Genomic DNA, 50585 nt, shown 5'->3' on the forward strand with positions numbered 1-50585 from the left:
CAATTCGAGGCACGTTACACCACCCTGTTTAGCCGACGTGCCTACCGCAACAGCGCCTGAGCTACTTCCCGCCCCCCGCAAGACACACTTACCGGTCTTTAACCTGAAGTCCGGGTAGAGTCATGCCTGAAAATGCCGTAAAAACATATCAGGCGTATTCCTTTACCGCATTAGCGCAGTATCTAAACATCAACATCTGTGATGGGATGGATAATTGATCAGATCTTTCTGTTGTGCCTGTCCATCAAAGGTTCTAAGCAGGATTATAAATAAAAAACCGCTCTTGATAGATACGGTTTTTAAATACTACTTGCTTCACGAGTGGCAAAGCAGTTAAATCTGCGCAGCCAGCTCTGCGCCCTGGCGAATGGCACGTTTTGCATCCAGTTCGGCGGCAACGTCGGCCCCGCCTATCAGGTGATGACGAATACCAAGCTCAGTCAGGCCTTGCTGTAAGGCGCGTTGTGGCACCTGGCCGGCGCAAATAATCACGTTATCGACATCCAGACAGCGCTCTTCACCATTAATTTCAAGCCAGAGACCGTTGTCGTCCACTTTCAGGTAGTTGACTCCAGCCAGAGTTTCTACCCCTTTTTTCTTTAACGAAGCCCGGTGGGTCCAGCCAGTGGTTTTGCCTAAACTACCTCCAACTTTGCTTTGCTTACGTTGCAGTAAATACACTTTGCGGGCGGCGGGCTCAGGCAAGGAATCCGGTAACAAGGCACCACGGCCCAGATAGCCTTTATCAACACCCCACTCTTTTAACCAGGCATCGGGCTGCAAAGTTAGCGAGTTAGCTTCAGTCAGATATTCTGCCACATCAAAGCCAATACCACCGGCGCCAATAATGGCGACATTTTTACCCACGGCTTTATGATCCCGCAATACATCTAAGTAGCTCAGTACTTTCGGGTGATCCTGCCCGGGCAGCTCGATATCCCGTGGTAAAATACCACTGGCAAGGATCACTTCGTCAAAACCGCCTTCGGCCAGACTGGCAGCGGTTTGCTCTGAATTTAAGTACAGTTTAATCGCATGCAGCTCAATCATCTTGCCAAAATAGCGCAGGGTTTCATAAAACTCTTCTTTACCTGGTATCTGCTTGGCATAGTTAAACTGGCCACCAATTTGATGCGACTTATCAAATAAATGCACCTGATGGCCACGCTGTGCCGCATACACACTAAAGGCTAACCCGGCAGGGCCGGCGCCAATCACGGCCAGCTTTTTCAGTTGGGCTGCAGGGGTAAAGTTAAGCTCGGTTTCATAACAAGCTCTGGGATTTACCAGACAACTGGCCCGCTTTTTCTGAAACACATGATCCAGGCATGCCTGGTTACAGGCGATACAGGTATTAATCTGATCCGCATTATTGGCAGCAGCTTTATTGACAAACTCAGCATCCGCCAGAAATGGCCGCGCCATACACACCATATCAGCCTGACCGTTTGCCAGTATATCTTCCGCTACCTGCGGGTCATTAATACGGTTGGTGGCGATAACCGGAATACTTAACTGTTGCTTCACCCGCTCTGTTATCCAGCTAAAGGCGGCGCGTGGTACCCGGGTAGTAATAGTAGGTACCCGTGCTTCATGCCAGCCAATGCCGGTATTAATTAACGTAGCGCCAGCCAGCGCTACGCTTTTCCCTAAAGCAACCACCTCATCAAAGGTATTACCATCTTCCACTAGATCGAGCATCGACAAGCGATAGATAATAATAAAATCTTCGCCACAGGCCTCACGCACAGCTTTTACCGTTTCCAGCGCAAAACGGCTGCGGTTGTCAAAGCTGCCCCCCCACTCATCTGTACGCTGGTTAGTACGCTGACAAATAAACTGATTAATTAAGTAGCCTTCTGAGCCCATCACTTCCACACCATCATAACCGGCTTTTTTAGCCAGTTTCGCCGCATAAGCGAAATCTTTAATGGTGCTGACAATTTGCCGTTTTGACATTGCTGCAGGCTTAAACGGGGTGATCGGCGACTGAATTTTACTGGGTGCGACATTAAAAGGATGATAACCATAACGGCCAGCATGCAATAACTGTAAACAAATTTTGGCGCCGTGTTGGTGCACCGCGGCGGTTACCTGGCAATGTTTTTTCACCTGCCACCAATAGCTTAGCTGGCTACCAAAGGGTACCAGGTTGCCGCGGAAATTGGGGCTGATACCGCCGGTGATAATTAAGCCAACGCCACCTTTGGCGCGTTCAGCATAAAACGCCGCCAATTTGCTAAAGCCATTTTTTTCTTCTTCAAGGCCGGTATGCATTGAACCCATAATCACGCGGTTTTTCAGTGTTGTAAAACCTAAATCGAGTGGTTGTAATAATTTTTGATATGCCACTTCAGCCTCTCTGGTCGTACCTGTCAAATGGGAAGAATGTAGCCGCTTTGGCCGCTGATAGCAAGCGCTAAACATTTACTTACAAATTCCATTTAGTCTTTGCCCTTAAATTGGTTAGCATAGCAGGGTCAGAAAATTAATTTGTTACCTTTACAGGAATTTACTATGTCAGAACCGAGGAAAGGGCCTATCCGCCGCTTTTTTGGCGCCATTTGGCGTGTTTACAAAGGCTTTCGCTCTACCGTGCTCAACCTGCTGTTTATTTTTATTGTTGCTATAATTGTTATCGCGATTTTCAGTGGCGACGATAAAGTTAAGATAGCCAATACCTCAGCCTTGGTGCTTAACCTCAATGGTGATCTGGTAGAAGAAAAACGCTGGGTAGACCCGTTTTCAGGCATTATAAATCAGGGCCTTGGGGCACCGGAGGATTCACCGGAAATGCTGGTGTCTGACGTGGTAAAAGTCATTGAAACCGCCACCACCGATAACAGAATTCAGGTAATGGTGTTGGATGTGTCTGGTTTACGTTCTGCCTCCATGGACAAAATGCAGCGCGTAGGTATGGCCATTGAAGGCTTTAAGACCGCGGGTAAAAAAGTGTTCAGCCATGGCGCTTTCTATGGCCAAACCCAGTACTACCTGGCCAGTTATGCTGATGAAATCAGCTTAAGCCCGATGGGCGCCGTGATTCTGGAAGGTTATGGCAGTTACCCCATGTTTTATAAAGAAGCGCTGGAGAAGCTGAAAATTAATACCCATGTGTTCCGGGTGGGTACCTATAAGTCTGCGGTCGAGCCCTATTTACGTAATGACATGTCTGACGAAGCCAAAGAAGCCAATATCGCCTGGTTGTCAGATCTGTGGGATACCTACAAGCTGCATGTCAGTAGCCGCCGTGGTTTTGAGCTTAACACCTTTGATGAAAGCTATGAGGCACTGCTGCAAAAACTGCAGGCCGCTGATGGCGACACCGCCCAGTATGCTATCAATAATCACTTTGTCGATAACCTGGCAACCCGTGAACAATTCCGGCAGAAGCTGATTAGCATTGTTGGTGAAAACGACAAGCATGTTTATAACCACGTTGGCTTTGAAGACTATGCTAAATACGCCATAGCGTCTGCCGATTTTGTTAACCCATTAACCTCTAAGGTCGCGGTGGTCGTGGCGCGTGGCATAATTGTCGACGGCAACGCTAAAGCGGGAACTATTGGCGGCGATTCAACCGCCGCCTTATTGCGCAAAGCCCGTTTTGACGACAAAGTTAAAGCGGTAGTGCTGCGAATAGACAGTGGCGGTGGCAGTGCCTTTGCCTCGGAAGTGATTGGCCAGGAAATCAGCCTGTTACGCGAAGCCGGTAAGCCCGTTATTGCCTCTATGGGGGCTGTTGCCGCCTCAGGTGGTTACTGGATAGCCGCACCTGCCAATGAAATCTGGGCATCCCCTACTACAATTACCGGCTCAATTGGTATCTTTGGCTTATTACACACGCTGGAAAATTCGTTAGCGGCACTGGGCTTAAATGTTGACGGTGTGGGTACTACCGAGCTTGCCGGCTTATCACAAGGCTTACCGCTATATCAGGGGTTGAACAGCAAAGCAAAAGACGTGTTCCAATTACTGATTGAACGCGGCTATACCGAGTTTTTAGCAATGGTAGGTAGTAATCGTAATATGTCAGTTGCCGAAGTTGATGCAGTAGCACAGGGACGGGTCTGGACAGGCAGCAAAGCGCTGGAGCTGGGTCTGGTGGATAAACTGGGCAGTTTTGACGATGCCATTGCGGCGGCAGCAGAAAAAGCCGGTTTAACTCATTACGATGTGCAGGTTATCAAACAAGAACTAACGCCTACTGAAAAAATGTTAAAAGATCTGTTTGGTAGCGCCAAGGCTAAAGGCTGGTTACCGCAGCTGCAAGCCACGCCAGAGCAGCAGATGCTACAACGGGTTAGTAAGCAACTACGACAGGATTTCGTTATTCTAAACCAGTTTAACGATCCCAATGGGATTTATTCATACTGCGTAACCTGCAGCATTAACTGACAACAAAACTGAACTCGACTACAATGCCCGCTATCTTGCGGGCATTTTTATGCCCCCGTCGCTTTATATGAACAGAATAATATGAACAGAAAACGCATTTATGTCGCCTATACCGGCGGTACTATTGGTATGCAGCAATCGGCCCAGGGTTTTATTCCGGTACCCGGTTTTTTAAGCACCACGGTAAAAAAAATGCCGGAATTTTTTCATCCGGATATGCCGCTGTTCGATATTCACGAGTATCATCCGGTCATTGACTCCTCCGATATGACGCCGGCGCACTGGCAGCATATCGCCAAAGACATCCAGCAACATTATCAGCAATATGATGGTTTTGTGGTGTTGCACGGTACCGATACCATGGCGTACACCGCCTCTGCACTGTCGTTTATGCTGGAAAACTTACAAAAGCCAGTGATTATTACCGGCTCGCAAATACCGCTGGCCCAGTTGCGCTCTGATGGTCAGGTGAATCTGTTAAATGCGTTATATCTGGCTGCCAACTACCCGATAGCAGAAGTCGCCTTGTTTTTTAACAACCAGCTGTTTCGTGGTAACCGCGCCACTAAGGCCGATGCAGACGGCTTTAATGCCTTTGCCTCCCCCAATTTTTTACCTTTGCTTGAAGCCGGTATTAATATCGATTTGATTGAAGGAAAATTAAGCCCGGCGCCTGAGCAGGTAACAGATTTGGTAGTGGCTAAAATTACCCCGCAACCGATTAGCGTGGTGACTTTATACCCCGGGATCAGCACAGATGTGATCAGTAATATGCTGGGCTCACCGGTTCGGGCCCTGATTATTAAATCTTTCGGGGTCGGTAATGCACCGCAACGGCCGGAATTGTTGCAGGTGCTGCAGGCAGCTGCTGAGCGGGGGCAAATTCTGGTAAATTGTACCCAGTGCTTTAAAGGCAAGGTAAATATGGATGGCTATGCCACAGGCAATGCGTTAAAAACCAGTGGCGTGATCAGTGGTTTTGATATGACACTGGAAGCCACCCTGACCAAACTACACTACTTATTAAGTCAGCCGCTGGATGCCAGCCAGATCCGCCAGCAAATGCAGCTGAATTTGCGTGGCGAACTGACTAACCCAGCCCAGCAATAAGGGCGCCGCAACGCCCTGTTCGTTTACTCAGTTAAAAAAGCGGCGCTAACCCGCGCCACTAAACCTAGCTCGGCCTGACTAACCGGGCCAAAAGCCAGCCAGTGTTGTAACAAACTGCGTTTATCAGCCACTTCGCCAGCATTATGTTTCAGGGTTAATAAGGTAAGTTGCACTTGCTGGCGCGCTGAGCGCTCCTGCTCCGGGCCATTTATCCCGGCAATAATTTCCAGCGCCTGAGTTAAGCCTTTACGATCCAACCCCAGTGCACCGGCCAGTTCAGGTTGCGGTTTAAATTGCGCCGGCCAGTTATCAGTGCTGTTATCTGCTGCTGCCAATACCGTAAATAAGCTGGTTATATCTTGCTGCGCAGCCTGGTTAGCCTGCTGTTGCCCCAGCGTGGCAAGCTGTTGCTGCAAATTGTCGCGCTGCTTGCGGGCGCTGGCTATCACGCCTACGTCAAGCTGCTGCAGTTGCTCACTCAGGGCGGCCAGTTCAGCACTGGCGCAGTCGGCAGTTAACGCTTGCACCGCCAGCTCTAGCTCATCCAGCGCAGCACTAAGTGCCTGCTCTTGCGCTAATTGCTGCTGTTGCTGCTCGGCAAATGCCGCCTGGCGCTGGTTAAAAAAGCCATCACAAAGCTGACGAAATTGCTGCCATAATTGCTGATCCAGTTTCTTACCGGCATAGCCCAGTAATTTCCAGCGTTGTTGCAACTCTTTAAGGATTTTGCTGCTCTGATTACTGTCGCTAAGTGCAACCGCTGCCTGAGCCTCGTTAATCAAGGCTTGCTTTTGTGCTGCAACTTGCTGCTGAAAGTCACTGGCTTTCGCTTTAAGCGGGCTAAGCGCCGCCTGATAACGTTGTTGCAGCGCCAGGTAATCCTGACGTTTAACTGGCCCTGCCTGCTGCCAGGCCTGCGTTAGCGCTTTAATACTGTTGTCCAGCGCTGCCGGCTCCTGGGGCTGGGCAGTCAACTGCTCCAATTGACTGATAATGCTTTCACGCTCGGTTAAATTAGCCGCTTTCAGCGCGTCTTGCTTAGCAAAATACTCCCGGCAAGGGGCATAAGCTTGCTCGCAGGCAATATCAAAGGCAGCATTCAGCTCTGCATCTTGCTCTGCACCGGCTTTACCAAAGCTAACCCATTGCAACCGGGCTTGCTTTACCTGCTCGGCGCGCGCAGGCATATCTGTGGCAACGGCTAACGCCAGCTGTTGCATTTGTGCCAGTAACTCTTGCTTGCGCGGCGTGGCAATATATTCCTGCCAATCCGCTAATTCTGCAATTCTGCTACTGGCAAATTCATAATCGCTGGCCAGTTTTTGCTGCTCAGCGATACTGAGCTCAGCATAATCGGTAGTAATACCTTTAAACAGACCAAACAGCACTTTATAGCGGCCTTGCTGATCGAGCCGCTTAAATTCTGCTAACTTGCTGCGACACTGGCGTAATGACCGCTCACGTTGGGCATCAAAGCCGGCAATAGCCTGCTGCCATTGCTGTTGTAATTGCTGTTTCGCCTCAGCCACAGCTGCGGGTATCGGCAGCGGTAAGTCTTTGCTGATATTGCGCCAGCTCAGTTTGTATTGGCTCAGCTGTGCTTTGGCGGCGTCGAGCTGCTCAGCGCATGTTGGCAGCGCTTGAGCGGCCCATTCACTTACCAGCCGCGATGCCTGGCTGAGCTTTTCGGCAGTGTGCGGCAAACTGGTTAACTGCTCTGCCAACACCTGTTGTTGCGCTATCAGCTTGCTGCGTTGGCTGTCACTTAGCAGCGTAGCCTGGCTAAGTTGCACTTCAAGCTGGCAGAGCTGCTGCTGGATCACCTCTGCTTTACTGATATCAACGTTAGCTAAAGCTTCCGTTAGCTGGCCTGTCAGCTGCTTAATCCCCGCTTCGAACTGTTGATATTGAGCCGCAGCGTCGGCCTGACGTGCTTGCTCCGCCCTCGCCTGGGCCAGTTGCTGTAACTGTGGCGCTAACCAGCTGTCGAGTTTGCTGGTGATCTGCTGATACTTATCAGTAAAACTACTAGCTTCTGCTGTGGGCAGACAAGCCAGCTCAGCAGAATATTGTTGCCATTGCGCTTGCAGCTGTGCTAATTGCGCCGGAATGTCAGCTGGCGTGAAACGCTCGCGTAGCGCATTTAATCGCGCCAATAGCAGAGTAAGGTCTTTGCGTAATTTAGGCGGCTTTTGCTGTTGCTGCGCTTGGGCAGTGATTTTTTGCTGCAACTGCTGCGCCAGCTCACCACTGAGTGATTTGCTGAGTTTTTCCAGTTGTTTCTTATCATCCAACTGCGCCAGCAGTTGCTGCTTCTGGGCAATCGTCAATACCGAGCCGGTTAGCGCCCTGATATTTAACTCGGGCTTATTTAAGCGCTCAAGCACAGTAAACAGAATTTCAGCGTCCGTTTCCCGTTCAGCTAGTTGCTCTAACAAGCCGCTGCGATTGCATTGGCTGATAAACTGACGCTTTAACGGCGCAGAAATTTGTTGTTGCAATAACATCGTCAGCAACTGTTGCTCAGCTTGCTGGCGTAATCTGTCACTGTTGTCTTGTTTACTGGCTTGCCACCACAATGAAAAATCATTCAGTTGCTCTAACGCAGTGCGGCGCACGGTTTCGCTACTGTCGTTAAAAGCCAGTTCGTGTAAAATTTCTTTGTGCTCGCGCTGGCCTGCAGACAGGCTGGCAATAGCTTGCTGGCGAATAGCAACGTCCGGATGTTGCCATTTCGGTTTAAACCAGTTTTTAAATATCATCGTGTCTGAACCTTGCTATTGCATCGTTATTGTCAAATTGCTTTTTAAGCTCAGCTTTAGATTTTTGCACCAGCTGACCATCGGCACCTACGGTAAATAGTTCATCTGACTGCAGCACCGTTGCCTGATATGCCATAACTAACTGTAATGTTTGGGCTTTTTGCTGTTCAGTAAGTTGCGCGCCATCAGCCCAGCGTCCGGTGGCGACGGCCTCTGCCAGCTTTTGATAAGTTTCCGGCGCCATGGCGCTGACCAGAGCTTTAAAATCCATAAGGTTATTTTCGCTTTAACAAAATAATTCGGGCACGGGTAATAACATACCAGCAAAAGCCCAGAGCAATAGCGCCGTTTGACGCATATTGGTTATAACTGTGGTTGGCTGGCTGCCACCAGTACAAAATACCAAAACCACCCAGAAACAGCACCATCGCCAGCATTGACTGATTCATCAACGACTGCATTTTACGATACTTTTTGTCCCGCTCAATGGCGGCCAGTTGTTCTGGCGTGTTACCGGTGAGATCACCGCCACATTTGCTGCAGGCCGCAGCTTTATCTGAAATACGATGCCCGCAGTACGGGCAGGAAATAATGGCCATAGCGCTTACCTTAGCTGCTTACTGTTACGTCTGATCTTCACTGTTGTACTGTACAATGAAATACCTTAGCGCAGTTTATCCACCACCTGTAATATGGCAGTTAAACTGTCCTGGCCCAGTTTCATTGAACGAATATCTGACCAGCCAAAAGCGGCATCGGGTAAATCAGCATTATCTTTAAACGGCATTTCCACGGTATAGGCCAGGCATTTAAATTGCTCTGCCACCCAGTTGGTTGCAACCGTTAAGTTAGCCTGACCCGGCGCGTCTTTATCATAGCCATATTTCACCTGAAACTCGGGTGTTACCGTTAACAAGGCCGCTTTAAAGTCTTGCTCCAGTTGGCGCATATGGTCGTTGTACGATGGCACACCTTCAGAGCCTGCCACAAAGTTGTACGGCAGGTTTTCATCGCCATGAATATCTAAAAACATGTCCAGGCCGGTTTCCAGCATTTTCTGCCGCACCAAATACACTTCCGGGCTGGTTGCCAAGGAAGGGTTTTGCCATTCGCGGTTAAGGTTGGCACCAGCTGCATTGGTGCGTAAATTGCCACGTACGCTGCCGTCAGGGTTCATATTAGGTACTATATAAAACACGGCTTTAGCCAGCAAGCTGCGGGCTACGCCATCATCTTCATCCAGCAAACGGTCCAGTAAACCTTCGATAAACCACTCAGCCATGCTTTCACCCGGGTGCTGACGGGCAGTGATCCAGATTTTCTTTTTGCTGTCATCCGGCTCCCCTATCACCAGCAGGCTCATGTCGCGGCCATCGAGTGTTTCACCTAAGTCAATCAGCTGACAGTTATAGTCATTCTGGGCCTGATGTAATAAATCCTGGTGCCGCTCGTAACTGTATGGAGCAAAGTACGCAAAATAAACCGATTCGGCTTCCGGATAATGACTAATGGTTAATACTTTACCATCATACTCTGTTTCTACCCGGAACCAGGTTTGGCGGTCGTACGAGGCCACAGCCTGGTAATCTTGCCAGCCATCGGGGTATGCCGAACCCGAAGCATTGTTAATAGTAATTTTATGCAGCTGTGGATGCGGGCTGTTTAGCCGGAAATGAAACCACTGATAAAAGTCTGACTGGTTGTCTTTACGAATAGCCAGTTGAATGTCAGCCGGATCGTCGGCTTTAATAATTTCAATATTACCACTGTCAAAATTGCTGGTGATTTTCATAATTCGGTTCCCGTTAATATAAATATGCCAAGCCTAACATAGCCACTATGGGCTGAACATCGCCTTCAGGGCTCATCCCGGACAAAACTAATGTTGCTAAAGCCCATTTTAGTAAAGGCTTGCTGCCGGAAATTTTTAATTGCCGCCTTGTCTTTGGCCGTTTTGGCAACTTGCTGCTCCATTGCCAGAAAGCTGCCCAAGTCAATGCCTTCTGCGGCAGCGACAGCTTCATATAAATCGACGAAACGATCATAACTAAAGGCAATTATTTTAGTGCTGCCTTTAAAGGTATACTGTACTTGTCTTGCCACTTAACCTCCCTGCTTTGCCGGCTTGCGGCACAACCAGATTGAAAAACCTATTAGTACGCAACCAATACTCAGCCGCACTAAATCTGTATCACGTTGCCAGATAATAACATTAACCAGCAGTCCGGCTGGGATCAGCGCATTATTCATCACTGCCAGCATGCCGCTGGATACCTGGGTGGCGCCTTTATTCCAACCATAATAGCCCAGACCTGATGCCACCAGCCCCAGCCACAGTAATACCGCCCAGTGTTCTGTGGCGGTCGGATACTGGTTACCTCCCAGCACTAACCAGGCGGGTATCGCCACCAGAGCTGCGCCGACATAAAACCAGCCAAATAGCTGATGCTGCTTTACAGCCGGATGCCTGGCCAGCACGTTTTTATAACTTACCTGGCCCAGCGCAAAACACATATTTGCGCCCTGCACCACTGCAAAGCCTACCCAGTATTGTTCACTTAACGACTGATAACGCATTAACGCCGCCGCCAGCACCGCAATAAGCGCCGCTGCAAAAAAAAGCGGGTTAAAACGTTTGGCCAGTAAGTCATGCAACAGGGTAATATACAGCGGCGTAAAAATAGTAAATACCAGTACTTCTGCCACACTAAGCAGTAAAAAAGACTGATAGTAAAACAGATACATCAGGCCCAACTGCACCGCGCCAATAGCCATAACCGACCACACCAGGCTGGTGACGAAGCGATAACGCAGTATTAGCGGGCTAAATAGCAGCAGCGCCAGTAATACCCTGCTCAGTACGGCAAAGTAAGGGTCAACCTGGCCAGCCAGATACACACCAATCAGGCTGAACGAAAACGCCCACAGTAGCGTAACACTAAGCAGATAAGCCATTACTGTTGTTTTTTAAGCACGGGCGCGGCGTACAAAGTTGTCATCAGCTGCTGCGCACCTTGCGGTACACTTTGTAACCGTTGCTGCCACTGCTTGGCAGCCTGGTCGGTCGGCGCAGGCTCTGTGCTACCCGCGGCTAACGCATTAATAGGGTAACAGCGGTACAGCTGCCAGATTTGCTGGTCAATAAAGGCCGCCGCCGCATCCGGATCTTCGGGCAATGCCTGCAAGGGTTTGGCAAAGGCCACATGTACCCGGCCTTTATAACCGACAATACCTTTAATAATAGCGTCGATGTCTTCAAACTCGGTTTTCTGATAGCTGCCCTGGGTTTTCTTCTGCCACAGCTCATTAATTTTATCACTGTCGCATGGGTCATATTCGTATGAAATGCATACCGGTACGATATTCAAACTTTGCAGATACTCGTTAAAACTCAGCCCCTGCTTTTTTCCTTCCATGTAAAACATTTTTAAAATGGTCGGGTCGGTTTGATCATTACCATCTTTGGCGCGCCCTTCACGCTGCGCTATCCAGACTGACTGGCGCTCGGTTAAGGAATGTTTGATATAGGCAGATAATTGCGACAGGTTTTTCAGCATCTCACGCGGCCCTTTAGCACCGCGTTTGACAATAAAGCTTTTATTCAGTTTCATCAGTTCGGTGGCACAGGCCTTGCGCAATAAATTATCACCAATGGCTATGCGTACCGTGGCAAAACCCTGTTGGTGCAGACACCAGTTTACCAGGGCCGGGTCCATCGCGATGTCACGATGGTTCGACAAAAACAGATAAGATTGCGCTGGATCTAACTGCTCCAGCCCAGAGCAGGTCACTTTATCTGTGGTACTGGCTATCATCCGGTCCATAAAACCGGCCACCTGTAACTGCACGGCTTTTACCGATTTCAATCGGGCCCAGCGCCGCTTAAGCCACAAGCGCACCAGTGGCGATAACAACCAACCAAAAGGTCCGGATAAACGGGGAAAGCGATAATGTAAAATGGCCTGAATAAATTCGCGATCGGCGATTAAGCGCGCTATAGCTGGCGCGACTTCGTTATCATGATATGGCCGGATGTCGGCGAAAGGATCCTGCTCCAATTGCTCCACTTCTACTCAGTTCGGTTAGTTAAAACAGCGGCCTATTTTACTGAGTTAGCAAAATTTCACCAGCCTCGATCGCATTTATTCTGCTAAAATGGCCAGCACGCCCGCAGCCAAAGGGCCACTCAGGCCCACATCACACAAATAGCGGCCACTACTAGCAGCGCTAAGCCCAGATGATCGTTGCGTACTAACTTTTCTTTTAAAATAAAAGCTGAAATCAGTAACATAAATAGTACTTCAACCTGGCCAAGGGTTTTTACCAGGGCCACCGACTCCAGGCTCATAGCAGTAAACCAGCCAATAGACCCAATACAGCTGCAGACACTAACCAATAACGTCAGTTTCGGCCGCTGCCACAATGCCACTAAGGTTGGCTGATCTTTTAACGCCAACCATAGCAGCAGTAATAGCGTTTGCAGCAAAATCACCAGCAATAATACCCAGGCGGCACCATGCGGGAAAGGTAAGCCCAGCACTAAGCTGGCCTGGCGCACCCATAACGAGGTTAATGCAAAAGCCAACCCACTGCCCAGCCCCATTAGCATTACAGGCCAGGATAACTGGCGCAGGCTGGCGCCACTTAGTAAAAACACCGCCCCGCCGCCAAGCGCCACCCCCAGCCAGGCCAGCGGCGTCAGCGTTTCGCTGAAAAGCAGCACACCCAGCACCGCGGCCAGCACTGCCTCGCTTTTTGCCAGGCCCGCGCCAATAGCATAGTTACGCAGCATAAACAGCTTCACCATTAAGGCAGTAGCCAGAATTTGAGCTAACGCTGCGCCAATGATAAAAGCAGCGAAATGGCCGTTAAATTGCGGAAGGGCTGCAGGTTGCCAGTGATATAACGCCCATAAATACAGCACAGCTAACGGCGAAGCCCAGATAAAGCGCGCCAGGGTAACACCGGCCACGTTGACTTCTTTACTGAGTTGTTTTTGAAACGCATTGCGCCAGGCTTGCATAAATGCAGCCAGCAAGGTAAAGGGGATCCACAGCACAGCAAACACCATCAAGACGTAAAGACGGCTATGCTAGCAAGGTTAGGGATTTTTTAATAGCGGGTCAGAAAAATAGTGGCCATTGCAACACGTGATGGCGACAGCACACCAGGCTGTCGCACCAACGTTTCAGATACTGTTACTCGACAAAATCCAGCTCAACTGCCGTTGCGCTGGCGGCTATGGTCACATTTTTAGCCTGTAAAAAGACAATCGGATCTGCCGCTTCAGGGTCGTCATCGATATCACAACTTACCGCTGCGGTATAAGTATCGGCCTCAATAAAGCCGATGCTGTAATGATATTCGCTAACTCCATCAAAGTAGACATTGGTACTGGCATAGGGCTGATAGCTATTAGCACCACCGTTATCTGACAATTCGGCTAACGGCCGGTCGGCGCCCTGATACAAGTAAACGGTTGCCACAGGTAGAGCCGCATTGGCCGGCGCTACGGTACAACTGTTGTTAATCAGCAACCCCTCCGCAACCTGACCGGTTAAGTGACCAACCTCACTATTATCCACCAGGCGCAAGCCGGTAGGTTTTAACAGATAGCCAGCCTGGCCAACCGGGTTGACCATTGCTTTGCGTAAATCGAACTCGAGGGTGTAACTAAAATTGCCCCCCGCAGATAAGGTAACGCCGCCTAACTTCAGCTCGTTAGATGGCACCCGCAACGGCACCCTGTCCCCCTCTGCTAACTCAACATAGCTGCCCTCGGCAATGACCAGCCGCAGCTGACCGTAGTTGCCAGCAGCAAATTCAGCTTCGCTGATCAGGGCTTCAGATTTAGCCCCATCCAGTTGTAATAAATCTACCCCGCGGGTATTGGCAATAACATTGCCCTGCGCATCGCGGCACAGGTCGTTGGCGTCGGCGGCAACGGCATCAGCGCCAATGGTAAAGCTCTGCCTGCCCTCACCATTACCGGTTAGCTCCACTTGATTAAAACATAGCATCACGACATTGGCGCCATTTACGGGTGCATCGCTAACCCCAAGGCTAAATTTGACAGATTGAGGCTCGTTATCAGATGAACCACCGCAAGCGGTTAAGGTTGAAATTGCGGCAATAACTGCGCCGGCTACAAGTGCTTTGTTCATTATAATATCCTCCAAAATGGTAGCCCTAGTTAACGCCCCCGGGACTGAACCTGTACTTAACCCCGGCAAAGCCAGGCTAACTGGCGAAAATTGCTGCAGTTAATCAATACAGCATTGCTTTCTGGCGGGGAATCATTATGATACGCCCTACGTCGGTACGTAGCGCAGCTTGGTAGCGCACTTCGCTGGGGGTGAAGGGGTCGGAGGTTCGAATCCTCTCGTACCGACCATTAATTTCCCACCAAAAAGCCGTTAAGTTTTGCTTAACGGCTTTTTTGTTTTTATTACAGTAGATACAGCAACTTTTTAAGTGGAATTTTAATACTCTGGAACCAGTTCTAGCTCCTCTAGTCGGATGGCCATAGCTTCTTTTGAAACTTTAAATTGCTCAGCCAGGGAATATACAGCTTCACCATTGATACGATCCAAACCAGCCAAAGCCCTTGCCATGCCTCGCTTAGTTGATATCGCTTTTTCAATTCGTTTGTCGTTATTACTGTTGAGCAAGTATTGTAGATTGTCACGTTGCAACATTTCGGCAGGGAAACGTCCGTTAAATCGGCTAAGCACTAATTTAGCAGGCATTAAGAAATACACTGCAAATTTATCAGCCTCAACTTCAATGCGGTCACGAGTCACACTGCTACTTCCATCTAACGGTCTATCGCGATGTAACCCAGTCTGCTCATGCATTATTGCATGCGCAATCTCGTGCGCTGCTGTAAAATTCAAAACTTCTGGTGGCATACGCATCGACAGCTCAACCCTCTTATTGTCCTTGTCAATTATGCCGGCAACATCAATATCTCCCTCTATTACGCCTAACGAACTTTTCTTAAATACTTTATACCCCAACAGCTCAAATGCTTTCTCGGGGTTAAGTAACTCTACTGGATCATCAGGTGCACCATCAGGCCACAGGGCTTCTTTCTGATGCCATACGGCATGAGCCAGTTGCCGTGCAGTCTCCTCGATCAGCTTGTAACTAATTTTGCCTTTGCTATTAGTAACAAGCTGATTGAATTGTAGAAGCGGCAAAGGTGGGTTCTGTTTGCCACTACCGCCAGCAAACAAGAACTCATCTTCTTCTTGGTTTGCCGCAACAGCGTAACGGTTCAGGTGCCCTTTGTAACCTTCGTGAAGTTCATTACTTTCATACTTTGTAGCCGGAATACCCGGATAAGCGTTTAAAGACGGTAGCACTTTAATTTCATCATCATCAATCTGATCAGCTAAAACTTCATACGGATGTCGATGACTTCTATTGGCCACAACAATATCAGCCTGCTCTTTACTTATGTCAGTGGCAGCTAATTGGCTGGGCATGTCGGCGCTATATTCCCCGTCGTCATCGAGATGTGCGAAAGGATTCTGTAGCCGTTGACGATCTTTGATTATCAAATTCAGAGGTGCTGTCATGCAATAAACCTTTTTGTATAAAAAGCAATCGATTAACGATAGTTCAACCACCAATAAAGTGTTAATAAGAACTTTATTAATTCAATAATCCAAAAAAACATTAAATAATTAAGCGTTGTTCGTGGCATTAAGTGGAGCCTGCTCAGCGGCAATTGCACTGTAATATGCAATATTTGAAAAAAGAGGCACCCGAAGGTGCCTAGGTGCCTTGTATTAGTCGTTGACGTTGTTACCGGGACTATTATCTGGGTTAGCTCTTACATATTTAGTGCCATCAATTTTTACAACGTGATGGCCCGGGTGCTTACCTTGCTCAACCTCTTTAACAAGCGTTGGCCTTGTAACCACTTTACCTCTACCAACTTTATAGGCGTCATTGCCAGATCCAGATTTACTTCCTATGCCTTTTATAACTTTAGTCATGTAATTACCTCGAAATGCTTCGCAAGGTACGCTACTATGTCTTTGTTGGTTAAAGCAGCGTGCTCTTGCATGATGTTTAACTAAAGGGGCGTTCGCGCGCCCCTTACCTTTACAGCTTGGCTGTATCTCAATTATAGCATCGCAAACACATCCGACCAGTTGTTTTTATAATTATTGTAATACAGGCAATTTAAACAACTGTTTGATTATCTCTCAAGTTCAGGATTTGAATAAAATATTTAGTAATGGACATGCACTCCAAAATATTATGTCACCACCGCCATTGCCGGGCACCTGCAGCCGATTTTGAAATTTGAGAAATTTGAGGGTCAGATCAAAATTAAACTGCATCTCTTAAGTTGGTGCATACCTCGGCAGTCAGTGTGAGTAATATAAAAGACGAGGCGATGAAATCTCTTTCCCCCAATCTTAATCGCCCTGTTTTTTTCCAGGAACTTTAAGCTGAAGTAATTTGCGGTTACGCCTTTTCAACTTGGAATACAGTACAAATCCGAAAATTGCGATGAACAAGAAGAAATAAGCCTGTACTTTCTTGTCAGATTGCCGCTTTTCAGAGTGACGAACAAACTCAGAGTAAGATACAACGGGGCCTCCCTCTACTGAACGGATCTCCCACACCTGACCACCGCTGGAGCTCATCACTCGGACACGGGTACCAAGTTCAAGGCCAAGTAATTTTTGCCAGGTTCCGTTTACTTTAAAGGTTCTATCGGCAACATGAAGGTTATATAGTTCAACACCGTTTCTGGAATAGGTCTGCTGCATACCATTGTATTTACCGTTGTATGAATGCAGCGTACTGTAGCTTGGTACATAGTCTCCGATAAAAAATAACGGTAGCAAAATGATCACAGCTATCGAAGAGTACAACCAAAAATTTTGCAGCCCTGTCGACACAGGCTTTTTCAGCCAGATAATTTCTTGTGTTGGTGCTTCCTTCCCGCTTAGCGGCTCCTGTTTATTGGCAATCAACCGTTCGAGCTCGTTTGCCTGCTCAGGATACTCTTCAACATTCAGTTGTTTTTGGGTTTCAAGTAGCTCTTCTAATGTAAATCTTGAATAATCAGGCAAAATGCTCTCCCTACTTGTGGTCACTAAGTTCCCTTAAGCTTTCAGCTACATTTAACTTTAATCCCTTAACTAATCAACAGCTAATAGAGGTGAATTAATAAAGAAGTACAGGTGCAGATTCTCTCGTACCGACCATTAAATTCCCACAAAAAAGCCGTTAAGTGTTGCTTAACGGCTTTTCTAATAATGAAAGCGGCACTGCGCTATGACCAGATAGCCGTTGGCGTAGGTATAAACCAGCCGGTGTTCACGATCTATGCGCCTGGAGTAAAATCCGGAGAAATCCCCTACTAGCCTTTCGGGCTTGCCCTTGCCTTCCAGTGGCGAGCGCAGGGCTTCTTTGATCAGTTCATCAATACGCGTACTGAGTTTTTTGTCGTACTGCTTAAAATACTGGTAGTCTTGCCAGGCACTGGCATCGAACGCCACACCGGGTTTACTTTTGCGCTGGCTCATCAGAAAAGTGTTCCTTCACCTCAAAAACACCAGCTTTAATGCGGGCTATCGATTCCCTCAAGCGGTTTGCATTATTCGGGGTACTTAATAAATACAGGGTTTCTTGCATCGCGTTGTAGTCTTGCTGCGAGATCATTACCACATTGCCCGAACGCTGATTCGTTACTAACGTTGGCTCGTGCGTATCCAGTACGGTGTCGATAACGGCTTTAAAATTCGCTCTGGCTTCACTAACAGTAAGTACATTCATGCGCGGCTCTCCAATCTTAATCACTTACAACGGTGCCCAAGCTCTGGGTTTTAATGTTACCCACTGGCTCTTAAACACACAAAGTGTACAAAGGTTGGTACTATAACACAAGTTTTTTGTACAATACTTGGTACCAAGCTCAGCCGCAGCGCTGTTAGCCAGCTACAGCTGTCGCGCTTCGTCATTAAGCCTGTTGATTTCAGACTCAATCATTCTGACATCGGTGTCGTACTGGGTAACCACTGCTGTCATCTCACCTGAGATACTGTCTTGCTGCACTGCGCCAGCCAGGTTGTTTTCAGCCGCTAACTTGGCGTTTCTTAACTGGTTAATTTTGGCATTGCGTTCGGCAATTTTGCGTAGCTTTTCTGCTTCAAGCCGGTTAATTTGCTGCTGAATATCCCGTTTACGTAATGCCCCGCGCAGCCTGTCCATGGTGGCGGCGGCATTTTCTGTGACAACAAGCTCACCTTGCTGCAGCTGCAGCGGTTTCAGCTCTTCGGTAGCGTAGTGAGTCACCTCAGCATCGTCACTGCAGGGAATTTGACTGAAGGTCATTACGCCATCAATTTCACATTTATAAACATTAGCTGTTACCACAGATGGTACCAGTAACAGCAGCAATGTTAGGCTTTTCATCATGTTAACCAAACCCTTTTTCTGACTTGCCCTTGCCTGCAGCATACCGCGAGCGCATTCTGTTTTCATTAAATTAATATAACATGCAATAACCTCAGCTGAACAACCTTGCCTTTATGGCTGATATGGCAAGAATGTTTTGCTGCGTGAACCATTGGCTACGCCATCAATAAACAACTGATAGCTCACCCCATCGAGGCTGCCATTCCCCTGGTAAATAAAACTGCCGTCTTCAAACAGGGTTAGGCTGCCGTGGGCCGGCGGCTGGCTAAGTTCATAGCGCAGCTCGCTGCCCGGGTGCTGCAAAGCGTCAGCATATAATAACGAAGGGCCGTTTTCACCAGTGGCCGGTACCTGTGCGGCGACAATGCCCTGCCCGGCATAAGCAGAGCTGGTCCAGCCGCTGTGTAACTCACCGGTAAGCCAACTTAGCGACGGGGTGCTCGTCGCCAGGGTGTTCATAAAGCCGTCCCCAGCGGCATCCGGCTGGCGCCATTGGCCAGTTTCCAGTCTGCCCGGTACTGGTTATTGGCGCTAAGCTGAGCAGATGTCACGGTAAAAACCCCATTGCTGTCGGTGCTTAAGCCGCTTACCCGAGCCACCAGTGCCCCGCTATCCGGGTGGTACAATGCAACATACTCTAATGCCTGGTTGGCGAGCAGCTGGCCCGTGTTGTCCCGCAGTGGCAGGCTGCTAAAGGTAGCTACGCTCGAAACAGGATCAGTGCTAAAGGCTGCCGCTGCGGACCAGCTGCCCGGCCCCGCACCATTCACCGCCCGTACTTCAATATTGTAACTGGCGTTAGCCGCCAAGCCGCTAAGCGCTATGGGGTTACTGGCAGCTTGTGCGGCACCACCGTTAAGGCGGTATTCAAAACCGGTTTGATCGCTGTGCGAATAGCTGAAACTTACCTCTGCACTGTTGCTGGTGGTAGCAATATTACCAATGGTAACCTGGCCTAGCGGCGCCTGCACCGGCGTACCACCTTGCCATTGCGGGTTGCCATGCAGGGTCATTACCTGGTTTTGGATAGCGTCGATTGTGCTGCTACCACTGCCTTCGTTAAATAAGAACACAATGTCAGCATTAGTTAAGTTTTGCGGCAGCACCACCCCGTTAGCCAGATCTTCAACCTGTTGATTGGTTAGTGGCGTAACAGTGGTTGTGGATATTTTAAAGAACTGCTGCATCACGCCACTGGCGTAACGATCGCTATTGCCATCGGCCCGGCGCATCAGGTTCCAGCTGGCTGTGCCGCTTAACGACGTATAACCACCGCAATATACCCGCACCGCACTGCCACCGGCTTTGCAATACCACAGATAATTATTGTTGGCGTTGCGCTCCCAGATAATTAAGTAAGGCGTGGTACCGTTCTTAAAATCATCAGGCATATTCAGTTTATTGGCAAAGGTATTACCCCGATGCAGCGATATGGTGCCAGCGTTAGCGCCACCTGACGAATACCAGAGATTAACCGCAGTGTTGCTCAGGTTGCCGGTCGACATTAAATAATGCAGCTCATTTGGCCCGGCCTGATACTGATACCAGATGGCTACCGCGCCATCTGTTACTGCCATACTGTTATGTTGAAACTGGCCGTACTGATTAACGCCATTAAAAAGCAAACTCATGCTAAGGTCCTCGGATCTATCCAGTTTCTGGGTTTATACAGCCATACATCGCCATTTAACGCATGCTGTAAGCCAATAAAGCAGCCTAAATCCGGCGCATACTCCCATTTGCCAAAAATGCCCACGCCACTGCCACCGTCATCATTCAGTTCCTGCCGGGTCATTGGCCGTGCTGCGCCAACGGGTTCTACTCGTTCGATATGCCAGCCAGCGGAGGCGGTAGGCTTGCCTTCTGGCGGAGTGAGATAGTACAAACGACCGCCATTGCCCCATAACACAAACTGGCCAAGCTGTTGGCTGAAATCAATTCCCATTCGGGTGCGATGCTCATCATTAAAAAAGTCGGTAATATCACCGGCAATAGTATCGTAACGCACCCGCTGATCGTTATTCGTCGGCCCGGCATAATCCAGATCCCAGAACACAAATGCCGCAACCGTGCCGCTGTTGCACATCAGATAAATATTACGTTGGCTATCTAGCCCTGCTGGCATCTCCCCACTGTTGCCATTCCAGGGGCGGCCTACCCGACTGATAACATCATCTGCCGGGTTTTGATGAAACTCGATCCGGTACAATGATTTGGTGGTACTGGCTGTACGGCTGGCATAGACCACATCACGCCCATTTTCCTGCCGATAAGCCGTGTGGCAGGTTCGGGTATTAATCGCCGTGCCAAACGCAGAGGCCTGACTGCCGGCAAACCAGTCGCGCAGCTGCCAGGCATTCGCGCCGGGTAAATTTACGCCGCTGTAAGGGCCGGTTTTCGGATTGTCGCCGCTGCCACCAGCCACCAATCCCTGACCTGCCAGGGTTAAATCCAGTAGATAGGCACCCGCAGGTCTTAAGTAACTGTAATTATTGGCAGGATCGTGCAGTTTAAAATAACCGCCATCGCCATGCTGAGCACCGCCGAAAGTACAAAACCGATCCAGCACTGGCAGGTGGATATTATTGTCGTAAACGTGACTGGAACAAGGCTGGCGAAAACCACCACAGATTGGCGTGTGTTTATCGGCGCTTAATGAATAGTAGTCTGACGGTAAAAAGGCATAAAACCAGTTGCCGGTAACCATATCAAACACATAAGGCGTGTTATCTGAAGTATTGGCATGACCGCCGCCCCATAACACTAACCAATGCCGGCTGCGATCGTAAGCAAAACCCGACCAGGCTCTTATTAACGGCTCGGGGCTGGCTTTGCCATTCAGATAGGGCGGCCGTAACGCGGGTTCCAGCCAGGCACTTTGAAAGGTGGTTTGCCGGATATTTTGCCAGCTGTTAGCCGGCATAGCTGCTAACAACTCCAGCAGTGGGTCGGTCTGCTGACTAAAGCGGCCAGCCACTATCCGGTTATTAATATCCATATAATAGGTATCTTGCGCCACGTAAATCCCTTACTGTCGGTAAAACTATTGCACTTGTCGCACCACGTTCAACGACGTGACAGATAGCTGTTAAGCTGATAAGTGATTAGGTTTAGTTCAGATTATAGCTATCCGTCAAGCTTATGTTTATAGTGGTATACATTGATATTCTAATAATTTACCTTAATTTATCTGACACTTAGAATTAAGCACGTCATATTTTTATGTTCAACAGGAGTATTCCATGATACTAAAAACCGCCAAATCACTATTGCTTGCTACGTTGTTTACAGTTGGCGCAGTCGCCGTTGCCGATACATTTACCCTGGAGCCACTGCCTTACCCGGCCGATGCCTTAGCGCCGGTTATTGATAAAGAAACTATGCAAATTCATCATGGTAAACATCATCAGGCCTATGTGAATAACTTAAATGGCCAGGTCGATACGTTTCCCGAGTTAGCCCAGTTACCACTGGAAGCGATAATGTCGCGGATGTCTCGTTATAACGATGCCGTGCGCAACAATGGCGGTGGTCACTATAACCATCAGTTATTCTGGCAGTTAATGGCACCGCCGGGCCAGGGTGACGCGCCGTCAGCCGAACTGCAGGCCGCCATTAAGCGTGACTTTGGCTCTTTAGTGGCAATGCAAAATGCCTTTAATCAGGCGGCGGCTACCCGTTTTGGTTCTGGCTGGGCCTGGCTTATTCTCGACGCCGACAACAAGCTGGTGGTGAGCTCAACCGCAAATCAGGACAACCCGCTGATGGATGTCGTTGAGATACGGGGCACCCCGTTATTGGCGCTGGATGTCTGGGAGCATGCCTACTATCTGCAATACCAGAACAAACGTGGTGACTACGCCAGCGCCTGGTGGCAGCTGGTAAATTGGCAAAAAGTGAATGAATTATACCGCTCTGCTACCAACTAAGTTTGTTCACCGCTAAGCGGTTTTTAATGCGATAGCCGCAGTGCTGCGTTACACTGCGGCTTTTTTATGGCTGGAACCCTACTATGGCACTTAAAGCGACTGTTTTTAAAGTTCAGCTGCAAATAGCAGATATGGACCGCAACTATTATCAGGACCATAGTTTAACCTTGGCGCAGCACCCATCTGAAAACGATGAACGCATGATGGTAAGGTTGCTGGCCTTTATCATCAATGCCTCAGAGAGCCTGAGTTTTACCAAAGGCTTAAGCGCAGAAGAAGATCAGGCTGAATTATGGGACTGTGACTTAACCGGCAATATTAACTTATGGGTTGAGTTTGGCCAAAGCGATGAAAAATGGCTGCGTAAAGCCTGTGGCCGCGCCCGGCAAGTACAATTGTTTTGCTATGGCGGGCGCAGTGTGCCGGTATGGTGGAAAAATATCGAACCCGCTTTGCAGCGTTATCAAAACCTGCAGGTAACTGAAATCCCGGAAACGGCGGTGAAAGAAATGGCCAGCCTGGTAAACCGCACTATGCAGTTGCAGTGCAATATCAGCGAAGGCCAGATTTGGTTATCGGATGCTAGCCAGAGTGTGCTGATTGAACCGGTTGTGCTAAAAGCAGTGCAGTAACCGGTTTAATGCCTTAGCGTTCGCTACGCCAGCCGTGGATCAGTTGCCGCGACCATCGGCTGTTGTGTATGCTGCGCCATAAAGGCTAACAGCGCCGGGTAATCGTCCAGCTCCAGCAGCTCCCGAAACACAATCCAGTCAAGCAGGCTGTATAGCGCCATTGCCGGATAGCGCCAGTTAGCAAATTCCGCATTGGCGGCTTGTTGCTCCAGCACAAACAGCGAAGTGCTGATCCGCTCACGCTGTAAATTGTAAAATAACTTGTCTTCATTGGTATCCAGACCACTGCGGCTACACTGGAATAACATCACCAGAGAGTCGTTCACGGCGTTGATAACGGTTAACTGATTCTCCTGATACCAGCTAAGTGCTGATACATTGGTTTTCGCCGTCAGATAACGGTATATCACACCGGAATCAAAAATAATGTGGCCATCATCTTCCAGCATCGGAATGCGCAAGGTGGGATTCATGGCTGCAAGCACGTCGCGATCGGCAGCTTCCAGAATATTCAGTTTACTAAACTCGTAAGGCAAGCCAGTAAGAAATAAGCGGATCCGTCTTACATAGGGTGAGGTTTGGGAACCATACAGTATCATCATTGCTCCTTTAATGTTATCGCCGGGCGCGCAGCTGTCAGACTAAAACCGGTAACCAGCATAGTACCGGCAATAACAATACTGGCGCCGGCCAGAGTATGCCAGCCAATGGCTTCATCTAAAAACAGATGGCCCCAGATTACGCCAAATACCGGGATCAGAAAAGTCACGGTCAGCGTTGGGGTAGCGCCTAAATCCTGCACCAGCCTAAAATACAGCAAATAAGCTATCCCGGTACACAGTACCCCCAGCGCCAACACTGCCAGCATACTTTGCGTTGCCGGTTGCGCCACGGGCATGGGGATAAACCACAGCAGTGGTAACAACCATAAGGTGGCGCCCCACATATTGCCATGGGCATTATTAAATGCCGGTACCGGTTTCGCCAGCCGGGTATACCAGGTCGCGATACCATAACAACAAGCCGCGCCAGCTGCGGCGGCAATAGCAGGCAGTGCTGCTTTATCGGCAACGACGGCGTCAAACCCCACCAAAATTGCCACGCCACCGATACCCAGTACTAAACCCAGCGCCACTTGCAGTGTCATTTGCTGGCGGAAGAACAGCCAGCCAATCAACGCCCCCCAGAGCGGCGCAGTCGCATTCAGCACCGCCAGCAACGATACGGTAAGGGTTTGCGCCGCATAGGCAAATAGCAAAAAAGGTAAAGCCGTATTAAAAAAGCTAAGCAGCATAAAATGCCCGGCATATTGCCTGACAGGCAAGCTACGCTGATACGCCATTGCTACCAGTGCCAGAAAAAGCGAGGCCAGTAATACCCGGCCAAACATCAGCCAGGCAGGCCCAAATTCGGGCACCGCAATACGCATAAACAAAAAAGAGGCGCCCCAAATCGCAGCCAGACTAAATAAACGGAGAATGCTGGCAACGGCCACGTCTTTGCTTCCTGTTAATCATTAACGTTAAAAAAACGGTGACTAAAAGCGAAAAAAGCAAGCGGCTGATATTGCCAAGCTATGCAGTTTTATTGCATAATCATCTCGCTTCATTTTTGCTTTATAGCTTATTTAGCTTTTGACCCACGCCCCGGCGTGGGTTTTTTAATTTTAAATTACCACGCTGGCTCAACTTTTATCATCGTGGCCAATCCGGCTGGCATCTGCGCCTGTTTGCTGGCGGTACTTGGCATCGGCCCTTGTGTTGTAAGGACGATCTGCTGGCGTGGTCATCAGCTCAAAGTTCAGCGCACCAATTTTCATATGCGGCCGTAGCGCCAATGGCAGCTTACCGCTGTTGTAAAATTCCAGCACAATATTACCTGACCAGCCCGGATCAATCCGGTGCGCCGTAACATGCACCATTAGCCCTAAACGCGCCAGGGAAGAGCGACCATCCAGCCAGCCTACTATATCAGCAGGCAGCCGCACCGACTCTTGGGTTACCCCTAGCGCCAGTTCACCCGGGTGCAGAATAAATACCTGATCGTCGCTAATGTAAATTTCGTCACTCATTACTGAGTTTAGTGCGGCATCTACCTGCGCCCGCGGCCCGCTCAGGTCAATAAAAGGGGCGGCATGCGCCTGAAATACCCTGAATTTATTGCCCAGGCGAATATCAACGCTAACCCCACTAATCATGTCGGCATCTGGCGCTGGCGTAATACCAATTTTACCTTCTGCCAGATAACGCTCTATATCGCGGTCACTCAATCTCATGCTTAATCATCCGTTATTACAATTTCAACCTGCTGCGCGTTAGCACCGGTTATATTTCTTAACATTTGCAGCGCGATTGTACGGTAAATTTCCGCAATTGGCTGCAGCTTTAACACTGCAGGCTCGCCCTGATCGCTCTGCTGGCGAATTTGCCGCTGCAACGGCAGCTGCCCCAGTACCGGCACCTGATAGCGTTCAGCCAGCCTTACCCCACCTTCAGTACCAAAAATATCATCAGTCTCACCACAATGCGGGCACTGGTAATAACTCATATTTTCAATCAGGCCCAATACCGGTATTTTTACCTGATTAAACATAGCAATCGCTTTGCCAGCATCGGCCAGTGCCACATCCTGTGGCGTGGTAACAATCAGCGCTCCCGACACTTTAAGCTTTTGCGCCAGGGTAAGCTGAATATCGCCGGTGCCCGGTGGCATATCGACAATAAGTATATCCAGCGCCGGCCACAGGGTTTCATTTAACAGTTGCAACAGTGCCTGGCTGGCCATAGGCCCGCGCCAGACTGAGGCTTTGTCCGGGTCGACCAGAAAACCAATAGATTGCAAACTTATCCCAAAAGCCTGCTTAGGATTAAGCAGCTTATTATCCGGTGAATCTGCTCTGGCACCAGCCAGCCCTAACATCAGCGGAATGGATGGCCCGTAAATATCGGCATCGAGCAAACCTGTGCGCAGGCCCAGCTGTGCCAGGGTAGTGGCCAGATTTACCGCTGTCGTCGACTTACCCACCCCACCTTTACCGGATGCAACCAGTACGATATGTTGAATATCAGCAATAAGCGGTGCGTTGGCGCGCAAGGCTGCTGCCAGGCTGCTGAATTCTTCAGTTGCTTGCTGATTGTCTGCCAGAGGCTGGCGGGAGCTGGCCGCGCTATGCGTTGATTTTTCAGCCGACTTTTTTAACCAATTAAACATTGTTACTCCGAAGTAGCGGCAATTCAGTTTTTTTTACTGCATTTTTGCCGCATTAGGGCATTGGCGGATGCGATTTAATGCTGGCTATTGTATCATTAAGCAACATTTTTTCAGTTATTTATGCAAAGAGCCTACCTGATGTCGCAACGGAAAATTTTGATCACCAGCGCTTTACCTTATGCTAATGGACCCATCCATTTAGGCCACCTGCTCGAATACATACAAACCGATATCTGGGCGCGTTTTCAAAAAGCCCGTGGCCATGAGTGCTACTATGTATGTGCCGATGATGCCCACGGCACCCCTATTATGCTTAAAGCCCAGCAACAGGGCATTACGCCGGAGCAGATGATTGCCCAAACCAGAATTGAGCACGAAGCGGACTTTGCCGGTTTTGCGATTGGTTTTGATAATTATTACACTACCCATAGCGAAGAAAACCGCGAATTTGCCAGCCTGATATACAAACGTCTGGATGATGCCGGTTACATTAAACGTAAAACCATTAGTCAGCTGTACGACCCGCAAAAAAATATGTTTTTGCCCGATCGCTTTGTAAAAGGTGATTGCCCTAAATGCGGCGCGTTGGATCAGAATGGCGACAGCTGTGATGTGTGCGGTGCAACCTACAGCCCTACTGATGTGAAAAATCCGCGCTCAGTGGTATCGGGTGCCACCCCGGTGTTAAAAGATTCAGAGCACTATTTTTTCGACTTACCGGCTTTCAGTCAGATGTTGCAAGACTGGACCCGCAGTGGCGCGCTGCAGGAGGAAATGGCTAACAAATTGCAGGAATGGTTTATCGATGGCCTGCAAATGTGGGACATCAGCCGTGATGCGCCCTATTTTGGCTTTGAAATCCCCGGAGCACCGGGTAAATTTTTCTATGTCTGGTTAGATGCCCCCATTGGCTATCTGGCCAGTTTTAAAAACTACTGTGATAAGCATAATATCGATTTTGACAGTTTCTGGCAGCAAGACTCCAGCGCCGAGGTGTATCACTTTATTGGTAAAGACATTATCTATTTTCACAGCCTGTTCTGGCCAGCCATGCTGCATGGCGCCGGTTTCAGAAAGCCCAATGCCGTTTATGCTCATGGTTTTGTCACCGTTAACGGCGCTAAAATGTCGAAATCGCGCGGCACCTTTATCAAAGCCCGCGCCTATCTGGATAATTTAAACCCGGAATACCTGCGTTACTACTTTGCCTCTAAACTGACCTCTGGCATTACCGATCTGGATTTAAACCTGGATGATTTTACCCAGAAAGTTAACGCGGACCTTGTTGGCAAAGTCGTCAATATCGCCAGTCGCTGTGCTGGTTTTATCAGTAAGCGGTATGACGGCAAACTGGCGGCCAGTGTCGCAGAGCCGGCTTTACTGCAAGAGTTTGTTGCTGCCGGCGATAGCATTGCCGACAGTTTCGAAAAGCGCGAGTTTGCCCGGGCTGTGCGCGACATTATGGCGCTGGCCGATAAAGCCAATCAGTATATTGATACCAAGGCGCCCTGGGTGCTGGTAAAAGATGATGCCCGCCAGCAGGAGGCCCATGATGTCTGCTCTATGGGGCTGAATTTATTCCGGGTATTAATGCAGTATTTAAAACCGGTATTACCGGTGATGGCTGGCGAAGTGGAAGCCTTTCTGAATACTGAGCTTAGCTGGCAGAATTACCACCAACCACTGCTTAACCATGCCATTAACCCGTTTAAAGCCTTAATGACCAGGGTCGACCCGCTAAAAGTCGCCGCCATGGTTGAGGCCTCCACTGAAAACCTGCAAGCGACCCCGCAGCATCAACCGCAGCTACCAGCTGTTGCTGTGACCGAACGCGAGCCCATCAGCGAGACTATCAGCATTGACGATTTTGCCAAAATCGATTTACGGGTGGCCAAGATTGTCAGTGCAAGTGCCGTTGAAGGCGCTGATAAACTAGTGCAATTGCAACTGGATATTGGCAACGGCGAAACCCGTCAGGTATTTGCCGGCATTAAAGCCGCCTACGCGCCCGAAGATTTAATTGGCCGCAGTACGGTGATGGTGGCTAACCTGGCGCCGCGCAAAATGCGCTTTGGTTTATCAGAAGGTATGGTACTGGCGGCAGGCCCTGGTGGCGGCGACGTATTTATCTTAAGCCCCGATGACGGCGCCCTGCCAGGTATGCGGGTAAAATAAACTGATGCATAGCCCGTTTCGCAGTTTTTCATCACTGTTTGCCACTACCCTGATCATGGTATTGGGCGCCGGCCTGTTAACCACCTACCTGGGGTTATCACTGGCAGCAGACGGTGTTCAGCAACTGTGGATTGGTGGCATGATGTCAGCTTATTACCTGGGGCTGGTGGTAGGCTCCAAGCTCGGCCATAAATTAATTGGCCGGGTTGGCCATATTCGTACCTTTGTTGCCAGCGCAGGAATGGTAACGGCCTCAGCGTTAGGCCATGCCTTAACCGATGATTTGCAGTTCTGGTTGGTACTGCGTTTGCTGGTGGGTACCGGTATGATGTGCCAGTATATGGTGCTGGAAAGCTGGTTAAATGAACAGGCAGAAAGCAATCAACGCGGTACGGTGTTTGCCAGCTATATGATTGTTTCTTACATTGGCATGGTGGCCGGCCAAACGGTGTTGTCGTTTTTTCCAGAGCTGGGTTTAGAGCCACTATTGCTGGTGGGCATATGTTACGCCTTATGTATTGTGCCCATTGCGTTAACCCGCCGCATCCACCCGGCACCACTGCATCCGGCACCACTGAAAATTCTGCCATTCTGGCGCCAGGTACCGCAGTCACTCACCACCATACTGATGGCTGGCGGCATTTCAGGCTCATTTTATGGCCTGGCACCGGCCTTTGCTGCAGGCTCGGGTTTATCCACTAAAGAAATAGCGGTGTTTATGTCGGCCACTATCCTGGCCGGTTTACTGGCGCAATGGCCGATGGGTAAGCTGTCAGATAAAATACCGCGCAGCCGCTTATTACGGGTAAACAGTGCCTTGCTGGGCTTGTTGGTGTTAAGCATGGCTATCCTGCCCATTAGCGGCCCCTTACTTATTGCCATGACATTTTGCTTTGGTATTCTGGCGTTTACCCTGTACCCCCTGGCAACCGCACTGGCCAACCAGCATATCGACCCAGAGGAGCGGGTAGCGTTGTCTGCGACCATTTTGCTTACTTTTGGTATTGGCGCCACCATAGGCCCGTTAATTGCTTCCGGTTTGATGCAATTGTTAGGTAACAGTATGTTGTATGGTTATATGGCAGTCGCCTGTTTAATATTATTTATCCGCTTACAACGGGTAAATTACAATCAGAAGATGGCCAAAAGAATGTTATCGCAGCAACAATCCTCAGACTACCAGGTAGCTTCAGGTGATTTAGTCTCTTCGCCGCTGGCAGCAGCATTAGACCCCAGAGTTAACGAAGATTTAGTACAGCAGCAAATGCGTGATGAGACACTGACCGAGCCGGAGCCAGAAGCCAGCCCCCAAACAGCAGAAAAAACCGCGGAAAGTGCAGATGATGTAATCGTAACCGAGCCATCTGTAGCTGAAGGTGAAACGCAAGCACAACAAGGCCAACGGTCTGCAACAGAATAGATTAGTTCGAATTGGTCAGGGCTTTGTTCCACAGGTTCTGATTTTTAGTGTAAGAGAAATATTCTGACGGATGCCAACATTTTGGCAGCAGCGCCATGTTTTTTCGCTCTTCAAAATTGGATACCAGCTTGCTTAAAATCTCCAGCAGCCGCTCTTCGCTTATTCTCTCCAGCTTTTTGCGTGCCGGCGGATAATATAAATTGTTTTCAACACTGATCACACAGCCCTGGGCCGAGACGTTATATGTCAGGTTACGGGTAACCATCCTGCATATCGGCATTCGGGGATCTTCCGGGTATAAACCGGTTACGATGGCGTATTCGTAACGGTCTAAATCCTGCCGGTCTGAATCTTTTGGAATGTAGGTCACGCCAAAACCCTGTGGAAAGATGCCTGTGATCTTAAGTAACCCGGCGACCGCCACCGGGCTGTAAATACCCTTTTCAACCCCTTTTTCCAGTACCAGCCCTACCTTGGGCAAACTTTCATAGCTGTAATTCGCTTTGGTTGACAACACAACCGAGGTATAAATTTGTGGGATTTTCAGTAAATTGCCAACACCATGCTCTGGCTTAATGGCATTTTTTAACAGGAAAATTAAAAACGATTGTTTTTCACGCTCGTTCTGAACAAACCAATCCCGTTGCTCTTTTGAATTGCCCTGATACACCCCGGTTCCGAGTGCATGCACCACATAATTCAAACTTTCCCGATAACTGATTTTCAGCAATTCGGTTCGTTCTTCATTTTCCAGCATTCTGAATTCATCCAGATCACCCGCCGGACCTTTTAAAATGCGCTGAGCGTCCGGATGACAACTACCAATATCCTGTAACAAGGCGGCCATCAGCAAAGGCACCTGGATATCATCCCTGAAAGGCTGGTAATCGTCGCTACGCGGCGTTTCTGTCATCGCTTGCTTACGTTTAACAATAAAGGGATGACTAATATGGTTATCCAGCAACAGCCGATCGAGCAAGCGTAAACTTAACAATGCTTTATATAAGTGCTTACTTTTCTGATTAGACGCCGCGACGTTCTTACCCTCGGTTGGCGACATCAACTGAATGGTGCCGAGTACTTTTGCAGTTTGAATATTGGTTTCTTCAAAGCTATCACTGTCTGACAACGCCAGAATATCCAGGCACAGCCGACGTAATGATTCGTAACGGGTCAGATTATCGTCTTGCTGAACCTGGCTAAAGGCTTCGTGCTCGTTCTGGGCCTTTTGCAGATTACGCTCAATTAATGCCTGATCCCCCTTACTGGCCTGCGCCTGGCGATTTTTAAATAAAAATACCTGCTGCTCCAGTTCGGTTTGCTGTTGTTGTCGCTCGGCAAAACTGCCATACCAAATCATTGCTTGCTCAAATAAGGAATCTGCAACCACGGTAGTGTCATAAACGCGGTTTAATAGTGCTTTTACCGCCTTGGTAAAATTTGACTTGCCTACATTGCCGATTGACATTATCCGTATTGTTCCTTGTTTTCTTTTGTTTATGCTGCCACACCAGATAAAGCGCATAGCGCTAGTGGTTACTCAACTTTAAAACATCAGTACTAATTTACCAATATTATTGTTATTAGTCATAACATTATGTGCCTGTTCAGCATTTTTCCAGCTAAAACTTTCACTCACTAACGGCGTAAGCTTCCCTGCAGCCATGGCCTGACCAAAGGTTGCGACATAATTGGCGGTTAACTCAGCTTTATACTGATTAGTGCGGTTTCGTAAAGTGCTACATAACATGCTTCCCCGTTTTTTAAACAAAGCAGCCATATCAAACTGCTCAATTATCCGCCCTCCCATTAAAGCGTAGATAATAATAACGCCATCGTCTGCCAGTATTTTAATATTCTCATTTACATAACCACCAGCTACCGGGTCCAGAATCAGATCAGCCCCCAGTGGCCACTGCTCAGCTAATGCCGTGCTGAACTGACGCTGTTGATAATTTATGGCGATGTCAGCGCCAAGCGCTAAACAGGCGTCGGCTTTTTCAGGCCGGCCAACAGTGACGGCCACCTGGGCGTTAACTAACTTTGCCAGCTGAATGGCACTGGTTCCCACCCCGCTGGCACCGGCATGCAGTACAACGCGCTGCCCGCTTTTAAGCTTACCCAGGGTAAATAACAACTGATAGGCAGTCAGCAAGGTTTCGGCGGCAGCCCCTGCGTGCTGCCAGGTCCAGTGCGCGGGCTTGCTAATCGCATGCTTTGTTTGCAACAACGCATACTCGGCATAACCGCCGCCAGCGACAATGCCAAACACTTCGCGGCCAAGCCAATGTTCATCTGCGTCATTACCAACCTGCACCACCTCACCCGCTACCTCCAGACCGAGAATATCACTCTCACCAGGCGGTGGCGGATAGTGTCCGAGGCGCTGCATCAAATCAGCCCGGTTCACACCGGCCGCCTTTACTTTAAGCAGTAGCTGACCAGGCTTCGCCACCGGGGTTGGCTGCTGTTCAATAGTCAGCCGGCTGTTTTTACCCGGGCTTAGCACCGAGACAACCTGCATCTGTTGCTGTATTTCCACCATAAATACCCTAATTGAGGCTGACAGACAGTTTTTACTTTAGCTTTGTCGCCAGCTTCTCTAAAATGCGGTTTTTAGTCTAGCACAGTGTAACTAAACGCATGAGCAAGCAAACTGCAAGTCCGGCCATTATTCTCGCTCCAGGTCGGGAGAAAGCCCTGAAGCGCCAGCATCCCTGGATTTTTTCTAACGCAATAAGTCAGGTTATCAGTACCCCGAACAGCGGTGATATTGTTGATGTACTCAGCAGTAAAGGCGAGTGGCTGGCCACGGCAGCGTACTCCCCGCGCTCTCAGATCAGAGCGCGGGTATGGAGCTTTGTGCAGAACCAGAGCATTGATGCCGACTTTTTCTACTCGCGATTAGCTGACGCCTGGCAGTTACGGCAAAGCCTGTTTAACCAAAGTACAACTAACGCCGTGCGCTTGATAGCAGGCGAGTCTGATGGTTTGCCCGGTATTACCATAGATAAATATGCCGATGTGCTGGTGTGTCAGTTATTATCTGCCGGCGCCGAGGCCAGCCGCAAGTTGCTACTGGCAGCGTTGATTAAACTCTTTCCAGAACACAGCATTTATGAGCGCTCGGATGTTGATGTGCGTAAAAAAGAAGGTCTGGAACCAACTACGGGCTGGTTGCATCTGCCACGCGACAGCGGTGAAGTCGTGATCCAGGAACATGGTATGGCGTTACAGGTAGATGTGATTAACGGCCATAAAACCGGTTTTTATCTGGATCAGCGGGCCAGCCGCCAGGCGGTTAAACGTTATGCCCAGGCTAAAACTGTTTTAAACTGTTTTAGCTACACCGGTACTTTTGCGGTTGCCGCATTACAAGGCGGCGCCAGTAAGGTGACTAACGTAGACATGTCTGAACTTGCTTTAGCCACCAGCGAGCGCAATGCCCGGTTAAATAAGCTTGATCTTACTGCGTTAGAGCATGAGAAAGCTGACGTGTTTAAGCTGCTGCGGCATTACCGGGAGCAAGGCCGGCAATTTGATATGGTGATTCTGGATCCACCAAAATTCGCCGATAATAAATCCCAGCTAGTGGGTGCTTGCCGCGGCTATAAAGATATTAATATGGTAGCGATGCAGCTGGTGAAACCAGGTGGCTTACTGTTTACGTTTTCCTGCTCAGGCTTAATGGAAGATAGTTTATTTCAGAAAATTGTTGCCGACGCCGCTTTAGATGCCAAAAGGCAGTGTCAGTTTTTGGAGCGTTTACAACAAGACAGCGACCATCTGGTGTTAAGTACCTTCCCGGAGGGACATTATCTTAAAGGTTTAATCTGCAGAATTGGCTAGCCTGCTTTGCACAGGCCAGACACCTTGTAACAACCTTTAAATTAAGCCCGCTTTTTGGCGGGTTTAATTTAATTCCATAAAGGCCAGGCCTATCTGGTAGCCATCTTCACTTTCCTGAGCGCAACGCACCACCTTGGCAGTGGCATCGAGCGGCGGAATGCTGGCGTTATTTGATTCCAGCCGGACTTTAATTAAAGTACCCATTTCCAACGGCTCATCAATATCTACTGACATACCCGAGGCACTTAAGTCACGGCAAACCCCATCTATCGTCCGGCCTGCTTCAGGATCGTTCAGCAGTAATTGCACATCGGCATTTACCATCATTCTGAAATAGTGCCGTCCATCGCCTTTTGTTAACATAACTTTCCCCTGTCAATACTACAACGTTAGTTATAGAACTTTCCACTGTGCCTGTAAAGTAGCATAAACACTAGCCCAATCTGCATGCGATGCTATGTCATTGTTTAAAGCTCACCCAAATGCCAGCCTAATGTTTTAATTCCGCTACTGCATGCAATATCCGTTTCACCGAAATGGGGTAAGGTGTGCCTAACTGCTGCGCGTGCAATGATACTTTTAACTCCTGCAACATCCAGTAAATGGCTGATACCGGCTCGGGTAGCAGCGGATTGCCCGCATACTTACCCAGCAAAGTATCATAGGCATCAGCGGCTTTTTGATACTCGTGCATCAATAAGCGGTCGCGCTGCGGATCCACCGGTAATTTCTCCAACCGTTTTTGCATGGCTTGCAAATAACGCAAGATATCCTGCAACCTGCCAGCACCATGGCTGCTGACAAAGCCTTTGAACACCAGCTCATTTAACTGTTGTTTGATATCGCCCTGTGACTGAATATGGGCAAGGTCAACTTTGCCTTTCAGTCGTTTTTGAATATCATGGCCTAAGGTTAAGATTTGTTCAACCTGTAGCGCTATTGCCACCACGGTATCACCCAGCTCGGCCCGGACCTTGTCACGTAACTGGTTAAATGCCTGGCTGTTGCCCGGCATTGCGGTTTGAGCAATAAGAGTATCCACCCCGGCAGCAATACAATCGTCTATCAGTTCCAGCACCCGACCAAAGGGATTAAAATACAGCCCTAACTTGGCTTTGTTAGGCAGTGATTCCTGCAAGTACTTCACCGGTGATGGCACATTTAGCAGCAATAAGCGGCGTAAGCCCTGCTTGCTGACTTGCCTGGCCTGCTGCGGGTTATCAAGTAATTTAATGGCCACCGAATCACGGTCATCCACTAATGCCGGAAAGGCTTTTATTTCATAGCCCGCCTGCACTTTGACATATTCCTGCGGTAATTCACCAAAGCTCCAGTCAGTCAAGCTGGTTTGCTCTATGCCCTGCTCTGCCACCTGGCTCAGGCTTTGCTGTACTTGCCCTTGTAAGCCTTGTTTTAACAGCGCCAGTGAACGGCCTTGTTGTAAGGTGTTACCGTTCTCATCCACCACCTTAAAGTTCATGCTTAAATGGGCTGGCAAGCTGGTTAAGTCCCAGGCATCTTCAGGTAGTGTGATACCAGACATTCGCTTTAAACGCTGGCTTATTACCTCAAGCAATTTGCCCTGATCCGGCGCAATCAGCTGCAACAAAGCATCGGCATAGTTGGGAGCCGGCACAAAATTACGCCGGTATTGCTTAGGCAGCGATTTAATCAAGGCAACGAGTAACTCATGACGTAGCGCCGGAATAAGCCAGTCAAAGCCCCTGTCTTCAATTTGATTAAGTAGCGCCAAAGGAATAATGACACTGATACCGTCGTCCAGCTCACCCGGGGCAAAATGATACTCCAGTGGCAAGGTTAAATTACCCTGGCGCCAGCTTTCTGGAAATTTGTCGGCGGTGATATCACTGGTATCGCGGTTAAGCAGGCTATCCGGGTCAAAATTTAAAAAGTACGGATCGATAGCCCGCTGTTTTTTCCACCATTTAGCAAAATCTATCCGGTTATTGGCCCAAAGCGGAATTTTATCCGCATAAAAAGCAGCCAGAGTGTCCTCATCTACCAGAATATCGCGCCGGCGTGATTTTTCTTCCAGCGCGGTAACCTCTTCAATCAACCGCTGGTTGTAGCTTAAAAACGCATCATTAGTGCCCAGATCCTGGTTCACCAGCGCTTCGCGGATAAAAATCTGGTGGCATACCGGCTCATCTATTTTACTGTACAGCACTGCCCGTTTGGGCACGATCACCAGCCCGTACAGCGATACTTGCTCGTAGGCAACCACTGCGCCGCGCTTTTTCTCCCAGTGCGGCTCGCTGTAACTGCGGCTGACTAAATGAGCGGCCAGTGGTTCTATCCATTCCGGCTCAATTTTGGCCAGACTGCGGGCATACAAGCGGCTGGTTTCGACCCACTCTGCCGCCATCACCCATTTTGGTTTGCGTTTAAATAAGTGACTACCGGGAAACGCATAAAACCGGGTTTGCCGCGGGCCTAAGTAATCTGCTTCGGTATCTTTAAAGCCCACCTGACCGAGTAAACCGGTTAATAACGCACTGTGCAGCCCCTGATAATCCGCCGAGCTGCTATTGAGCAACAGGCCCTGCTCTTTTGCTAATTGAGTTAACTGGCTGACTAAATCCTGCCACTCTCTGACCCGCAGATAATTTAAAAACTCCTGACGACACAAGCGCCGAAACTGGTTATTACTCAGTTCATCCTGTTGCTGCTGCAGATAGGCCCACAGCTTTAACCAGCTACTGAAGTCAGAGTCGGTATCGGCAAACCGACCATGGCATTCATCGGCTTTTTGTTGTTTGTCTAATGGCCGCTCGCGTGGATCCTGAATAGAGAGGGCGGCCACTACTACCAGCACTTCGTTCAGGGCATTATTAGCGCTGGCTGCGACCACCATTCGCGCCAACCGGGGGTCAATCGGCAGTCGGGCCAGCTGCTTACCAAGGGCAGTTAAGGTTAATTGCTGACGGCCGCGTTGCGGCTCAATCGCACCAAGTTCCTCCAGCAGTTTAATGCCATCGTTAACAAAACGGCTGTCGGGGCGCTGTAAAAACGGAAAGGCATCAATGTCACCCAGTCCCAGCGCCAGCATTTGCATAATAACCGACGCTAAATTGGTGCGCAGTATTTCCGGATCGGTAAATTCCGGCCGGCCGCTAAAGTCTTCCTCGCTATACAACCTGATACAAATACCGGCGGCAACCCGGCCACAACGGCCCTTGCGCTGATTAGCGCTGGCCTGGCTAATGGCTTCTATCGGTAATTGCTGCACTTTTGAGCGGTAACTGTAGCGGGATAAGCGGGCAGTACCGGGGTCAATTACATAACGAATACCTGGCACAGTTAACGAGGTTTCTGCCACGTTGGTGGCCAGTACGATGCGCCGCCCGGCGTGGCTTTGAAATATCCGGTTCTGTTCGGCTGCACTTAATCTGGCATACAGCGGCAATACTTCGGTGTGCCGCAGCTGCAGTTTTTCCAGCGCATCGGCGGTATCACGAATTTCCCGCTCACCATTTAAAAAGATCAGTATGTCACCCGGAGGTTCCCGATACAGCTCTTCTACTGCATCAAAAATACCCTGCAGCGGGTCGGCGTCTTTATCTGCTTGCTCAGCGTAGGGTCGATAGCGGGTTTCAACCGGATAGGTCCGGCCTGACACTTCAATAATGGGCGCATCAAAAAAATGTTTAGAGAAACGCTGCGGATCAATGGTGGCCGAGGTAATAATCAGTTTCAAGTCTGGTCGTTTTGGCAGTAACTGCTTTAAATATCCCAGCAAAAAATCGATATTCAGACTGCGCTCGTGCGCTTCGTCAATAATGATCGTATCGTACTGATTTAAAAACCGATCTTGCTGCATCTCTGCCAGCAGTACGCCATCGGTCATCAGTTTAACCAGCGTTTGATGAGTGGTGTGGTCGCCAAAACGGATTTTATAGCCTACCTGCTGGCCAACCTGACACCCGAGCTCCTCGGCAATCCGGTCTGCGACGCTGCGGGCAGCTAAACGCCGCGGTTGGGTATGACCAATGGTACCGGCCACGCCACGGCCAAGCTCAAGGCAAATTTTTGGGATTTGAGTCGTTTTCCCAGAGCCGGTTTCGCCGGCAATAATCACCACCTGATGGGCAGCGATTGCCGCTTTAATATCGTCTTTTTTTGCCGCAACCGGCAACTCCATTGGGTAGTTAATCGTTGGCATCGCCGCCTGGCGCTCATTGCGCCGTGCTGCCGAGCGTTCGATATCCGCAGCTATTTTCAGCAACTGCTGTTGCAAAGCCGCTGGCTCGGTTACTTTTTTACTATTAGCTAAACGGCGACGCAGCCGAAACTGATCCTGTAACAGGCAATCGGTTAATTTCGAATAAAGAGATGTAGCAGATAGCATGGGCTCAACCAACAAAATAACACCCTCAGAAATCAGAGGGCGCCATGCTACCAAGCTAGCGGGGTAAAGGTCTAGCGTTAAACAACGCGCCGGTAGTGCGAATGCAATTCTTTGTCTATTGCGCCAAGCACATCAGAGCGGGTAATGATGCCAAGTAAGTAGCCATCATCATCAACTACCGGATATAACTTTGGCTTAAGTTTCAGCATGGTCTGAGCTAAATCAATAACGCCATCATAGGGTTTTACCGTTAATACCTGAGTAATCATTACGTCAGCAACCCGCGCCGATTGCTGATCATGATAAGTGGACATCAGCATTCTGGCCAGACAGTCCTGCTCAGAGACAAAACCAATGATCTTATTATCAAGATCCACTACCGGCCCACCAGTCTGCCGGCCTTTAATTAACCTGTCTACAGCCAATTCTACGGGCATATCAACGGTAAAGGTTACCGGGTGACGATGCATATAGTCGGCTACTTTTAGTAAATCCATCTATTCCCCTCCACAACATCCAAATGCAACCTGCTACTTCTTAACCAGTTTAGCTAAGGTTGCGTTAATTGCCTGTTTTTTCACTCTGACTGCTGAAAATTTCAACAACGATGCCGGCGTGATTCCGCTTGGCCCTGTACATCCCTGGAGTATTAAAGGCCCAGCTAAGCTCGCCTTTGGTATCTACCACAATAACGCCACCGGTACCGCCAACGGTTAGTAGTTCACTGATCACCTCGTTAGCCGCCACCGCCGCAGTCTTGCCCTGATATTTGACCCGGGCACAAATATCTGACGCCACGTTATAGCGTATAAAATACTCGCCATGGCCAGTACCCGACACGGCACAACTGCTGTTATCGGCAAAATTGCCCGCACCGATAACAGGTACATCACCCACCCGTCCCCAACGTTTCGCAGTCATACCGCCGGTTGACGTGGCGGCGGCCAGATTACCCGCGCTGTCGATAGCCACAGCACCGACAGTGCCCATTTTCCAGTTAGGATCAGGCATCAGTGCCGCCTGATGCGGTAACGCTTGCTGCGACTCTTTTGCCCGCTTTAACGCTTCGTAGCGAAATTCGGTATTAAAGTAATTATTTTCAACCAGCTCTAACTGTTGGGCAGCGGCAAATTGCTCAGCACCTGCACCGGTTAACATCACATGAGCAGATTGCTCCATCACGGCCCGGGCCAATAAAATGGGGTTTTTAACATTGGTAACACTGGCTACTGCCCCGGCGTTACGATCCTGTCCGGTCATAATGGCAGCATCCAGCTCATGGGTTTCATCCCAGTTATATACCGCTCCCTTGCCGGCATTAAACAGCGGCGAGTCTTCCAGCACAGTCACTGCCAGCGTTACTGCATCCAGACTACTGCCACCTGCGGCCAGTAATTCATAGCCTTTATTGACGGCATCAGCCAGTGTGGCTTCATAGTTTTTTTGTTGCGCTTCGGTCATCTGGCTGCGATCAATAGTACCGGCACCACCATGGATAACAATGCCAACCGGAACGCTGGCGCAGGCATAACTTGCACAAGCTGCCGCTAAACTTAATGTAACGGCTTGGAGTAGTGTTGACTTCATACTGAACCTTATTAATTAGTGATATAGCAGACTATGCCGGCTTAGCCTTCAGGTAGCAGCTAAACTCGATAAAACAGCCTGGTATTGCGATGAGCGTGCTGATCTTTTATAGCACTAAACGGATGCAGCCAGATAGCAACTTGCTATAATGACTGAAATTTTTATAACAAAGTATTTATCTATGAACCATGCCAGCCTGTATTTTTATGATTTTGAAACCTGGGGCGCCGATCCAAAACGGGACCGCCCCTCACAGTTTGCCGGCATTCGTACTGATTTAGAACTGAATATTATCAGCGAGCCTGATGTCTGGTATTGCCAGCTTGCCGATGATTATCTGCCTCATCCGCAAGCCGCGATCATTACCGGCCTGACCCCGCAGTTGTGCAACAAAAAGGGCATGAACGAAACAGACTTTATGCAAAAGATCGCTGAGCGCTTTAGTGTAGCCAATACCTGCGTACTGGGTTACAACAGTTTACGCTTTGATGATGAAGTAACGCGTTACAGTTTGTATCGCAATTTTTATGAGCCCTATGGCCGTGAGTGGCAGCACGGCAACAGCCGCTGGGACTTAATTGATGTGGTGCGAGCTTGCTATGCGCTGCGGCCTGAAGGCATTAATTGGCCATTACGTGAAGATGGCAGCCCCAGCTTTAAGCTGGAACAACTGACCAAAGCTAATGGTCTGGCGCACGAACAAGCACATGATGCCTTGTCGGATGTTTACGCCACCATTGCTATTGCCAAACTAATTAAACAGCAACAGCCTAAGCTGTTCAGTTATCTGTTTGAGCTGCGTAAAAAAGCTAAGGTCAGTGAGCTGATAGACGTTGCCGGCTTAACGCCGCTGGTACATGTGTCATCTAAGTTTCCAGCCAGCTCTGGTTGTGTCAGTTGGGTGCTGCCCCTGGCCTTTCATCCAACCAACAAAAATGCCGTTATTTGCTACAATCTGCAGGCTGATCCTACGCCATTACTGACTGATGATCTGCAAACCCTTAGCACTAAACTCTATACCCGCAGCGTCGATTTGGCAGAAGGCGAAGAGCGGTTGGGCCTGAAGCTTATTCATTTAAACAAATGTCCGGTGCTGGCCAATGCCAAGACGCTCAGCGTAGAGCGAGCTACCACATTAGGCATTGACAGGGCGCGTTGCCTTAGCCATCTGGAGTGGTTTAAGCAGCACCGGGAGTTACAACAAAAGGTCGTTGAGCTCTATCAGCAAACGGCTGATTACCCGAGCGAAACCAACCCGGATTATCAGCTGTACAGTGGCTTTATCAGTGATGGCGACAAACAAAAAATGCTGCAACTGCATCAGTTAAGCCCAGAGCAATTAGCTGCAAACGCGCCAGTGTTTAGCGACGAGCGCCTGAACAGTTTATTGTTTTTATACCGGGCCCGAAATTTCCCGCTAAGTTTAAGTGATAGCGAGCAACAAAAATGGCAGCGTTACCGGACTGATAAATTGATGCACGGTTTGGACAACCCGAATCTGACCATGGAAGAGTTCAGCCTGGCGCTGGAAAACCTGGCACATGAACACGCCAGTGACGAGCAAAAGATGAAAATCTTAAAAGCGCTATATCTATATGTACAAAACTTGTAATGAAAGCGTGTTTTTAAAGAAAAACACCGGCCGGAACCGGTGTTTGAGTTTACTCTTTATCTGCCAGCTTTTTCAGGTTTTCATGAATTTTAAACAGCACAATTAATAATTCGCACCAAATCCGCACGCCGATACTACCAAACACTAAAATACCAAGCCCGGACCAGAAACTACCATAACCAGAAAACACGGCGCCCAGGCCGCTGACCAAGACCGCCAGCAACAACAACCAATAGACAAAAGTAATTATTTTCGGGGTAAGCATTGAATCAAAAAACAATACATCTCTCATTTCATTTCCCTTTTTTTATTATATTCCGAAGTGTAACGCTGAGTTACGTTTTCAACATAAAACACATCCTTTCAGCTAACAACTCCGATTAGTTCAAGCAAAGAGTTAACGACACGCTCTTTCAATTTCCAGAAGCTGCCTTTATACTCAGCCACTACTTGTCGGAGTGCCTAGCTGTTTACAGCGGGCTGAGACCGTGAAAACGGGATCCGTTGAACCTGATCAGGCTAATACCTGCGAAGGGAAACAAGGGGAATTTCAGCACATTTCTTAGCATTAATCCGCCTGGCGCTATAATTGCTAGTTATCACCTGCCCCCACTCCGGACAAGCAACCCCAACTTGTTAACCGGAGTTTGCTATGTCTGCTAATGCTTTATCTAAACGTGAGTTACGTACCCATGCCAGAGCCTATATTCAGGCGCTGCAGGGTGAAACCTTTCCTGGCTCAGAACGCCGCTACTTACCTTGTAGCCTAAGCGGTGTGCAAGTACCCGTGCGGGAAATTCATTTAAGCCCAAGCTGGCTGGCAGATGGCACTGAGCAGGCCAATGCGCCATTGCCGGTGTATGATACCTCGGGCCCCTATGGCGATCCGGCACAAAGCCTGGATGTGTTAAAAGGCTTGCCTAAAATACGCCTGTCATGGATAAACGCCCGGCTTGATGTCGAACCCTCGCCGCTACCGGCCTTTGCCGACATAGCGCTGGATGAGCAAATCACCGAGTTTGCGCAGCAGCCACTACGTGCTAAAGCCGGCAAAACGGTGACCCAGCTGCACTATGCCCGCGCCGGCATTATTACCCCGGAAATGCATTTTATTGCCCTGAGAGAAAATATGGCGGCAACGCCAGATGGTATCAGAAGCCACCAGGGTGAAAGCTTTGGCGCCGCGATACCTAAACAGATCACTGCCGAATTTGTCCGGCAGGAAGTCGCTGCTGGCCGGGCGATAATACCGGCCAATATTAATCACCCTGAAGCCGAGCCAATGATTATTGGCCGCAATTTCAAGGTAAAGGTCAATGCCAATATCGGCAATTCATCAGTCAGCTCTAGTATTGAAGAAGAAGTAGAAAAATTAGTCTGGGCCACCCGCTGGGGCGCCGATACGGTGATGGATTTATCCACCGGCCGGCGTATTCATCAAACCCGTGACTGGATTTTACGCAACAGCCCGGTACCGATTGGCACTGTGCCGATATACCAGGCACTGGAAAAAGTGAATGGTGATGTCAGTAAACTCACTTGGCAGGTATTTTACGACACCCTGGTTGAACAAGCAGAACAAGGTGTTGATTACTTTACCATTCATGCTGGTGTTTTAAAGGATTATATTGCCCTCACCTCAAAACGCGTAACCGGCATAGTCTCGCGTGGTGGCGCTATAATGGCGCAGTGGACCCGGATATTTAATCAGGAAAGCTTTTTATATCAGCACTTTGAAGAAATATGTCAGCTGTGCGCAGCGTATGACATATCGTTGTCTCTTGGCGACGGTTTACGCCCGGGCAGTATTGCCGATGCTAATGATGCCGCGCAGTTTGCAGAACTGCGTACCTTAGGCGAGCTGACCAAAATTGCCTGGCGTTATGACGTACAGGTGATGATTGAAGGGCCAGGCCATGTGCCGATGCAGCTTATTCAGCAGAATATGACCGAGCAATTAAAGCACTGCCATGAAGCGCCTTTTTATACACTTGGCCCGCTGACAACTGATATTGCTCCTGGCTATGATCATATTACCTCAGGCATAGGTGCGGCCATGATTGGCTGGTTTGGTTGTGCCATGTTGTGTTATGTCACACCCAAAGAGCACCTGGGTTTGCCAAACAAAGAAGATGTAAAACAAGGGCTAATTGCCTATAAAATTGCCGCCCATGCGGCAGACTTGGCCAAAGGCCACCCCGCCGCGCAGTTGCGTGACAATGCATTGTCTAAAGCGCGTTATGAGTTTCGCTGGCAGGATCAATACAACTTGGCATTAGATCCATTTACCGCCAAAGCCTATCACGATGAAACGCTAAGCCATGAAGGTGCGGACAGTGAGCAATTTTGTTCAATGTGCGGCCCTAAATTCTGTTCAATGCGGCTTAATCAGCAAATTCAGCAGGAAGAGGCGCTTACCGATGCATAGGCCAGTGGCTGATCCTAAACCTGTGGTCTGGACTATCGCCAGCTCAGACAGTGGTGGCGGTGCCGGTATTCAGGCTGATTTGCATACCTTTAATGCCCTGGGATGCCATGGCTGCAGTGTTATTGCTGCAATAACGGCCCAAAACAGCACTGACGTGCTAAGTACTGAAGCTGTTAGCCCGGCAATCTTTATCGCCCAACTTAATTGCCTGCTAAACGATTTGCCGCCCAAAGCAATTAAAATTGGCCTGATCCCCGATGTGCAGCTACTACAGCAACTGGTGCTATGGCTGGCTGAACACAAAGCTAAGCACCGGTTTAGCGTAATTGCTGATCCGGTTCTTAGCAGCAGTACTGGGGTCAATTTTGCCAGCGAGCAACTTATCAGCAATTGGCAGCAGTTGCTGCCATTGCTGGACCTTATTACCCCTAACCTGCCGGAATTAGCCTTGCTCTCAGGTATGCCTGACGCACCTGTTGCCAGCCAAGCCTTGCTATTAACTCAAGCGGGTGCCGCAGCAGTATTAGCCAAAGGTGGTCATAACCCTGACAGTACTGATATTACAGATTGCTATATCAGCGACTCTGCTTCTTTTGGACTGACACAGCCAAGGATCACTACCGCTAATAATCATGGCACCGGCTGCGTGTTATCCAGCGCAATCGCAGTGGCGTGCGCGCACGGCTACCCGCTGCATGACGCCCTTATTGTTGGCAGAGCCTATTTACAACAGGCGCTTGCACAGGGCTATCCTACGGGTAAAGGCGCAGGTTGTTTGCAACATCACAGCTGGCCGATTGACTATCGTTATTTTCCTAAACTGCACGGGCCCGGCACTATCCCTGAGCCCCTGCTTCGCTTCGCCAGTATGGCTGCACCAATAGGTTTATACCCCATTGTCGACAGCGTGCAATGGCTGAAACGTTTACTGCCGCTGGAACCCGATGTCATTCAACTGCGCATAAAACTCGGCTCAGCGAGCGAGATTGAACAACAAGTTGCCCAGGCAGTGCAGCTAAGTAACGACTACAAACTGCGGTTATTTATTAACGATCACTGGCAACTGGCCATAAAATATGGCGCTTATGGCGTACATCTGGGCCAGCAGGATCTGAACGAGGCTGATCTGCCAGCAATAGCTGCGGCCGGATTACGGCTGGGCATCTCCACCCACAGTTATGCTGAACTGCTGCGGGCAAGGCAACTTGGCCCCTCTTATATTGCCCTGGGCCATATTTTTGCCACTCAAACCAAACAGATGCCATCCAGGCCACAGGGGCTGCAGCGCCTTGTGCACTATGCTGCTCTTTGCCGTGATATACCAACAGTGGCGATTGGCGGTATTGATATGCTCAGGCTGCAAGCCGTGGTTAATTGTGGCGTCGATGGTGTGGCGGTGGTGTCAGCTATTACCGCTCAAACTGACCCTGAGCACGCCTTTGTGCAGTTAAAAAATCAATTTCAGCAATATAAAGTGGAGTCGCGTTATGCACATAACGCTTAACGCTCAACCATTAGAAATAGCCAGCAGTTGCACGGTCACTGAGCTACTGCAACAACATCAGCTGACAGGTGAAGGTTTAGCAGTCGCCATCAACGATGCAGTTATTGTGAAGCGCTGTTGGTCAGCGCATATTTTACAACCGAATGACGTTGTACAACTGTTTCAGATAGTAACCGGAGGCTGACATGTTTCAGATCGCAGATAGAACCTTTAGCAGTCGCCTGCTGCTTGGCAGTGGTAAATTCGCCAGCCCATTGCTGATGCAACAGGCTGTCAGGGCCAGTGGCTGCCAGTTAGTTACGCTGGCCATAAAACGGCTGGAGCTGACTAAACCGCAGGATGATTTAGTCACGCCGTTACGTAATATGCATATCCAACTACTACCCAATACTTCTGGTGCGAAAAACGCTAAGGAAGCAATATTTGCTGCTGAGCTGGCCCGCGAAGCACTGCAAACTAACTGGTTAAAACTGGAAATTCACCCCGATCCACGTTATTTAATGCCGGATCCGATTGAAACGCTGGCAGCAGCAGAGCAACTGGTTAAACTGGGCTTTGTGGTGCTGCCCTACTGCAGTGCCGATCCTGTGCTGTGTAAAAGATTAGAGCAAGTTGGCTGTGTCGCGGTAATGCCACTGGGTGCAGCAATAGGCTCTAACCAAGGGCTACAAACCCGCAGTATGCTGCAGATTATTATTGAGCAAGCGCAAATGCCGGTGATTATTGATGCGGGCTTAGGCGCACCATCGCATGCCGCCGCCGCCATGGAGTTAGGTGCCGCGGCGGTACTGGTTAATACAGCCATTGCCAGTAGTAATGATCCGGTAGCCATGGCAGGCGCCTTTGCAAATGCGGTCAATGCTGGTCGTATGGCTTACCTTGCGGGTTTGGCCACACCGCAGCAGCAAGCTACTGCCTCCAGCCCGTTCACTGATTTTCTGGCAACGCTATGAGCTATCACAGACAATGGCAACAGCAGGATTGGCAGGCATTACAACTGCAAAGTCGCAATTTTTCTACAGCACAGGTGCAAGCTGTATTAAGCCAACCCAAGCTAACACTGCAGGATTTCCAGGCCTTGCTCTCCCCAGCTGCCGAGCCATTATTAAGCCAAATGGCCAGCAAAGCGCAGCGGCTCACCCGGCAACGCTTTGGCCACACGGTACAGCTTTTTGCGCCGCTGTATTTATCTAATTTGTGCGCCAATGAGTGCACTTATTGCGGGTTTTCGTTAAGTCAAAAAGTCAAACGCCGTACCCTAAGCCTGAGTGAGATTGAGCAGGAGTGTCTCGCCATTAAAGCGCTGGGGATTGATCAGGTGCTACTGGTCACCGGCGAGCATGAACGAAAAGTAGGTATGGACTATTTTTGCGACGCCTTGCCTGTGATCCGCCGTTATTTCAGCAGTATTCAGTTAGAAGTGCAGCCACTTGATACCGCTGAATACCAGCTGTTAAAGCAGCTGGGTGTTGATGCTGTGATGCTGTATCAGGAAACCTATAACAGCCGTGCCTATCAACATTATCACTTAAAAGGAAAAAAGGCCGATATGCCCTGGCGGCTTGACGCGCCGGACCGAGTTGGCCAGGCCGGAATCGATAAAATAGGCTTAGGCATTTTGCTGGGGCTGACCGATTGGCGCGCTGACGCCATGATGCTGGCACAGCATCTGCAATATTTACAAAAGCAATACTGGCAAAGCCGTTTTAGTTTATCGGTACCCAGGATCCGCCCCTGCAGTGGTGGCAGCGGTGTCGCCTATCCCATCAGTGACAAAGAACTGATTCAATTAATTTGTGCTTTTCGGCTGTTTGCACCCGAGCTGGAGATCAGTCTTTCTACCCGTGAATCGGCACTGCTCCGGCAGCATGTAGTGCCGTTAGCCATCACCAGTGTCAGTGCCGGCTCAAAAACACAGCCTGGTGGCTACAGCGTTGCCCCGGAAAACCTCGAGCAATTTAGTATTGACGATAGCCGCACACCACAACAGGTAGCTGCAGCGCTGATGCAGCAAGGTTTACAACCGGTTTGGAAAGACTGGGACGGCTATTTAGGGCGCTAGCTTATTGCTGTGCGCCCTCTATTATTGCAGCTAAAAGACCGCCAGATTAATATTCAGATAAGCGCGGTTTTCGCCATAAGTATCATCAAGCCCCCTCGCCAGGCCAAGAGTAACAGGTAGGGTAAGGCGATAGCCTACAGTAAATTCGGTTGTCAATTCTATGCCGACACCGCTAAGTTGCTCTTCGGCTACTGTTGCCGTGCTGCGGCGCCATAAACGGCCATGCTCGGCAAAGGCGGCGGCGTATATCCGGTTTACCCCCAATGGAAAGGTATCGTAGTTCCATTGCAGATCAGCCAGCGGAATATTCCACTGCAAACTGGCTATGGCAGCATGTTTGCCTGATAGCGCCAAGTTATCAGCATAACCCCGCAGCGCATAGCGCCGGGTTGCCAGCAACGGCTCAGATGCGCTATCACCACCTAACCGCACGGTCCGGCTATGCTCGTTGCCATAGCTACCAGCCAGCTTTAACTGAAGTACATGAGATTGGCCCAAATGAAAGTACTCGCGCCAGTTAAGCCGATAAACATTGCCGCTAAAGTCACTGCCTAAACCATTGGCTTCGGCTGAAACTAATAAACGGCGCCCACGTGAAGGGCCATTATTATGATAAAACTGCTGACAATTGTTAAACAGTAAAGCCACACCCGCTATCGTCGCCTGTAAACCAGGGTATCCATCGGCTAACTGAGCGTGATCCCTATACAATTCGCGAAATTGCTCACTGACCAAACCAGCATGTAAATTGAGCTTATCGTCCCAGCCTGTAACCGCATTTAAGCGATAGAAACTGAAACGGTCGGTCGCTATGGATTGGTAAATCTGCTGTTGCAGTGAATAATGCTCAATCTCTCGCTCCAGATATAAGGAGTATGTGTTGCTGTATTGATAACTGAACTGGCCAAACAGGCTCTCGGCTTTACTGTCAATGCCGGCTAACAGCTGGTACTGATGCCGACCCAGTGCATCCTGGCCAAAGGTCTGGAGCATTAGCTGAGTAGCATCGTTATTTACCGATAAACCGGGTTGCCAGCCGGTTGGCCACAGCGAACCTGTTGCCTGATAAGGCGTTGCTGGCAATAATATAGTTTCTGGTAAAGCGGGTTTCTCAGATCTATCCCAGCTGACCAGTTGCGGTGCTAGCATCAACAGCTGAGCCTCTGCGAAATCACTGCCCGGCAAGCGCAGCAATTGACGAGTCCTTTGCTGATACTGTTCAAACCATAAAGCACCATCTGCCGCCAGTGTCGGGTTAAATGCACCAGAAGACACCTTAGTCAGTTGCTGTTGTTTCAGCACAGTTTCAGAGAAATCAAGCTGATAAATATTGTACTGACCATCTTGATCACTGGTGTATACCAAACGTAAGCCATCAGCACTAAATTGAGGCTGTTGTTTAATCCCGGTACCCTGAGTTAACTGGAGCCAGCGGCCATCGGCCAGATTGAGCTGATATAACTGGTAGCCTTGCTGTTGTTGCTGAATTGCCGCAACCAGCAAACCTTGGGAAACCGATACCGTAAAACGGCCTATGACCTGATCAGGCGCTGCCTGCCATAACGTTTGAAGCAGCCTGCCATCAGTATCTAGTACAACCAATTCACCGCGGCCATTGTGCTGGCGCTTGGCAATCAGTTTGTCATTGCCCCACCAGCGTGTTTCGGTATAACGGCCTTTATACGTCAGCTGACGCCAGGCGTTATTGGTGTACAGATACAGATCACTGTACAACCGGTTGTCGGCTCGATAGCGTTGCTGGGTAATAACCACGTGCTCCAGCGCGTTGACATCAAAGATGCCAATACGCTCAGTGCTAATCCGTTTCAGCTCATTGCGATTATTATCATATGCCGCCAGATAGGGCTGGGCATGACCATCGTGCACCTGGCGCCAGACCAGCGCACCGCGGGCAACAGGCGGTTGCTGTAACCCGGTGTAAAAAGCCAGGTTATCCGCGCTGGCATCGACGAGCTCGCCTTGTGTTAATTCAGGAGTATCGCCAAACTTGCTAACCAACCACTGCTGATACTGCTGCCACAACAGCGGCATACGTACACCAAAAACCTGTTTTGAGGTAGCTGAAATACGATAAGGGATAATCTTGCCAGAATAAGCTTCGATTAACTGCTGCACTTTTTCGGCATTATACTGCTCGAGCAAAAATTGATAAAAAAATGCCCCATAAAGATAAGAATAACTACCACTATGGCTGGCATAGCCAAGGTCCATGCTGCCATAGCGTGCTTCGTCAGCTATCAGCATTTTATAGTAGTTGCTGTTCAGCCTGCCCGATTGCCCGTCAGCAGACTCCTTTAAGATTGCCAAACCTTCAAGCATAAAAGTCGGTTGAAAGCTGTTAGGATAAAGAAATAGCGGCAGAAAACCGGCACCCCGTCCAAACACTTTGCGTAAACCGCTTGATGCCCCTCTGGCCTTATCGAGATGCAGCGTATGGGTATACTCATGGGTGAGCAATAGCGCCAACCAGTTATCGAAATTTTCTAACGAATTAACATCTTGCGGTGAGAATAAATAAAGCCTGATTTGATTATAGGGCAGCATCGTCGCCCAACCATTGGCAGTATCATGATCATCCGTTAAAACGATAACGGTTTTAGCTTTAGGTTACCAATTCAGCTCTACAGCCAATTTAGTGTGAACCTGTTCAGCAAGAACTGCAGCCTCGGCGGCGATATGCGCTGCAGATTGCGGGTAATGGAACCGGAAGTTTGCTGTTTCGCTGCTTAGCCAGGGATCATCGGGGCTCTGCCAACCGACACTTAGCGAGTTGTTAAACGGGTAAGCATAAACTGAGTTAACTATCGTCAACAGCGAAATTGCTATCACAAGCACAATAGAGTTAAAAAAAACGTTCACAAAACAGTCCACTAAAATTCTTTATTAGGCAAAGTATAAATGAAGCCAACTAAATGTAAATTTATTAAATCCCCCCAAATCTCAGCCAATAAAAAAGCCCCTGCTCAATCGAGAGGGGCTTTTTTATTGAATTGGGGGTCTGCAGGGCTGGCCTTCCAGCGGTGTACTACTCATCCATAGTGACAATGCAAAAAGCCCACTCGACTGAGTGG

The 50585-nt window shown here is 49.2% G+C and carries 44 protein-coding genes, 1 tRNA gene, 1 pseudogene and 1 riboswitch; of the genes and pseudogenes, 14 read left to right on the forward strand and 32 right to left on the reverse strand.

From position 1 onward, the window contains the following. Positions 1-333 precede the first annotated feature (333 nt). Positions 334-2352 carry an NADPH-dependent 2,4-dienoyl-CoA reductase gene (locus WG68_RS18040; protein WP_046559129.1) on the reverse strand — a complete coding sequence of 673 codons (2019 nt, stop codon included), beginning with the start codon at positions 2350-2352 and terminating at the stop codon, positions 334-336. Positions 2353-2517: 165 nt separating this feature from the next. Here WG68_RS18040 and sppA point away from each other — a divergent pair, with 165 nt between their 5' ends. After that, a complete protein-coding gene (sppA, locus tag WG68_RS18045; RefSeq protein WP_046559130.1) occupies positions 2518-4398 on the forward strand; it encodes a signal peptide peptidase SppA in 1881 nt (626 codons plus the stop codon). A gap of 81 nt (positions 4399-4479) precedes the next feature. After that, positions 4480-5508 (forward strand): asparaginase, encoded by a 1029-nt coding sequence (ansA, locus tag WG68_RS18050; RefSeq protein WP_046559131.1) that lies wholly within the window; start codon positions 4480-4482, stop codon positions 5506-5508. 23 nt (positions 5509-5531) lie between these two features. Here the strand turns inward: ansA and WG68_RS18055 are convergent, their stop codons facing one another. The 9 genes from WG68_RS18055 to WG68_RS18095 all read right to left on the reverse strand — a co-directional run bounded on the left by WG68_RS18055 (position 5532) and on the right by WG68_RS18095 (position 14434). Then, entirely contained in the window at positions 5532-8270 is a 2739-nt protein-coding gene (locus tag WG68_RS18055) for a DUF349 domain-containing protein (RefSeq protein WP_046559132.1), read from the reverse strand. Continuing rightward, complete coding sequence (locus tag WG68_RS18060; RefSeq protein ID WP_046559133.1) at positions 8260-8541, reverse strand: YeaC family protein; 282 nt, start codon at positions 8539-8541, stop codon at positions 8260-8262. The genes WG68_RS18055 and WG68_RS18060 overlap by 11 nt, the downstream gene beginning before the upstream one ends. 4 nt (positions 8542-8545) lie before the next feature. Then, positions 8546-8869, reverse strand: coding sequence for a zinc ribbon domain-containing protein (locus WG68_RS18065; RefSeq protein WP_046559134.1), 324 nt, complete (start codon positions 8867-8869; stop codon positions 8546-8548). Between the two features lie 65 nt (positions 8870-8934). Next, complete coding sequence (locus WG68_RS18070) at positions 8935-10062, reverse strand: M14 family metallopeptidase (RefSeq protein WP_046559135.1); 1128 nt, start codon at positions 10060-10062, stop codon at positions 8935-8937. A gap of 65 nt (positions 10063-10127) precedes the next feature. Beyond that, the gene (locus tag WG68_RS18075) at positions 10128-10373 is read right to left on the reverse strand and encodes a DUF2960 domain-containing protein (RefSeq protein WP_046559136.1); all 246 of its coding nucleotides are present in this window, start codon (positions 10371-10373) and stop codon (positions 10128-10130) included. Continuing rightward, complete coding sequence (locus WG68_RS18080; protein WP_046559137.1) at positions 10374-11225, reverse strand: EamA family transporter; 852 nt, start codon at positions 11223-11225, stop codon at positions 10374-10376. It abuts the gene before it with no gap. Next, positions 11225-12337, reverse strand: a complete 1113-nt coding sequence (locus tag WG68_RS18085) for a 1-acyl-sn-glycerol-3-phosphate acyltransferase (protein ID WP_083981976.1) — start codon at positions 12335-12337, stop codon at positions 11225-11227. The genes WG68_RS18080 and WG68_RS18085 overlap by 1 nt, the downstream gene beginning before the upstream one ends. 119 nt (positions 12338-12456) lie before the next feature. Beyond that, positions 12457-13329, reverse strand: coding sequence for a DMT family transporter (locus WG68_RS18090; RefSeq protein WP_046559167.1), 873 nt, complete (start codon positions 13327-13329; stop codon positions 12457-12459). Between the two features lie 139 nt (positions 13330-13468). Further along, positions 13469-14434, reverse strand: a complete 966-nt coding sequence (locus tag WG68_RS18095) for a DUF4382 domain-containing protein (RefSeq protein WP_046559138.1) — start codon at positions 14432-14434, stop codon at positions 13469-13471. A 153-nt stretch (positions 14435-14587) separates the two neighbouring features. On the opposite strand from WG68_RS18095, the gene WG68_RS18100 reads away from it, so the two are divergent. After that, positions 14588-14664, forward strand: a tRNA-Pro gene (locus tag WG68_RS18100). Positions 14665-14752: 88 nt separating this feature from the next. Here the strand turns inward: WG68_RS18100 and WG68_RS19255 are convergent. The 9 genes from WG68_RS19255 to WG68_RS18145 all read right to left on the reverse strand — a co-directional run bounded on the left by WG68_RS19255 (position 14753) and on the right by WG68_RS18145 (position 21735). Continuing rightward, positions 14753-15853 carry an ImmA/IrrE family metallo-endopeptidase gene (locus WG68_RS19255; protein ID WP_052749163.1) on the reverse strand — a complete coding sequence of 367 codons (1101 nt, stop codon included), beginning with the start codon at positions 15851-15853 and terminating at the stop codon, positions 14753-14755. A 213-nt stretch (positions 15854-16066) separates the two neighbouring features. Further along, positions 16067-16276: a DUF3892 domain-containing protein gene (locus WG68_RS18110; protein ID WP_046559139.1), complete on the reverse strand. Its 210-nt coding sequence runs from the start codon at positions 16274-16276 to the stop codon at positions 16067-16069. Between the two features lie 429 nt (positions 16277-16705). Beyond that, the gene (locus tag WG68_RS18115) at positions 16706-17368 is read right to left on the reverse strand and encodes a hypothetical protein (protein WP_152663153.1); all 663 of its coding nucleotides are present in this window, start codon (positions 17366-17368) and stop codon (positions 16706-16708) included. A gap of 180 nt (positions 17369-17548) precedes the next feature. Continuing rightward, positions 17549-17824 carry a Txe/YoeB family addiction module toxin gene (locus tag WG68_RS18120; RefSeq protein ID WP_046559141.1) on the reverse strand — a complete coding sequence of 92 codons (276 nt, stop codon included), beginning with the start codon at positions 17822-17824 and terminating at the stop codon, positions 17549-17551. Then, positions 17805-18074, reverse strand: coding sequence for a type II toxin-antitoxin system Phd/YefM family antitoxin (locus tag WG68_RS18125; RefSeq protein ID WP_046559142.1), 270 nt, complete (start codon positions 18072-18074; stop codon positions 17805-17807). Before WG68_RS18125 ends, WG68_RS18120 begins: the two co-directional genes overlap by 20 nt. A gap of 162 nt (positions 18075-18236) precedes the next feature. After that, on the reverse strand, positions 18237-18716 hold the full coding sequence (locus WG68_RS18130) for a DUF4124 domain-containing protein (RefSeq protein WP_046559169.1): 480 nt from the start codon (positions 18714-18716) through the stop codon (positions 18237-18239). 111 nt (positions 18717-18827) lie between these two features. Further along, positions 18828-19175: a hypothetical protein gene (locus WG68_RS18135; protein WP_046559143.1), complete on the reverse strand. Its 348-nt coding sequence runs from the start codon at positions 19173-19175 to the stop codon at positions 18828-18830. Next, a complete protein-coding gene (locus tag WG68_RS18140; protein WP_046559144.1) occupies positions 19172-20347 on the reverse strand; it encodes a fibronectin type III domain-containing protein in 1176 nt (391 codons plus the stop codon). Before WG68_RS18140 ends, WG68_RS18135 begins: the two co-directional genes overlap by 4 nt. Then, positions 20344-21735 (reverse strand): hypothetical protein, encoded by a 1392-nt coding sequence (locus WG68_RS18145; protein ID WP_046559145.1) that lies wholly within the window; start codon positions 21733-21735, stop codon positions 20344-20346. The genes WG68_RS18140 and WG68_RS18145 overlap by 4 nt, the downstream gene beginning before the upstream one ends. Before the next feature lie 223 nt (positions 21736-21958). Between WG68_RS18145 and WG68_RS18150 the strand changes: the two genes are divergently transcribed. Then, the gene (locus WG68_RS18150) at positions 21959-22645 is read left to right on the forward strand and encodes a superoxide dismutase (protein ID WP_046559146.1); all 687 of its coding nucleotides are present in this window, start codon (positions 21959-21961) and stop codon (positions 22643-22645) included. An 83-nt stretch (positions 22646-22728) separates the two neighbouring features. Further along, on the forward strand, positions 22729-23277 hold the full coding sequence (locus WG68_RS18155; protein ID WP_046559147.1) for a YaeQ family protein: 549 nt from the start codon (positions 22729-22731) through the stop codon (positions 23275-23277). Positions 23278-23300: 23 nt separating this feature from the next. Here the strand turns inward: WG68_RS18155 and WG68_RS18160 are convergent, their stop codons facing one another. From WG68_RS18160 to apbC, 4 genes are all read right to left on the reverse strand, one after another. Beyond that, on the reverse strand, positions 23301-23876 hold the full coding sequence (locus tag WG68_RS18160) for a glutathione S-transferase family protein (protein ID WP_046559148.1): 576 nt from the start codon (positions 23874-23876) through the stop codon (positions 23301-23303). After that, entirely contained in the window at positions 23876-24772 is an 897-nt protein-coding gene (locus WG68_RS18165; RefSeq protein WP_046559149.1) for a DMT family transporter, read from the reverse strand. Before WG68_RS18165 ends, WG68_RS18160 begins: the two co-directional genes overlap by 1 nt. Positions 24773-24961: 189 nt before the next feature. After that, positions 24962-25552, reverse strand: coding sequence for a dCTP deaminase (dcd, locus tag WG68_RS18170; RefSeq protein WP_046559150.1), 591 nt, complete (start codon positions 25550-25552; stop codon positions 24962-24964). 2 nt (positions 25553-25554) lie between these two features. Then, a complete protein-coding gene (gene apbC / locus WG68_RS18175) occupies positions 25555-26487 on the reverse strand; it encodes an iron-sulfur cluster carrier protein ApbC (protein WP_046559151.1) in 933 nt (310 codons plus the stop codon). 138 nt (positions 26488-26625) lie between these two features. Between apbC and metG the strand changes: the two genes are divergently transcribed. Further along, positions 26626-28662 (forward strand): methionine--tRNA ligase, encoded by a 2037-nt coding sequence (gene metG / locus WG68_RS18180; RefSeq protein WP_046559170.1) that lies wholly within the window; start codon positions 26626-26628, stop codon positions 28660-28662. A 4-nt stretch (positions 28663-28666) separates the two neighbouring features. Beyond that, positions 28667-30082: an MFS transporter gene (locus WG68_RS18185; protein WP_046559152.1), complete on the forward strand. Its 1416-nt coding sequence runs from the start codon at positions 28667-28669 to the stop codon at positions 30080-30082. Between the two features lies 1 nt (position 30083). On the opposite strand, the gene WG68_RS18190 is transcribed toward WG68_RS18185, so the two are convergent. Next, entirely contained in the window at positions 30084-31550 is a 1467-nt protein-coding gene (locus tag WG68_RS18190; RefSeq protein ID WP_046559153.1) for a hypothetical protein, read from the reverse strand. A 78-nt stretch (positions 31551-31628) separates the two neighbouring features. Then, positions 31629-32627, reverse strand: coding sequence for an NAD(P)H-quinone oxidoreductase (locus tag WG68_RS18195; protein ID WP_052749164.1), 999 nt, complete (start codon positions 32625-32627; stop codon positions 31629-31631). A gap of 98 nt (positions 32628-32725) precedes the next feature. On the opposite strand from WG68_RS18195, the gene WG68_RS18200 reads away from it, so the two are divergent. Then, entirely contained in the window at positions 32726-33931 is a 1206-nt protein-coding gene (locus WG68_RS18200; RefSeq protein WP_046559154.1) for a class I SAM-dependent rRNA methyltransferase, read from the forward strand. 63 nt (positions 33932-33994) lie between these two features. On the opposite strand, the gene WG68_RS18205 is transcribed toward WG68_RS18200, so the two are convergent. The 4 genes from WG68_RS18205 to WG68_RS18220 all read right to left on the reverse strand — a co-directional run bounded on the left by WG68_RS18205 (position 33995) and on the right by WG68_RS18220 (position 39887). Then, positions 33995-34294 (reverse strand): PilZ domain-containing protein, encoded by a 300-nt coding sequence (locus tag WG68_RS18205; RefSeq protein ID WP_046559155.1) that lies wholly within the window; start codon positions 34292-34294, stop codon positions 33995-33997. Positions 34295-34421: 127 nt separating this feature from the next. After that, a complete protein-coding gene (gene hrpA, locus WG68_RS18210) occupies positions 34422-38300 on the reverse strand; it encodes an ATP-dependent RNA helicase HrpA (protein ID WP_152663155.1) in 3879 nt (1292 codons plus the stop codon). 77 nt (positions 38301-38377) lie between these two features. Then, positions 38378-38797 (reverse strand): CBS domain-containing protein, encoded by a 420-nt coding sequence (locus tag WG68_RS18215; RefSeq protein WP_046559156.1) that lies wholly within the window; start codon positions 38795-38797, stop codon positions 38378-38380. 64 nt (positions 38798-38861) lie between these two features. Then, complete coding sequence (locus WG68_RS18220) at positions 38862-39887, reverse strand: isoaspartyl peptidase/L-asparaginase family protein (RefSeq protein WP_046559157.1); 1026 nt, start codon at positions 39885-39887, stop codon at positions 38862-38864. A 181-nt stretch (positions 39888-40068) separates the two neighbouring features. Here WG68_RS18220 and sbcB point away from each other — a divergent pair, with 181 nt between their 5' ends. Further along, entirely contained in the window at positions 40069-41499 is a 1431-nt protein-coding gene (gene sbcB / locus WG68_RS18225) for an exodeoxyribonuclease I (protein WP_046559173.1), read from the forward strand. 49 nt (positions 41500-41548) lie between these two features. On the opposite strand, the gene WG68_RS18230 is transcribed toward sbcB, so the two are convergent. Further along, positions 41549-41791, reverse strand: coding sequence for a DUF4282 domain-containing protein (locus tag WG68_RS18230; protein WP_046559158.1), 243 nt, complete (start codon positions 41789-41791; stop codon positions 41549-41551). A 152-nt stretch (positions 41792-41943) separates the two neighbouring features. Beyond that, positions 41944-42054, forward strand: a riboswitch (TPP riboswitch). 97 nt (positions 42055-42151) lie between these two features. Between WG68_RS18230 and thiC the strand changes: the two are divergent. The 5 genes and pseudogenes from thiC to thiH form a co-directional block, all read left to right on the forward strand. Next, positions 42152-43903 (forward strand): annotated as a pseudogene (gene thiC, locus WG68_RS18235) (phosphomethylpyrimidine synthase ThiC); the annotation flags it as partial. A gap of 16 nt (positions 43904-43919) precedes the next feature. Next, on the forward strand, positions 43920-45431 hold the full coding sequence (gene thiE / locus WG68_RS18240) for a thiamine phosphate synthase (protein ID WP_046559160.1): 1512 nt from the start codon (positions 43920-43922) through the stop codon (positions 45429-45431). Next, complete coding sequence (gene thiS, locus WG68_RS18245; protein ID WP_046559161.1) at positions 45415-45615, forward strand: sulfur carrier protein ThiS; 201 nt, start codon at positions 45415-45417, stop codon at positions 45613-45615. Before thiE ends, thiS begins: the two co-directional genes overlap by 17 nt. Before the next feature lies 1 nt (position 45616). Beyond that, on the forward strand, positions 45617-46384 hold the full coding sequence (locus WG68_RS18250) for a thiazole synthase (RefSeq protein WP_046559162.1): 768 nt from the start codon (positions 45617-45619) through the stop codon (positions 46382-46384). Further along, positions 46381-47493 carry a 2-iminoacetate synthase ThiH gene (gene thiH / locus WG68_RS18255; RefSeq protein ID WP_046559163.1) on the forward strand — a complete coding sequence of 371 codons (1113 nt, stop codon included), beginning with the start codon at positions 46381-46383 and terminating at the stop codon, positions 47491-47493. The genes WG68_RS18250 and thiH overlap by 4 nt, the downstream gene beginning before the upstream one ends. Before the next feature lie 30 nt (positions 47494-47523). Here the strand turns inward: thiH and WG68_RS18260 are convergent, their stop codons facing one another. Both WG68_RS18260 and WG68_RS18265 read right to left on the reverse strand, forming a co-directional pair. Further along, positions 47524-50058, reverse strand: coding sequence for a PD40 domain-containing protein (locus WG68_RS18260; protein ID WP_046559164.1), 2535 nt, complete (start codon positions 50056-50058; stop codon positions 47524-47526). A gap of 63 nt (positions 50059-50121) precedes the next feature. Then, positions 50122-50373, reverse strand: a complete 252-nt coding sequence (locus WG68_RS18265) for a hypothetical protein (RefSeq protein ID WP_046559165.1) — start codon at positions 50371-50373, stop codon at positions 50122-50124. Positions 50374-50585 lie beyond the last annotated feature (212 nt).

Source organism: Arsukibacterium ikkense (assembly GCF_000987775.1).
In the GTDB taxonomy this organism is placed as follows: Bacteria; Pseudomonadota; Gammaproteobacteria; order Enterobacterales; family Alteromonadaceae; genus Alishewanella; species Alishewanella ikkense.

What these genes read in the sequence shown, in the direction of transcription:
- WG68_RS18185 (WP_046559152.1), top strand. Translation starts at nt 28,667, where the DNA reads ATGCATAGCCCGTTTCGCAGTTTTTCATCACTGTTTGCCACTACCCTG.
- WG68_RS18195 (WP_052749164.1), bottom strand. Translation starts at nt 32,627, where the DNA reads ATGGTGGAAATACAGCAACAGATGCAGGTTGTCTCGGTGCTAAGCCCG.
- WG68_RS18080 (WP_046559137.1), bottom strand. Translation starts at nt 11,225, where the DNA reads ATGGCTTATCTGCTTAGTGTTACGCTACTGTGGGCGTTTTCGTTCAGC.
- WG68_RS18120 (WP_046559141.1), bottom strand. Translation starts at nt 17,824, where the DNA reads ATGAGCCAGCGCAAAAGTAAACCCGGTGTGGCGTTCGATGCCAGTGCC.
- WG68_RS18130 (WP_046559169.1), bottom strand. Translation starts at nt 18,716, where the DNA reads ATGATGAAAAGCCTAACATTGCTGCTGTTACTGGTACCATCTGTGGTA.
- WG68_RS18070 (WP_046559135.1), bottom strand. Translation starts at nt 10,062, where the DNA reads ATGAAAATCACCAGCAATTTTGACAGTGGTAATATTGAAATTATTAAA.
- WG68_RS18160 (WP_046559148.1), bottom strand. Translation starts at nt 23,876, where the DNA reads ATGATACTGTATGGTTCCCAAACCTCACCCTATGTAAGACGGATCCGC.
- WG68_RS18250 (WP_046559162.1), top strand. Translation starts at nt 45,617, where the DNA reads ATGTTTCAGATCGCAGATAGAACCTTTAGCAGTCGCCTGCTGCTTGGC.
- WG68_RS18260 (WP_046559164.1), bottom strand. Translation starts at nt 50,058, where the DNA reads ATGCTGCCCTATAATCAAATCAGGCTTTATTTATTCTCACCGCAAGAT.
- WG68_RS18135 (WP_046559143.1), bottom strand. Translation starts at nt 19,175, where the DNA reads ATGAACACCCTGGCGACGAGCACCCCGTCGCTAAGTTGGCTTACCGGT.
- thiS (WP_046559161.1), top strand. Translation starts at nt 45,415, where the DNA reads ATGCACATAACGCTTAACGCTCAACCATTAGAAATAGCCAGCAGTTGC.
- WG68_RS18110 (WP_046559139.1), bottom strand. Translation starts at nt 16,276, where the DNA reads ATGACTAAAGTTATAAAAGGCATAGGAAGTAAATCTGGATCTGGCAAT.
- apbC (WP_046559151.1), bottom strand. Translation starts at nt 26,487, where the DNA reads ATGTTTAATTGGTTAAAAAAGTCGGCTGAAAAATCAACGCATAGCGCG.
- WG68_RS18060 (WP_046559133.1), bottom strand. Translation starts at nt 8,541, where the DNA reads ATGGATTTTAAAGCTCTGGTCAGCGCCATGGCGCCGGAAACTTATCAA.
- hrpA (WP_152663155.1), bottom strand. Translation starts at nt 38,300, where the DNA reads ATGCTATCTGCTACATCTCTTTATTCGAAATTAACCGATTGCCTGTTA.
- WG68_RS18230 (WP_046559158.1), bottom strand. Translation starts at nt 41,791, where the DNA reads ATGAGAGATGTATTGTTTTTTGATTCAATGCTTACCCCGAAAATAATT.
- WG68_RS18220 (WP_046559157.1), bottom strand. Translation starts at nt 39,887, where the DNA reads ATGAAGTCAACACTACTCCAAGCCGTTACATTAAGTTTAGCGGCAGCT.
- WG68_RS18200 (WP_046559154.1), top strand. Translation starts at nt 32,726, where the DNA reads ATGAGCAAGCAAACTGCAAGTCCGGCCATTATTCTCGCTCCAGGTCGG.
- WG68_RS18140 (WP_046559144.1), bottom strand. Translation starts at nt 20,347, where the DNA reads ATGAGTTTGCTTTTTAATGGCGTTAATCAGTACGGCCAGTTTCAACAT.
- WG68_RS19255 (WP_052749163.1), bottom strand. Translation starts at nt 15,853, where the DNA reads ATGACAGCACCTCTGAATTTGATAATCAAAGATCGTCAACGGCTACAG.
- ansA (WP_046559131.1), top strand. Translation starts at nt 4,480, where the DNA reads ATGAACAGAAAACGCATTTATGTCGCCTATACCGGCGGTACTATTGGT.
- thiH (WP_046559163.1), top strand. Translation starts at nt 46,381, where the DNA reads ATGAGCTATCACAGACAATGGCAACAGCAGGATTGGCAGGCATTACAA.
- WG68_RS18155 (WP_046559147.1), top strand. Translation starts at nt 22,729, where the DNA reads ATGGCACTTAAAGCGACTGTTTTTAAAGTTCAGCTGCAAATAGCAGAT.
- sbcB (WP_046559173.1), top strand. Translation starts at nt 40,069, where the DNA reads ATGAACCATGCCAGCCTGTATTTTTATGATTTTGAAACCTGGGGCGCC.
- metG (WP_046559170.1), top strand. Translation starts at nt 26,626, where the DNA reads ATGTCGCAACGGAAAATTTTGATCACCAGCGCTTTACCTTATGCTAAT.
- WG68_RS18125 (WP_046559142.1), bottom strand. Translation starts at nt 18,074, where the DNA reads ATGAATGTACTTACTGTTAGTGAAGCCAGAGCGAATTTTAAAGCCGTT.
- WG68_RS18065 (WP_046559134.1), bottom strand. Translation starts at nt 8,869, where the DNA reads ATGGCCATTATTTCCTGCCCGTACTGCGGGCATCGTATTTCAGATAAA.
- thiE (WP_046559160.1), top strand. Translation starts at nt 43,920, where the DNA reads ATGCATAGGCCAGTGGCTGATCCTAAACCTGTGGTCTGGACTATCGCC.
- WG68_RS18215 (WP_046559156.1), bottom strand. Translation starts at nt 38,797, where the DNA reads ATGGATTTACTAAAAGTAGCCGACTATATGCATCGTCACCCGGTAACC.
- WG68_RS18095 (WP_046559138.1), bottom strand. Translation starts at nt 14,434, where the DNA reads ATGAACAAAGCACTTGTAGCCGGCGCAGTTATTGCCGCAATTTCAACC.
- dcd (WP_046559150.1), bottom strand. Translation starts at nt 25,552, where the DNA reads ATGAGATTGAGTGACCGCGATATAGAGCGTTATCTGGCAGAAGGTAAA.
- WG68_RS18150 (WP_046559146.1), top strand. Translation starts at nt 21,959, where the DNA reads ATGATACTAAAAACCGCCAAATCACTATTGCTTGCTACGTTGTTTACA.
- WG68_RS18190 (WP_046559153.1), bottom strand. Translation starts at nt 31,550, where the DNA reads ATGTCAATCGGCAATGTAGGCAAGTCAAATTTTACCAAGGCGGTAAAA.
- WG68_RS18055 (WP_046559132.1), bottom strand. Translation starts at nt 8,270, where the DNA reads ATGATATTTAAAAACTGGTTTAAACCGAAATGGCAACATCCGGACGTT.
- sppA (WP_046559130.1), top strand. Translation starts at nt 2,518, where the DNA reads ATGTCAGAACCGAGGAAAGGGCCTATCCGCCGCTTTTTTGGCGCCATT.
- WG68_RS18205 (WP_046559155.1), bottom strand. Translation starts at nt 34,294, where the DNA reads ATGTTAACAAAAGGCGATGGACGGCACTATTTCAGAATGATGGTAAAT.